At 70.7% G+C, this 56,792-nt stretch carries 50 protein-coding genes and 1 pseudogene (1 of these 51 running past the window's edge); 22 read left to right on the top strand and 29 right to left on the bottom strand.

Annotation, left to right across the window (positions count from 1 at the left end; translation table 11 throughout):
* Positions 1–1,351: adenosine deaminase (locus ACFQ7Q_RS19200; protein WP_383556437.1), on the top strand; the 1,351-nt coding region annotated here is incomplete at its 5' end.
* A gap of 112 nt (positions 1,352–1,463) precedes the next feature.
* Here the strand turns inward: ACFQ7Q_RS19200 and ACFQ7Q_RS19205 are convergent.
* Positions 1,464–1,937, bottom strand: a complete 474-nt coding sequence (locus tag ACFQ7Q_RS19205) for a hypothetical protein (RefSeq protein ID WP_383556440.1) — start codon at positions 1,935–1,937, stop codon at positions 1,464–1,466.
* Positions 1,938–2,057: 120 nt separating this feature from the next.
* Complete coding sequence (locus tag ACFQ7Q_RS19210) at positions 2,058–2,636, bottom strand: hypothetical protein (RefSeq protein WP_383556443.1); 579 nt, start codon at positions 2,634–2,636, stop codon at positions 2,058–2,060.
* A 340-nt stretch (positions 2,637–2,976) separates the two neighbouring features.
* On the opposite strand from ACFQ7Q_RS19210, the gene ACFQ7Q_RS19215 reads away from it, so the two are divergent.
* Positions 2,977–3,558 (top strand): HD domain-containing protein, encoded by a 582-nt coding sequence (locus ACFQ7Q_RS19215; RefSeq protein ID WP_383556445.1) that lies wholly within the window; start codon positions 2,977–2,979, stop codon positions 3,556–3,558.
* 148 nt (positions 3,559–3,706) lie between these two features.
* The gene (locus tag ACFQ7Q_RS19220) at positions 3,707–5,368 is read left to right on the top strand and encodes a phospholipase D family protein (RefSeq protein WP_383556447.1); all 1,662 of its coding nucleotides are present in this window, start codon (positions 3,707–3,709) and stop codon (positions 5,366–5,368) included.
* Between the two features lie 13 nt (positions 5,369–5,381).
* On the opposite strand, the gene ACFQ7Q_RS19225 is transcribed toward ACFQ7Q_RS19220, so the two are convergent.
* A complete protein-coding gene (locus ACFQ7Q_RS19225; RefSeq protein WP_383556449.1) occupies positions 5,382–6,044 on the bottom strand; it encodes a TetR/AcrR family transcriptional regulator in 663 nt (220 codons plus the stop codon).
* 66 nt (positions 6,045–6,110) lie between these two features.
* On the opposite strand from ACFQ7Q_RS19225, the gene ACFQ7Q_RS19230 reads away from it, so the two are divergent.
* The 3 genes from ACFQ7Q_RS19230 (at position 6,111) to ACFQ7Q_RS19240 (ending at position 9,206) form a co-directional block, all read left to right on the top strand.
* Positions 6,111–7,724, top strand: coding sequence for an FAD-binding oxidoreductase (locus ACFQ7Q_RS19230; protein ID WP_383556452.1), 1,614 nt, complete (start codon positions 6,111–6,113; stop codon positions 7,722–7,724).
* A 144-nt stretch (positions 7,725–7,868) separates the two neighbouring features.
* The gene (locus tag ACFQ7Q_RS19235; RefSeq protein ID WP_383556455.1) at positions 7,869–8,405 is read left to right on the top strand and encodes an NUDIX hydrolase family protein; all 537 of its coding nucleotides are present in this window, start codon (positions 7,869–7,871) and stop codon (positions 8,403–8,405) included.
* Positions 8,406–8,420: 15 nt separating this feature from the next.
* Positions 8,421–9,206, top strand: a complete 786-nt coding sequence (locus ACFQ7Q_RS19240; RefSeq protein WP_383556457.1) for a gamma-glutamylcyclotransferase family protein — start codon at positions 8,421–8,423, stop codon at positions 9,204–9,206.
* 95 nt (positions 9,207–9,301) lie between these two features.
* On the opposite strand, the gene ACFQ7Q_RS19245 is transcribed toward ACFQ7Q_RS19240, so the two are convergent.
* Both ACFQ7Q_RS19245 and ACFQ7Q_RS19250 read right to left on the bottom strand, forming a co-directional pair.
* Positions 9,302–10,876, bottom strand: coding sequence for an alkaline phosphatase D family protein (locus ACFQ7Q_RS19245; protein ID WP_383556459.1), 1,575 nt, complete (start codon positions 10,874–10,876; stop codon positions 9,302–9,304).
* Positions 10,873–11,451, bottom strand: a complete 579-nt coding sequence (locus tag ACFQ7Q_RS19250) for a phosphoesterase (RefSeq protein ID WP_383556461.1) — start codon at positions 11,449–11,451, stop codon at positions 10,873–10,875. The genes ACFQ7Q_RS19245 and ACFQ7Q_RS19250 overlap by 4 nt, the downstream gene beginning before the upstream one ends.
* 179 nt (positions 11,452–11,630) lie before the next feature.
* On the opposite strand from ACFQ7Q_RS19250, the gene ACFQ7Q_RS19255 reads away from it, so the two are divergent.
* Complete coding sequence (locus tag ACFQ7Q_RS19255) at positions 11,631–12,440, top strand: SMI1/KNR4 family protein (protein WP_383556464.1); 810 nt, start codon at positions 11,631–11,633, stop codon at positions 12,438–12,440.
* Positions 12,441–12,520: 80 nt separating this feature from the next.
* Here ACFQ7Q_RS19255 and ACFQ7Q_RS19260 read toward each other — a convergent pair whose 3' ends face one another.
* From ACFQ7Q_RS19260 to ACFQ7Q_RS19295, 8 genes are all read right to left on the bottom strand, one after another.
* The gene (locus ACFQ7Q_RS19260) at positions 12,521–13,648 is read right to left on the bottom strand and encodes a PP2C family protein-serine/threonine phosphatase (protein WP_383556467.1); all 1,128 of its coding nucleotides are present in this window, start codon (positions 13,646–13,648) and stop codon (positions 12,521–12,523) included.
* Between the two features lie 177 nt (positions 13,649–13,825).
* The gene (locus ACFQ7Q_RS19265) at positions 13,826–14,659 is read right to left on the bottom strand and encodes an ABC transporter permease (RefSeq protein WP_383556470.1); all 834 of its coding nucleotides are present in this window, start codon (positions 14,657–14,659) and stop codon (positions 13,826–13,828) included.
* Positions 14,656–15,690, bottom strand: a complete 1,035-nt coding sequence (locus ACFQ7Q_RS19270) for an ATP-binding cassette domain-containing protein (RefSeq protein ID WP_383556472.1) — start codon at positions 15,688–15,690, stop codon at positions 14,656–14,658. The genes ACFQ7Q_RS19265 and ACFQ7Q_RS19270 overlap by 4 nt, the downstream gene beginning before the upstream one ends.
* Positions 15,691–16,044: 354 nt before the next feature.
* Entirely contained in the window at positions 16,045–18,303 is a 2,259-nt protein-coding gene (locus ACFQ7Q_RS19275; protein WP_383556475.1) for an MMPL family transporter, read from the bottom strand.
* Positions 18,304–18,809: 506 nt separating this feature from the next.
* Complete coding sequence (locus ACFQ7Q_RS19280) at positions 18,810–19,334, bottom strand: hypothetical protein (protein ID WP_383556477.1); 525 nt, start codon at positions 19,332–19,334, stop codon at positions 18,810–18,812.
* A gap of 111 nt (positions 19,335–19,445) precedes the next feature.
* On the bottom strand, positions 19,446–20,282 hold the full coding sequence (locus tag ACFQ7Q_RS19285) for a DUF4097 domain-containing protein (protein ID WP_383556481.1): 837 nt from the start codon (positions 20,280–20,282) through the stop codon (positions 19,446–19,448).
* 237 nt (positions 20,283–20,519) lie between these two features.
* Complete coding sequence (locus tag ACFQ7Q_RS19290) at positions 20,520–21,053, bottom strand: hypothetical protein (protein ID WP_383556484.1); 534 nt, start codon at positions 21,051–21,053, stop codon at positions 20,520–20,522.
* A gap of 284 nt (positions 21,054–21,337) precedes the next feature.
* Positions 21,338–22,321: a tellurite resistance/C4-dicarboxylate transporter family protein gene (locus ACFQ7Q_RS19295; protein ID WP_383556487.1), complete on the bottom strand. Its 984-nt coding sequence runs from the start codon at positions 22,319–22,321 to the stop codon at positions 21,338–21,340.
* A 309-nt stretch (positions 22,322–22,630) separates the two neighbouring features.
* On the opposite strand from ACFQ7Q_RS19295, the gene ACFQ7Q_RS19300 reads away from it, so the two are divergent.
* From ACFQ7Q_RS19300 to ACFQ7Q_RS19310, 3 genes are all read left to right on the top strand, one after another.
* Positions 22,631–23,470 (top strand): arylamine N-acetyltransferase, encoded by an 840-nt coding sequence (locus ACFQ7Q_RS19300; RefSeq protein ID WP_383556489.1) that lies wholly within the window; start codon positions 22,631–22,633, stop codon positions 23,468–23,470.
* 132 nt (positions 23,471–23,602) lie between these two features.
* Positions 23,603–24,043 carry a VOC family protein gene (locus tag ACFQ7Q_RS19305; protein ID WP_383556492.1) on the top strand — a complete coding sequence of 147 codons (441 nt, stop codon included), beginning with the start codon at positions 23,603–23,605 and terminating at the stop codon, positions 24,041–24,043.
* Positions 24,044–24,560: 517 nt separating this feature from the next.
* On the top strand, positions 24,561–25,211 hold the full coding sequence (locus tag ACFQ7Q_RS19310; protein ID WP_383556495.1) for a DUF4360 domain-containing protein: 651 nt from the start codon (positions 24,561–24,563) through the stop codon (positions 25,209–25,211).
* Between the two features lie 123 nt (positions 25,212–25,334).
* Here ACFQ7Q_RS19310 and ACFQ7Q_RS19315 read toward each other — a convergent pair whose 3' ends face one another.
* On the bottom strand, positions 25,335–26,015 hold the full coding sequence (locus tag ACFQ7Q_RS19315) for a restriction endonuclease (protein ID WP_383556498.1): 681 nt from the start codon (positions 26,013–26,015) through the stop codon (positions 25,335–25,337).
* A gap of 575 nt (positions 26,016–26,590) precedes the next feature.
* On the opposite strand from ACFQ7Q_RS19315, the gene ACFQ7Q_RS19320 reads away from it, so the two are divergent.
* Positions 26,591–27,112 (top strand): hypothetical protein, encoded by a 522-nt coding sequence (locus ACFQ7Q_RS19320; RefSeq protein WP_383556501.1) that lies wholly within the window; start codon positions 26,591–26,593, stop codon positions 27,110–27,112.
* Positions 27,113–27,179: 67 nt separating this feature from the next.
* On the opposite strand, the gene ACFQ7Q_RS19325 is transcribed toward ACFQ7Q_RS19320, so the two are convergent.
* Both ACFQ7Q_RS19325 and ACFQ7Q_RS19330 read right to left on the bottom strand, forming a co-directional pair.
* Positions 27,180–28,805 (bottom strand): TROVE domain-containing protein, encoded by a 1,626-nt coding sequence (locus tag ACFQ7Q_RS19325; protein ID WP_383556504.1) that lies wholly within the window; start codon positions 28,803–28,805, stop codon positions 27,180–27,182.
* A gap of 293 nt (positions 28,806–29,098) precedes the next feature.
* A complete protein-coding gene (locus ACFQ7Q_RS19330) occupies positions 29,099–30,322 on the bottom strand; it encodes a PP2C family protein-serine/threonine phosphatase (protein WP_383556506.1) in 1,224 nt (407 codons plus the stop codon).
* A gap of 337 nt (positions 30,323–30,659) precedes the next feature.
* On the opposite strand from ACFQ7Q_RS19330, the gene ACFQ7Q_RS19335 reads away from it, so the two are divergent.
* From ACFQ7Q_RS19335 to ACFQ7Q_RS19350, 4 genes are all read left to right on the top strand, one after another.
* Complete coding sequence (locus ACFQ7Q_RS19335) at positions 30,660–30,896, top strand: hypothetical protein (RefSeq protein ID WP_383556509.1); 237 nt, start codon at positions 30,660–30,662, stop codon at positions 30,894–30,896.
* A 15-nt stretch (positions 30,897–30,911) separates the two neighbouring features.
* Positions 30,912–31,739 (top strand): MOSC domain-containing protein, encoded by an 828-nt coding sequence (locus ACFQ7Q_RS19340; RefSeq protein ID WP_383556511.1) that lies wholly within the window; start codon positions 30,912–30,914, stop codon positions 31,737–31,739.
* A gap of 272 nt (positions 31,740–32,011) precedes the next feature.
* Positions 32,012–32,755, top strand: coding sequence for a hypothetical protein (locus ACFQ7Q_RS19345; RefSeq protein ID WP_383556512.1), 744 nt, complete (start codon positions 32,012–32,014; stop codon positions 32,753–32,755).
* A 75-nt stretch (positions 32,756–32,830) separates the two neighbouring features.
* Entirely contained in the window at positions 32,831–33,421 is a 591-nt protein-coding gene (locus ACFQ7Q_RS19350) for a hypothetical protein (protein ID WP_383556515.1), read from the top strand.
* A gap of 516 nt (positions 33,422–33,937) precedes the next feature.
* Here the strand turns inward: ACFQ7Q_RS19350 and ACFQ7Q_RS19355 are convergent.
* The 7 genes and pseudogenes from ACFQ7Q_RS19355 to ACFQ7Q_RS19385 form a co-directional block, all read right to left on the bottom strand.
* Positions 33,938–34,699 (bottom strand): annotated as a pseudogene (locus ACFQ7Q_RS19355) (DUF817 domain-containing protein); the annotation flags it as partial.
* A gap of 193 nt (positions 34,700–34,892) precedes the next feature.
* Complete coding sequence (locus ACFQ7Q_RS19360) at positions 34,893–36,608, bottom strand: ABC transporter ATP-binding protein (RefSeq protein WP_383556579.1); 1,716 nt, start codon at positions 36,606–36,608, stop codon at positions 34,893–34,895.
* A 482-nt stretch (positions 36,609–37,090) separates the two neighbouring features.
* Complete coding sequence (locus ACFQ7Q_RS19365) at positions 37,091–37,840, bottom strand: hypothetical protein (protein WP_383556517.1); 750 nt, start codon at positions 37,838–37,840, stop codon at positions 37,091–37,093.
* A 103-nt stretch (positions 37,841–37,943) separates the two neighbouring features.
* Complete coding sequence (locus ACFQ7Q_RS19370) at positions 37,944–38,777, bottom strand: hypothetical protein (RefSeq protein WP_383556520.1); 834 nt, start codon at positions 38,775–38,777, stop codon at positions 37,944–37,946.
* 128 nt (positions 38,778–38,905) lie between these two features.
* Complete coding sequence (locus ACFQ7Q_RS19375; RefSeq protein ID WP_383556523.1) at positions 38,906–39,340, bottom strand: HPP family protein; 435 nt, start codon at positions 39,338–39,340, stop codon at positions 38,906–38,908.
* Between the two features lie 442 nt (positions 39,341–39,782).
* A complete protein-coding gene (locus tag ACFQ7Q_RS19380) occupies positions 39,783–40,664 on the bottom strand; it encodes a diacylglycerol/lipid kinase family protein (RefSeq protein WP_383556525.1) in 882 nt (293 codons plus the stop codon).
* Between the two features lie 67 nt (positions 40,665–40,731).
* On the bottom strand, positions 40,732–42,327 hold the full coding sequence (locus tag ACFQ7Q_RS19385) for an FAD-binding oxidoreductase (RefSeq protein WP_383556527.1): 1,596 nt from the start codon (positions 42,325–42,327) through the stop codon (positions 40,732–40,734).
* 74 nt (positions 42,328–42,401) lie between these two features.
* Here ACFQ7Q_RS19385 and ACFQ7Q_RS19390 point away from each other — a divergent pair, with 74 nt between their 5' ends.
* From ACFQ7Q_RS19390 to ACFQ7Q_RS19400, 3 genes are all read left to right on the top strand, one after another.
* Entirely contained in the window at positions 42,402–43,001 is a 600-nt protein-coding gene (locus tag ACFQ7Q_RS19390) for a TetR/AcrR family transcriptional regulator (protein ID WP_383556530.1), read from the top strand.
* The gene (locus ACFQ7Q_RS19395; RefSeq protein ID WP_383556532.1) at positions 42,998–44,560 is read left to right on the top strand and encodes a glycerol-3-phosphate dehydrogenase/oxidase; all 1,563 of its coding nucleotides are present in this window, start codon (positions 42,998–43,000) and stop codon (positions 44,558–44,560) included. Before ACFQ7Q_RS19390 ends, ACFQ7Q_RS19395 begins: the two co-directional genes overlap by 4 nt.
* Positions 44,561–44,832: 272 nt before the next feature.
* Positions 44,833–44,979, top strand: coding sequence for a hypothetical protein (locus ACFQ7Q_RS19400; protein WP_383556535.1), 147 nt, complete (start codon positions 44,833–44,835; stop codon positions 44,977–44,979).
* 225 nt (positions 44,980–45,204) lie between these two features.
* On the opposite strand, the gene ACFQ7Q_RS19405 is transcribed toward ACFQ7Q_RS19400, so the two are convergent.
* Genes ACFQ7Q_RS19405 through ACFQ7Q_RS19415 form a run of 3 tightly spaced genes read right to left on the bottom strand, consistent with a single transcriptional unit; the run spans position 45,205 to position 51,118 of the window.
* On the bottom strand, positions 45,205–49,272 hold the full coding sequence (locus tag ACFQ7Q_RS19405) for a hypothetical protein (RefSeq protein WP_383556538.1): 4,068 nt from the start codon (positions 49,270–49,272) through the stop codon (positions 45,205–45,207).
* Complete coding sequence (locus tag ACFQ7Q_RS19410) at positions 49,230–50,528, bottom strand: MFS transporter (RefSeq protein WP_383556540.1); 1,299 nt, start codon at positions 50,526–50,528, stop codon at positions 49,230–49,232. Before ACFQ7Q_RS19410 ends, ACFQ7Q_RS19405 begins: the two co-directional genes overlap by 43 nt.
* On the bottom strand, positions 50,528–51,118 hold the full coding sequence (locus tag ACFQ7Q_RS19415) for a helix-turn-helix domain-containing protein (RefSeq protein WP_383556542.1): 591 nt from the start codon (positions 51,116–51,118) through the stop codon (positions 50,528–50,530). The genes ACFQ7Q_RS19410 and ACFQ7Q_RS19415 overlap by 1 nt, the downstream gene beginning before the upstream one ends.
* On the opposite strand from ACFQ7Q_RS19415, the gene ACFQ7Q_RS19420 reads away from it, so the two are divergent.
* Positions 51,117–51,635: a GNAT family N-acetyltransferase gene (locus ACFQ7Q_RS19420; RefSeq protein ID WP_383556544.1), complete on the top strand. Its 519-nt coding sequence runs from the start codon at positions 51,117–51,119 to the stop codon at positions 51,633–51,635. The genes ACFQ7Q_RS19415 and ACFQ7Q_RS19420 overlap by 2 nt on opposite strands.
* A gap of 271 nt (positions 51,636–51,906) precedes the next feature.
* Positions 51,907–53,139 carry a serine hydrolase domain-containing protein gene (locus ACFQ7Q_RS19425; RefSeq protein ID WP_383556547.1) on the top strand — a complete coding sequence of 411 codons (1,233 nt, stop codon included), beginning with the start codon at positions 51,907–51,909 and terminating at the stop codon, positions 53,137–53,139.
* 62 nt (positions 53,140–53,201) lie between these two features.
* On the opposite strand, the gene ACFQ7Q_RS19430 is transcribed toward ACFQ7Q_RS19425, so the two are convergent.
* The 3 genes from ACFQ7Q_RS19430 to ACFQ7Q_RS19440 all read right to left on the bottom strand — a co-directional run bounded on the left by ACFQ7Q_RS19430 (position 53,202) and on the right by ACFQ7Q_RS19440 (position 55,083).
* Complete coding sequence (locus ACFQ7Q_RS19430; RefSeq protein ID WP_383556550.1) at positions 53,202–53,606, bottom strand: hypothetical protein; 405 nt, start codon at positions 53,604–53,606, stop codon at positions 53,202–53,204.
* Positions 53,607–53,644: 38 nt separating this feature from the next.
* A complete protein-coding gene (locus ACFQ7Q_RS19435; RefSeq protein WP_383556553.1) occupies positions 53,645–54,541 on the bottom strand; it encodes an RNA polymerase sigma-70 factor in 897 nt (298 codons plus the stop codon).
* 107 nt (positions 54,542–54,648) lie between these two features.
* Positions 54,649–55,083 (bottom strand): type II toxin-antitoxin system Phd/YefM family antitoxin, encoded by a 435-nt coding sequence (locus ACFQ7Q_RS19440; protein ID WP_383556556.1) that lies wholly within the window; start codon positions 55,081–55,083, stop codon positions 54,649–54,651.
* Positions 55,084–55,443: 360 nt separating this feature from the next.
* On the opposite strand from ACFQ7Q_RS19440, the gene ACFQ7Q_RS19445 reads away from it, so the two are divergent.
* The gene (locus ACFQ7Q_RS19445) at positions 55,444–56,391 is read left to right on the top strand and encodes an alpha/beta fold hydrolase (protein ID WP_383556559.1); all 948 of its coding nucleotides are present in this window, start codon (positions 55,444–55,446) and stop codon (positions 56,389–56,391) included.
* Between the two features lie 122 nt (positions 56,392–56,513).
* On the top strand, positions 56,514–56,792 hold the 5' end (the start) of the coding sequence (locus ACFQ7Q_RS19450) for a HEAT repeat domain-containing protein (RefSeq protein WP_383556562.1). Its footprint extends 393 nt past the window's final position; the window shows 279 of its 672 coding nt (coding positions 1–279); it begins with the start codon at positions 56,514–56,516; the stop codon falls past the right edge of the window.

Here is a 56,792-nt window from a genome sequence, read left to right on the forward strand (position 1 = left end):
GGACGCCGGCTACTGCATCGACAAGACCACCCTCACCGCGAGCGCTCCCCCCTGCACGGGTAACACCCGCCCCGCGGCGGACACCGTCACCGACCCCGTCTTCCGGAGTCAGGTGATCCGCGCGTGGTCCATGCAGGACTTCACGCCCGGTCAGGGCGAGAGCAGCCATGACCACTTCTTCGCCACCTTCGGGAAGTTCGGCGCGGTCAGCTCGCTCCAGCCGGGACGGATGCTGGCCGAGGTCTCCACCTCGGCCGCGAACCAGCACCTGTCCTATCTGGAGACCATGCTGACCCCGGCCTGGTACGCCGCAGCCGCCCTCGCCTCCAAGGTCGGGTACGACAGTGATCTGTCCCTGATGCGCGACAAGATGCTGGCGGACGGCGGAATGGACGCCGTCGTCCAGCAGGCGATCAGCGAGACGGACTCGATGCTCGAGGAGTTCCGTACCTCCGCCCGCTGCGATACCGACCGACCCGACGCCGGGTGCGCACTGCCGTTGCGCCTCATCGCCCAGGTCGACCGTGGCGGGCCGCGCGAGCTGGTCTTCGCCCAGATGCTGCTGGGTATGGAACTGGCTCGGCGCGACCACCGCTTCGTCTCGCTGAACCTCGTGGGGCCCGAAGAGGATCCGGTCGCGGTCGCCGACTACCGCCTGCACATGCGCATGCTGAACTACCTGCGCGGTGTGTACCCCGACGTTCCCCTCACCCTGCACGCGGGCGAGCTCGTCCCCGGCCTGGTCAAACCCGAGGATCTGCGCTTCCACGTCCGCGACGCCGTGCTCACCGCCCACAGTGATCGCATCGGCCACGCTGTCGACATCCGCCACGAGGACGACTACCCGGACCTGCTGCGCCGGATGGCCCGGCAGCATGTGCTGGTGGAAGTGCCGCTCACCAGCAACGCGCAGGTCCTGGGTGTCACGGGCTGGAAGCACCCCTTCCCGCTGTTCCGTAAGTACGGGGTTCCCGTCGCCCTGGCCACCGACGACCCCGGCGTCGAGCGGACCGACATCAGCCGCGAGTACCAGCGGGCCGCGCTCACCTACAAGCTGGACTACCCCGCGCTGAAGGACCTGGCCCGCACTTCCCTGGAGTACGGCTTCCTGCAGGGCCGCAGTCTGTGGCGCGACCGCGACGGCTTCGAGGTCGTCCCGGAGTGCGCCCGGGACCACCTCGGCGACCCCCACCCCGGTCCGCGCTGCGCCCGGTTCCTCGCGTCCAGCGCCAAGGCCGCGGTGCAGTGGAAGCATGAGAGCGCCTCCCACACCTTCGAATCCACCTTCGGCAAGAGGCCGCCGAGGAACGAGGCCCGCACCGCCGACGCCCGCGCCGAAGCCGCCGGGTGACGGAAGGGCCTCTGGGGTCGTACTCCCCCGGGGCCCTTCCGTGTGCCGCCTGTGCGGGTTCCGTCGGGTCTACGACTGCCGGTGGCGTTCGCAGATGTCCGCCGGATCTCTCCTAGTCTCCGGAGAAGCCGAAGATTCCCAGGTGAGTCGGCGTGTCATCAGAGTGGAGGACGATGTAGTAGCCGGTCCACCTCATCCGGCGCTCGCCGAGCAGGCTCAGCTCGTACTCCTCATGGTCCGCGGCCTCACGGGCGGCGGCGACGAGCTCTTCGTACCGCTCGACCGAGGGGCGGTCCGTGCCGAAGTGGTGCGTCACGCGGCTGAGTGCCAGGGGGCGGAGGGTGCCGTAGTCGGCGATGCCGGACGGTGTCGGCGGGGTGTCCGTGGCGACGATCCTGTCGATGTCGAGGATCGTATGGGTGCCTTCCGTCCCCATGAACTCCTCGTCCTCGTACAGTTCCTCCAGGCTTCGGTAGCGATCACCGTCGCCGAACTCCTCCTGGAACACCTTCGCCTGCAAAGTCGCCAAGGCCGCCTCGACATCGCCGTCGTACCCGGTGACGTAGTCCCATCCGCTGGCACCCATCGAGCCACCCTCCCAAGATCGTGAATGGCCGAACGATAGCGGCGGGGACTGACAACACCGCGGGGCGGCGGTCGGCCTCGGCACGGAGATCGTCTGCGCGGGCACCAGCCGGGGCGGGGCTCAAGCGCCGCCGACCCACGTGGCCATGTACCGGAACTCGCCTCGCGGGCCCTCCTGCCGGGAGTAGTCCTCCCAGGAGAGGCGGTAAGTATCTTGCAGAGTACGGGTGTTGGGAGCGTAGTCGCCCTCGCCCCAGAGGAGCTCGCCGGTGAGGGTGCGGCCTTCGTGGATGCGGAAGTCCGCGTCCCTGGTTCTGCGAGCGCCGTCCTTCGGAGGGGTCCACAGCGCCCTGTCGTTGGTCAGGAGCAGTGCCAGGCCGTTCTGGTCCGGATGAGTGCAGAAACGCTCCAGTCGCACGATGTCGGAGACGAAACCCAGACGGCCGAGGTCGGTAGCGGCGTGGGACGCCAGGGCGTACTCCTCCTCCAGCGGTCCGGCCACGCCGGCCCACCGCGCTTTGAAGTACTTGAACTCGACGGCGGTGCGGGCCGACGGGCCGATGCACATCAGATCGAGGTGCTCGGCTCCGTCCGTCTCCGCCAGGGGCTGTCGAACCTCCAGGCGGGACTGGATCCCCGGCGCCAGCTCCCACAGCACCCGGGCGAAGCCGTGCTGCAGATCCGCCTCGGAGTGAAACACCGGTCGCTCGTGCCGGAGGCGGGCGATGACCTCGGTCAGGGGAATCTCCCCCGCGATGAGCCCGGGCCCGTCAGGCCGCGGCGCCGCCGTCATCGGGGCACGCCCACGCCGTTGCTCGGGGCGTCGAACGATCGCTTCGTCTGCATGTGCTCCCCGGGTCCTCGTCATGCGTCGCGCACGACGGTAACGGCAACGCGCCACCCCGCGCTCGCACTTCGTCGAGTTGGGAAGAGACACGACCGGGCGGACCCGGACCGAGGTCCCGTAGACGTTGTCGAGGGTCTGCCCGCGAGTCGTACACTCCCGTCGAACCCGGTATGCGACCCCTTGGAGGAGGAGCATGAAGTCCGTCCGCGAGATCGAGCTTCTGGCCGAGCAGGCACACGCCGGGCAGGTCGACAAGGTCGGCGTTCCCTACATCGAGCATGTCCGCGCGGTGGCCGCCGGGCTCGTACCGCTCGGCGACGCGCTGGTCATGGCCGGTCTCCTGCACGACGTCCTGGAGGACACCGACTGGACCGCCGAAGCCCTGTTGGGTGCCGGCGTCCCCGCACAGGTCGTCGCGATCGTCCAGGCGGTGACCAACCAGCCTGGGATGGCGTACGAGGAGAAGGTCCGGCACATCGCCGCCGACCCACAGGCGACGCTCGTGAAGATCGCCGACAACGCGCACAACTCCCGCGCCGACCGGGCCGCTCAGCTGCCGCCGGAGACGCGGGAGCGCCTCGCCGCGAAGTACCGCGCCGCGCGCGCCGTGCTCTGGCCTGCGGCCGGTCGGGCCGACGTCGAGACCATCGTGCGCGTCGTCAACCCGGGCTTGCTCCCGGAGCTGGACGAGCACCGCGCCGGCTCGCGCGTTCAGACGGCGTCGGCTGGGGGCGTCACGGAGACCACTGCCACGTCCGGACCGCCTGCGGAGTGACGGACAGGCGTTCGATGCCGCCCGGTGCTCAGAACCTTCCGCCGCGACCGAATGCCGCGCACATGGTCACCTGACCGCCGCCGCCGAACGCCGCTCAGGCGGGTGAGGTGCCATGGAGTGGGTAGGGGCGCAGGGGAGGGCCCCTACCGTGACGCGCTCTGACTGGCTTCTGCTATCCGGTGAACGCGGAAACTCCGCGACACGCCTGGACGAGCGCCGCGCGGACGGGCTTGCCTGGTCCGAGGGGAACGAGGCCCGGCCCCTGGTTCACGGCGCCGCCTACTTCGCGGAGCTGCTGGCTGCCATTCGCGCGATGCGCGCCGGCGATCTGCTTCTGTTCACCGACTGGCGCGGCGATCCCGACGAGCGGCTGGACGGGGACGGCACCGGGATCGGCACGGTCCTGAGCCGCGCGGCCGAACGCGGCGTCATCGTCAAAGGGTTGCTGTGGCGCTCTCACCTGGACAATTTCCACTTCAGTCAGGAGCAGAACCTCCACCTCGGCAAGGAGATAAACGATGCGGGTGGTGAGTGCCTGCTCGACATGCGGGTGCGGCCCGGGGGTTCTCACCACCAGAAGATGGTGGTGTTGCGGCATCCCGGGCGCGAAGAGCTGGATGTCGCGTACGTCGGCGGAATCGACCTCTGCCACAACCGTAACGACGACGCCATCCACAGCGGCGACCGGCAGTCGTTGAGCTTGGCGTCCGTCTACGGCCCGCATCCGCCGTGGCACGACGTCCAGCTCGCCCTTCGCGGGCCGGTGGTCGGCGACGTCGAAGCGGTCTTCCGCGAACGGTGGGAGGACCCGTCGCCGCTCACCCGCAGTCCGCTCACGCGCGTGCGTCAACTGCTGCACCGGGAGGACACCGACGCGGGCCGGCTGCCGCCGCAGGAAGCCGATCCCGCCCGCTGCGGTATGCACACCGTGCAGCTGCTCCGCACCTATCCGAACCGGCTGCTACGTGGATACCCCTTCGCCCCCGACGGGGAGCGCAGCATCGCACGGGGATACCTCAAGGCGCTGAGTCGGGCCCGGACGCTGATCTATGTCGAGGACCAGTACCTGTGGTCCCCGCGCGTGGTGGCCTGTTTCGCCCGGGCGCTGTCCAGGCATCCGCGGCTGCTGCTGATCGCCGTCATCCCCTCCGTCCCGGAGCAGGACGGCCGGATCACGCTGCCCATGAACCTGATCGGACGGATCGACGCCCTGGACGAGCTGCGCCGCGCCGGCGGTGACCGGGTCGCGGTGTACGGCCTGGAGAACCGGGCGGGAACCCCCGTCTACGTGCACGCCAAGGTGTGTGTCATCGACGACGTGTGGGCCTCGGTGGGCTCGGACAACGTCAACCTCCGCTCGTGGACGCACGATTCCGAGCTCAGTTGCGCCGTGATCGACGAGAGTCCGGACCCACGGCGGCCGACCGACCCGGGAGGACTCGGAGACGGCGCGCGCGCCTTCGCCCGGAACCTCCGCCTGGAACTGATGCTCGAGCACCTGGGAGCCCTCGACCACGATGCCTCCGGCGATGCGGACAAGCGGCGGCGCGCGGCCGGGGAGACGGAGGGGTGGACGCCGGACGCGCTGTGCGATCCCGTGACCGCGCTCGGCGCCTTCGAGGAGACCGCCGCCGCGCTGGACGCCTGGTACGACGGCGGGTGCCGTGGCACCCGGCCGTCGGGCCGTCTGCGCCGGTACGTCCCCTCGGCCCTGTCCAGAACGGAGAGGGTGCTGGCGGCGCCGCTGCACCACCTCCTGGTCGATCCCGACGGCCGGCCCATGGGCCTGCGGCGCCGCCACAGGTTCTGACGGCGCCGAGTGGTCACCGCTCCTCGTGCGGTCGGGGACCGGCCTCGTGGTTCGCGGGAGCCTGCGGGAACAGGGCGGTGAAGACGCGTTGGAATCGTGCGGTCATCTGGTCGGCGGTCTGCTCGGGGTGGTGGCGCCACCAGCCGACCGCGGAGGTCACCGTCCCGTACCAAAGATGTGTGACGAGGTCGGCATCGAGCGGGTCCGCGGCCTGTGAGGAGCCGAGGATCTCGGCCACGCCGATGGCTCCCATGCCGTTGAGTTCCCGGCGGTACGCGGTGGCCGCCGCATGGAGGTCGGTGTCGGCCGCCACGGTGGTGTCGTAGACGAGTTCCCAGTCGTGCAGGCGCGATTCGAGCGCCCGGAAGATGGCCTCCATGGTGCGTGCGGCCCGCGCGATGTCGTCCGACCCGTCCTGCGCCGACGCGACCGCAGCGACGAGGCGGGAGCCCGCGCGTTCCAGGCAGGCCAGGTAGAGGCCGTCCTTGGACCCGAAGTACTCGTAGATCATGGGCTTGCTGATCCCCGCCCGCGCCGCCACCACCGCGGTCGAGCCGCGCACGTAGCCCTTGGTGCCGAACTCCTCCGCCGCCGCGTCCAGGATTAGCAGTTCGCGGTCCTTACGGGGCATGCCCTTGGTTCCCACACCGCGCGCGATCTTCTCCTGCTTGCTCATGGCTGCACCCTATGCCAATCTTACCGCTCGTTAACTTACCCAGCGTTCAGATCGGTGGTGTCGAGGATGCGAGGCAGGACGCGTTCGTGGTGGGGATGGGGAAACGTCGAGGATGCGGTGGTCGGCCCGGAGCGTGACGCACTGACCCGCAGGGTCGCCGAGTTGTTGCCGGGAGCGGACCTGACCCCGCACACGGCTCCGCCGGTCGAGTCGTTCGGTGTGGGCGCGAGCAGGGTCCGGGCGCCGGCGGCGCTGGCCTCGATCGTTTCCGAGGACGTACGGGACCGGCTGGCGCACAGCCACGGGCAGGCGTTCCGCGACGTGGCCCGGGCGCTGCTCGGGAAGCTGCCGCACGTGCCCGACCTCGTCGTACGCCCGACCTCGGAGGCCGAGGTCGTCCAGGTGCTCGACTGGTGCGGCGATGCCGGCATCGCGGCCATCCCCTTCGGCGGCGGCTCCTCGGTCGTGGGTGGTGTCGAGCCGCGCGTCGGCGGCGACTACGCGGGGGCGGTCAGCCTGGACCTCACCTCGATGGACCGGGTCCTCGAGGTCGACCGCACCAGCCGGGCCGCGCTCGTGCAGGCCGGAGTCTTCGGCCCGCACCTGGAGGACCAGCTGAGGCCACAGGGCTACACGCTCCGGTTCTTCCCCCAATCCTTCGAGTTCTCCACCCTCGGCGGCTGGCTGGCCACCCGGGCCGGAGGTCACTTCGCCACGGTCCTCACCCACATCGACGACCTCACCGAGTCACTCCGGGTCGTCACCCCCGCCGGCGTCATCGAGTCCCTTCGGGTTCCCGCCTCGGGGGCGGGCCCCTCCCCCGACCGGATGTTCCTCGGCTCCGAGGGGTCCCTCGGCGTCATCACCCAGGCGTGGGTACGGCTCCAGGACCGCCCTCGATGGCGGGCAGGGGCCTCGGTGGGCTTCGCCGACTACGACGCCGGTGTGAACGCCGTACGCGCACTGTCCCAGTCGGGACTGCACCCTTCCAACTGCCGCCTCCTGGACCCCGTCGAGGCGTTCATCAACGCCGGCTCCCCCACGGCCGTCCTGGTGCTCGGCTTCGAATCCGCGGATCACCCCGTCACCCCCTGGATGGAACGCGCGCTTGAGCTGTGCCGTGACCACGGTGGCACGCTCGCCGAGCCGGCCCGCCACACCGACACCGCCGAACAGTCCGCGCACAGCGGAGCGGCGGACACCTGGCGCTCCTCGTTCGTGCGGATGCCGTACCAGCGCGACGCGCTCGCGGCTCAGGGCATGATCGTGGAAACCTTCGAGACCGCGTGCACCTGGGACCGGTTCGACAGCCTCCGCGCGGCCGTCGACGACGCGGCTCAGGACGCCATGCGCCAGGTCGGTGCCACGGGAGTGGTGACCTGCCGGTTCACCCATGTCTACCCCGACGGCCCCGCACCGTACTTCGGCATCTACGCCGCGGGGGAATGGGGCAGGACGGTGGAGCAGTGGGACGAGATCAAGGCAGCGGTGTCCGACGCGCTGATCGCCTCCGGAGCCACCATCACCCACCACCACGCGGTGGGCCGCGACCATCGGCCCTGGTACGACCGACAGCGCCCGGACCTGTTCGCCGCCGCACTCCAGGCCGGCAAGGCGACGCTCGACCCGGCGGGGATCCTCAACCCTGGTGTCGTGATCGACCCCCTGCGCAAGCGCTGAGCAGCACGGCCGTCATGCCCACTCGGTGAGGGCGACGCGCGAGCGCGTCCCGACAGGTGGGTATGACGGCTTCTGCCCAACTCCCACCCGGCTGGCAGACACGCCACGTGGGGCAAGGCTCGGTCCGGAAAGTATGATCAAGCGATGTCTGACATGACCGAGACCGCGCCCGGCTGGCTGACCACCGACGAGCTGGACATCGCCAGGGCCCAGATGCCGATTCTGTACGTCGAGGCCGTGCCCGTGCGCGTCGACGACAGCGGCGAAGTCACCAGCATCGGAGTGCTTCTGAGGATCCGCGAGGACGGGACGATCAATCGCACCCTGGTATCCGGCCGTGTCATGCACCACGAGCGGGTCCGTGACGCACTGCTGCGCCATCTGGAGAAGGACCTCGGCCCGGTGGCCCTGCCTCGCGTCCCCGCGTCCTTGCAGCCCTTCACGGTCGCCGAGTACTTCCCCACGGCGGGCATCACCCCGTACCACGACCCACGCCAGCACGCTGTCTCTCTCGCGTACATCGTGCCGGTGAGCGGCGACTGCCGCCCGCGACAGGACGCGCTGGACCTGGTGTGGTTCAGCCCGCAGGAAGCGGCCTCCCCAGCCGTACAGGGCGAGATGCCGGGCGGCCACGGGGTGCTCCTGAAGCAGGCGCTCGCCCATGTGGGACACGCGTACTGAGGGCTGGAGGCGCGGATGAACCCTGAGTGCACCATCGAACGGCGCAAGGCGCTTCAGGTGGGAGGCGTCATCGCACTCGGGGCGCTCACCGCAGGCGTCGGGGCCTCCATCGACACGGGACCCCGCCGATCCGAGCCGACGGTAGCTCCAGAGCCTTCTCCACCGCTCACAGGGAACAACTACATCTTCGGATACGGGTCCCTGATGCAGCGGGAATCGCGGACCGCGACCTGGCCCGACAGGGAACAAGCCGCACCCGCGATGGTTCAGGGAATCAGCCGCGGTTGGTACGACCGGGTGGAGACGGCCAGTTGGAGCCCTACGTATCTGGGTGCCGTTCCCAGGAAGGGCGCCACGTGCAATGGCGTCGTCTTCCCTGTCAGCCCGGAGGAACTCAGGGCGTACGCGCGACGTGAATCGGGGTACCGACCGACTCGGATCCGGTCACGCGACATCACCATGCTGGACGGCAGCAAAGGATCTCCCGTCGGCACGGTGTGGTATTTCGCGAACGTCCAACAACGTTATCCCAGCGAGCGCTTCCCCATCGTCCAGTCCTACGTGGACGTGTGCCTGGACGGCTGCCTGGAAATCGAGGACGGTTATCCGGAAGCCCGAAAAGCGCAGTTCGCCAAAGAGTTCATGAGAACCACGTCCGACTGGCAGACCCCGTGGTTCAACGACCGGATCTACCCCTGGCGACCCTTCGTGCACGTTCCCCGCGCCAATGACATCGACACCCTGATCCGTGACCAACTCGGAGTCGACCTCTTCGAGAGGATCACGCTCCCCCGTCGTTGAACGCGATCAGGCCGGAAGCAACCTGTCGGCAGCCCGTCTCATGACTAAGCGCCCGCCCCCCGGTCACGACCGGCGGGGCGGGCGCTGTCGGTGCGTCAGTCCCTGCGGTACTGCGCCGGCGAGCTCTTCGTCGCCGGGTCCTCGTACGATCCCGCCCGCCCGCGGTCCACGTGGAACGTGGTCAGCGTGGAGACGGGGGACGCCGGGTCACGGCGGTCGTCGATGACCCGCATGTGGGCGCTGAAGCGCTCCGGGGTGACCTCGTAGACGTCATAGCCGTAGCGGTTGCCCTCGAAGTACTTCAGGTGCGGGTTGCCCGCGCCCATGATCGGCCCGTTCGTGGCGTTCCAGCTCGGCGAGTACGCGCCCGAGGTCACCGAGTGCGCCGTGAACTCCGTACCGATCACCGGCGAGGTGACGTCGTCGAAGTCGGGCCGGATGTCGTCGACGAACGCCGAGTGCCAGTCGCCCGTGATGACGACCAGGTCCTCCATGCCCGCGCTGTGCACATGCCCGAGGACCTCCTTGCGCTCGGCGCGGAAGCCGTCCCACTGATCGGTGAACATGTACGAGCCGCCGGGACGGCTCCGCAACTGGCTGAGCATGATCGAGTTGGCCCAGACGTGCCAGGAGTCCGGAGCCTGGTCGATGTTCCGCTTCAGCCAGGACTTCTGGCCGGAGCCGAGGATCGTGCCGTCGGCGAGGTTCTGCGCCGAGCGGTACGAGCGCAGGTCGAGGACCGACAGTTCCAGCAGGTCGCCCCAGCGCCGTACCCGGTGGATCTCGGGGTCCGGCAGCGCGGCCGAGGTGCCCGCGCCGCCGTCGCGGTGCGGCATGTTCTCGTACCACGCCTGGTACGCGGCCGCCCGGCGCTGCATGAAGGGCGCGCCCCCACCCGTACCGGAGTAGTCGTTGACAACCTCGTGGTCGTCCCACGTCAGGAACCACGGGTGCGCGGCGTGCGCCTCGCGCAGGGAGGCGTCGCCCTTGTAGAGGGCGTGGCGGCGGCGGTAGTCGGCGATCGTGAAGATGCCGGGGCCCTCGTGGTCGCGGACGTGGTCGGCGGGGACTCCGCCGACCTGACCGTGCTCGTAGATGTAGTCGCCGAGGTGGACGACGAAGTCGACGTTCTCTCGCGCGATGCCTCGGTGGGCCGCGTAGAAACCGTCGTGGAACGCCTGGCAGTTGGCGGCGGCGAAGCGGACGGAGGAGACGTTGCCGACGGGCGCGGTCTTCGTGCGGCCGATCCGGCTCCGCTTGCCCAGGGCCTCGAACGCGTACCAGTAGCGGGTGCCAGGGCGCAGCCCGGAGACGGGGACGTGCACGCTGTGGCCGAGCGTCGCCGAGGCGGGAGCGGTGCCGCGCGCGACGACCCGCCGGAGTCGCGGGTCGGTGGCGACGACCCAGTCGACCTCGACGATCTCCGGCAGCTTCTGCTCGGCGGCCAGCGGCTCGGGGGCGAGACGGGTCCAGAGCAGGACGCTGCTCGGCTGCGGGTCGCCGGAGGCGACGCCGAGGGTGAACGGCGCCGGGTCGTATTCGGCGCCGAGCGCCTGGGCGGCCTCGAGGGCCTGCGCGGGCGACAGTCCGGCGGCCAGTGGCCAGGCGAGGTTCAGGGCGCCTGCGGCTCCGGCGGCCTTGAGCAGATCGCGGCGGTTGAGCCTGGTCACTTGTGTCCCTCCGTGGCCTGCAGCGTGAGCGATATGGCGTCGGCGTAACCGTCGTTGGACGTCCCGCCGCCGCTGCGGGTGAAGACGAGGAGCACGCGCGCGGTGCGTGCGCCGGGCGGGACCGTGGCGGTCGCGGTGCGCTCGATGAGCGCGGTGCGGGACAGCCGCTCGGCGGCCGTCACCGGGCCGAGCACGGACAGGGCGACCGGGGTGCCCTCGGCGTTGCGGAACTCCACGGACAGCCGGGCGCCGTCCTCCTGGGTCGCGTAGCCGCCCAGCCAGCCGGCCAGCGTGTAGCGGACCTTCCCCGCGTCGACGGCCCGTCGGCCGGTGGTGCCGCGCGTGGGCAGGGTGATGTCCTGCACGAGAGCGGTACGGGGGCTGTTGCCGCCGGAGAAGAACCGGCTGCCTCGGGGGGCGGGCCCGGGGTCGGCGGGTCCGGGGTAGCCGTTGCCCAGGTTGTACGCGATGAGCGCGGGCGCTCCCTCGGGCACCTCCCAGCCGGTCACGTCGGTGACCGGCTCGGCGGACCCGCCGGGCCCGCTCTCCGCGTCGCCGTTGACTACGAGATTCACTCAAGCCTCCTCGATCAAGCGCTGTTCGAATGGCGCGTGTATCGCAGCAGTCGGGAGTGAACCCTTGACGACGCGTCGGAGAACAGCGGCGACGAGTTGTACAGACAACTCTCGGGTAGCGTCGTCGGCGGCCTGTTCGGAGTGGGGCGGTGTCGGTGCGGTGCGCTTCACTGTCCGTCATGGAGCTCACTCAAGCGACCGTCAACGACCTGCTGGCCGGCCTCGGCCCTGGAAACGACTTCTTGTACCTGCCCGGCGACCTGGACCCTCAGGAGATGACCGACCTGCTCGCCGGCAGATACGGCGTCCCGCGCACCCTCGTCCTCGACGGCTTCACCGATTCGACGGTCGTCGACGGCCCCGACGAGCGCAGGGGCGCGGCTCTCCTCGCTCCCTTCCAGGAGCGGGCCGTGACGATACGCGCGTGGGCCTACGGGGATCAGTGGATCGGCACGGGTACGGCGCGGGACCCGGAGGGAGCCGAACGACCGGTGCTCGCGGTCGCTCGGCGAGAGGTGCCGGCCCCGTCGGCAATCTCTCCCGACGACGACATCGACTGGGTGGAGCGGCTCGTACTGATCACCGGCTGGGCAGAGCCCGCTCAACGCCCGGACGTGGACTGGGCGGAGGTGGAGTCACGCCTCGGCACCACGCTGCCGAGCGACTACAAGCGCATGGTCGAGACGTTCGGCGAGGGCGCCTTCGACGGCTATCTGGACCTCAACCAGGAGCCGTGGACGTACTTCAAGGAGGACGGCCTGCTCATCTGGGCCGGCACCGAGCACGAGGACGTGTACTGCTGGAGGGTCGACGACAACGATCCCGACCACTGGCCCGTCGTGGTCCGGTCCTTCGATGGCGAGGACGTCCCTTTCGCCTACCCGATCGCGGAGTTCGTCTGCCGCATCCTCACCGACCCCCACCACCGGTTCACGATGGCCCGCTACTTCGACACCCACTGGTTCATGAACTACCGGGAGAGCGACTGACCGGGTCCACCGCCTGGCTCAGCAGGCGTGCCGCGGGTCCCGCTATGGGCCGGGGCCGGTGAACGTGCTGCCGTACGGGCTCAGTCGGTTCCTCCTCGCTGTGGTGCCGGCTGCGACAGTGTGATGGCGAGGACGGCCTGATCGTCCTCTTCGGAGGCGGCCGACCAGCTGTCACTGTCCGTCCGCAGGAACGACACCACTGCATGGGGATCCGGCTCACACGTGAGGAAGCGCTCCCCGAGCCGTTCCATGACGGGGTAGAAGGTGCCGTCGGTGTTGCGGGCCTCGCTGAGGCCGTCGGTGTACAGGACGAGCACCTCGCCGGGGCGCAAGGTGTGTTCCGTCGTCAGGACGCGGCCGCAGGACAGCTCACCGAGTCCCAGCGGCGGCGCGGGCGCCGTGGCCAGATGGCGGGCCCCGAACGGTCCGACGGCGACCGGTGCCGGATGACCGCGGTCGACGATGCGCACGCTGTCACCGGCGAACTCCATGACCAGTGCCGTCACGAACAGTTCGGGATCACCGGTGCCCGCCTTGGGGCCGTTGCGGACGATGCTGAGCTCCAGCCGGTCCGCCAGGACGGAGAGATCCCGCCACTCGTGGGCGGACACGCGGAAACTCCCCAGGACCGCGGCGACCGTCTGCACCGCGTCCAAGCCCTTGCCGCGGACGTCCCCGATGATCACCCGGACCCCGAACGGCGTCTCGCACATGTCGTACAGGTCGCCCCCGACGAACGTCCCGCCCTCACCCGGTGAGTAGTACCCGGCGGCGCTGACGTGGGCGAGGCGGGGCGGCACCGGGCGCAGCAGGGTCCGCTGCATCGCCTCGGCCACGGAGGTGGCCGTGATCAGGTGCTTCTCGGTTCTCTGGCGTTGCCTGGCGAGCAGATAGCTGACCGCGCCGATGATGAGCGTGGCCATGTACAGGGCCACATGGTGCTGCTCGTCGAAGTGGCCCGGACGTGCTGCCGCCATCAGTATCTGCAGCCCCAGACACCCGATGGCCGACCATGCGGTCGCCCTTGGCCCGCGAGTCGCGGAGACCAGAGGGGGAACACCGGTGAGCAGGAAGCTCACGGGTTCACGCCCCTGGACGGCCACCTCCGTGATCAGGACAAGGACGACGGCGATGATGGGCATCCACCAGATCCAGCCCCGGCGTGAGAACAGGAAGTGCCAGTCGAGCGGAGAAGGCTGAGGGGACACGCCTGCACTGTACTGACCAGGCATGGTCCGGACCCGGAAGCGGGGCCGCGCCCCTCGGCCGGCCGGATTCCCGCACCTGTGCGGCGGGAGCGGGACGTGCCCGACACGGAGCGCGGGAAGGGGCGGCGCCCGGAACCCGCCGGGAGCCGCCCCTTCTCCGTGTCTGCACCGGCAGGGTCAGCGGGTGACCTCGCGGTTGAAGACGGCTCGGGACCACAGGTAGCCGACCAGGGCGAGGCCCGTGCACCAGGCCAGGGCGATCCAGCCGTCGTTGCCGATCGGGGTGCCGAGCAGCAGGCCGCGCAGAGTCTCGTTGATCGGGGTGAAGGGCTGGTACTCCGCGAACCAGCGCAGGGCTGTCGGCATGGAGTCCGGGGTGACGACGGCACTGCCGAGGAAGGGCAGGAAGGTCAGTGGCAGCGGGGCGTTACTCGCGGACTCGACGGTCTTGGCTCCCATGCCCATCGCGGCGGACAGCCAGGCCATACCGAAGGCCAGGAAGAGGAGCAGGCCCGCCGCGGAGGCCCACTCGACGGCCGAGGCGTCGGGGCGGAAGCCGATCGCGAGGGAGACGGCGGTGATCAGGACGAGGACCGCCGCGACCTGGATGACGCTGCCGAGGACATGGCCCGTGAGGATGGAGCCGCGCGAGATCGACATCGTACGGAAGCGGTTGACGATCCCTTCGGTCATGTCGGTGCAGACCGACACGGCCGTCGCGACGGCTCCCGACGTCGCGGACATCAGGATGATGCCGGGTACCAGGTAGTTGATGTAGTCGCCGCGGTCGGCTCCCGCCCCGATGCCGGTGCCGAGCGCGCCGCCGAAGACGTAGACGAACAGCAGCAGCATCAGCAGTGGCATCACGAGGATCGAGATGGTCATCGAAGGGTAGCGCTGCATGTGCTTGAGGTTGCGGCGCAGCATCGTCATGGAGTCCCGCAGAGCGTATGAGCGGGTGGCCTTGGCCGGCTTGGCAGGCTTGCCCGGGGTCAGGGTGGCGGTGCTCATCGGTTCGACTCCTTCTGGGCGGTGGCGGACGCGGCGGGGGCGCCGGGGGTGGGGATGGTGGAGACGGTGGGTGCGGTCTGCCGGCCGGTGAGGGTGAGGAAGACGTCGTCGAGGTCGGGGGTGTGCACGGTGAGCGACTCGGCCTGAACGCCGGTGTTGTCGAGGGCGTCGAGTACGGCTCGGAGATTGGTGATCGATCCGTCGCTGGGGATCTGCAAGGTGAGCGACTCGTCGTCGCGGGTGGCGACGCCGAAGATCTCGGCCGCGGTGGCCAGGTGGGCCTCGTCTGCGAACTGGACGCGGACGTGGCCGCCGGGGATCAGCCCCTTCAGTTCCTGTGCGGTGCCTTCGGCGACGAGCTTGCCGTGGTCCAGGACCGCGATGCGGTCGGCAAGATGGTCGGCCTCCTCCAGGTACTGCGTGGTCAGAAAGATGGTCACGCCCTGCTCCGTGACCAGGTTGCGGATGAGTTCCCACATGACGCGGCGGCTGCGCGGGTCCAGGCCGGTGGTCGGCTCGTCGAGGAAGATGATGCGCGGCCGGCCGACCAGCGTCATCGCCAGGTCGAGCTTGCGACGCATGCCTCCGGAGAAGGTGGCGACGTTCTTGCGGGCCGCCTCGGTGAGCTCGAACCGCTCCAGGAGCTCGGTGGCGCGGCGTCGCCCCTCACTGCGGCTCAGGTGGTGCAGGTCGGCCATGAGGAGCAGGTTCTCCTCTGCGGTGAGCAGCCCGTCGACGGCGGCGAACTGTCCCGTGACGCCGATCTGGCGACGTACCGAGTCGGCGTCGGCGGTCACGTCGTGGCCCGCGATGTGCGCCTGGCCGGCGTCGGCCGTGATCAGCGTGGAGAGGATCTCGACGGTGGTGGTCTTGCCCGCTCCGTTGGGGCCGAGGAGGGCGAAGATCGTGCCCTCGGGAATCCGCAGGTCGATGCCGTCGAGCACCACCTTGTCGCCGTACGACTTGCGCAGGCCGATCGCGGAGATCGCCGTGGAGCGGGTGCTGGTGGCCGCTGTGGTCGCGGTGTTCATGGTGGCGGGCCTTTCTCTTCTGGGGAGTCCGAGGGGCGGAGTCGGCGGGGGTTCGGACGGGCCGGCGAGGCTCGGCGGAAGCGGTGGCGCAGGAGAGGGTGCGGCCTGGCGCCATTGGCGCCAGTTCTGCGCCGCGCTTGCGCCATCATCGTGGCACATCAGATGGCGCCATGTCGAGCCTTCATGGCGCCATCGGTGCCACCATGTGGCGCTCTGGCGCCCTGGCCTGCGCTTCGGCGATGGCGGCGCGTCGCCGGGGCGCGGTCCCGCACGGCGCGAGGGCGCCCCCGCGCCGGCCCGAGCCGGTACGGAGGCGCCTTCCGTCAGGCATCCGTCGCCCGAATCAGTAGATGGTCAGCCGACCAGGGCACGGTCGCGGTCCGCGCGCGGTGCGGCCTGCGCCTGGCCGAGCTTCTCTCCCTCGACGTCGACCCGGGGCAGGACACGGTCCAGCCACTTCGGCAGCCACCAGGCGGACTTGCCGAGCAGGGCGAAGAGGGCGGGCACGATCGCCATGCGGACGATGAAGGCGTCGAAGAGGACGGCGATCGCGAGGGCGAAGCCGATCATCTTGACGAAGTCGTTGTCCTCCACGATGAAGCCGGAGAACACGCTCATCATGATGACCGCGGCCGCGCTGACCACCCGGCCGCCGTAGCGGAAGCCGTCGACGACCGCCTCGGCGGGGCGTGCTCCGTGGGCGTACGACTCACGCATCCGGCTGACCAGGAAGACCTCGTAGTCCATCGCGAGGCCGAAGACCACGCCGATCATGAAGATCGGCATCGTGCTCATGATCGGGCCCGGGGCGTCGATGCCGAAGGCATCGGCGAGCCAGCCCCACTGGAAGACCGCCACGACCGCGCCGAGTGCCGCCGCCACCGAGAGCAGGAACCCGAGGGCCGCCTTGAGCGGGACCAGGATGGAGCGGAAGACCACCATCAGGAGCAGGAAGGCGAGGCCCACGACCAGCCCCAGGTAGGGCAGCAAGGCGTCGTCGAGGGTCTGGGAGAAGTCGATGAACATGGCCGTCTGGCCGGTCACGAGGATCCGGGACGCGGTGCCCCGCTCCAGGTCGCCCGCGGTGTCGCGGAGTTCGCGTACCAGCTCCTCGGTCTTCTTCTCGGTCGGGCCGGTCGTGGGGATGACGGTGAGGATCGCGGTGTCGCCCGGCTTGTTGGCGGTGGCCGGGGAGACCGAGGCCACACCGGCCGTCTTCCCGAGCGCCTTGCCGATCTCGTCGCCGACGGCCTTGGCCTCGGCGTCCCTGGTCTGCACGGTGACCATCAGCGGTCCGTTGAACCCGGGCCCGAAGGACTCCGAAAGCAGGTCGTACGCCTTGCGCTGGGTCGTCTGTGTCGACATCTGGCCTTCGCCCGGCAGGCCGAGTTCCAGGCTCGCCGCCGGTACGGCGATCGTGCCGAGGCCGACCACACCGACGAGGAGGACCGCCACGGGGTGGCGCAGGACGTAACTGGCCCAGCGGGAACCCAGGTTGGGCTTGGTCTTCCTGGCCAGCTTCGCCTCGTGCTTGGCGGCCCTGCGCTGCTGACGGTCCGACAGCGGCTTGACCGCGTACCGCAGGCGTCCCTTGCGGGCCATCACCTTGACCGGCGCGAGGCCGAGGAGGGCGGGGACCAGCGTGATCGCGACGAGTACGGCGACGGCGACGGTGCCGGCCGCGGCGAGGCCCATCTTGGTGAGCATCGGGATGTTCACGACGGCGAGCCCCGCGAGGGCGACGATGACCGTGAGACCGGCGAAGACGACGGCCGAGCCCGCGGTTCCTACGGCTCGTCCCGCGGCCTCCTCGGGGGTACGCCCCTCGGCGCGCTCGGCGCGGAAGCGGGACACGATGAACAGCGCGTAGTCGATGCCGACCGCGAGACCGATCATCATCGCGAGCGTCGAGGTGGTACCGGACAGGCCCAGCGTGGAGCCGAGCGTGGTGATGCCCGAGATGCCGATGCCGACGCCGACCAGTGCGGTGATCAGCGGCATTCCGGCCGCGATCATCGAGCCGAAGGTCAGGACGAGGACGATCGCGGAGATCAGGATGCCGATCTGCTCGCCGGTGCCGCCCATCGCCTGCTCGATCTTCACCGCGTCACCGCCGGCCTCGACGGTCAGCCCCGCCGAGCGGGCCCGCTCGGTGGCCGCGTCGAGCGCGTCGTGCGCCTTGTCGCCGACCTCCATCGCGGGGACCTTGTACGTCACCACCATGTAGGCGGTCGTCCCGTCCTTGCTGATGCTGATCTCGGGGCTCTCGTACGGGTCGGCGACACCCACCACCTGCGGGGACGACGTCCCCAGCTCGGCGACCAGGCGCTCGACCTTGGTCCGCTGCGCGGGCGTGGTGATCTTCGCGCCCTCGGGGGCCCGGACGACGACCCGGGCACTGGCGCCATCGGCGCTGGCATCCGGGAACTTCTCGCTCAGCAGGTCGAAGGCCTCCTGCGACTCGGTGCCCGGCATCGAGAACGTATCGGCGGGCGGCGCCGGCGCGGACGATGCCGCGAAGCCCATACCGCCGAATATCAGCAGCCAGAGCAGCAGCGTCACCCCCCGTCGACGAAAGGCGAGGCGGCCCAGTCTGGAAAGGAACGTAGCCACGGAGGGACTCCTATGGGGATCGGTGGTCGGTGAGAGCGATTCGGTCCGTCGAAACGGGCTGGGCAGTCGGAGCGGTTGCCCGCTGCGCGGGCTGGAGCGGTTGGCCGATGGACCGATGGGCTGGTCCTTCGGCACCGGACTGCGCGGCATGAGGCATGGAAGGCGCATGAATGGCGCCGCGCTGGCGCCGGACTGGCGCGTTGCGGGCATCGCCATCATGACACATAGATGGCGCCACGGCGAGCCGCTATGGCGCCATTCGCTTTCTGAGTGGCGTCACTTCGGGTTCCGCATCGCCGTCCCCGGAAGCACGGCCTTGCCGGGACGCCCGGCAGCGGGCAAGGGGCCGGCACGTGGAGTGGTCAGTGCATAGACGGCGCCGAGCGCGGGTGGTCAGGGCCTCGACGGGGTTGCCGGCGGGCGGTGAGGGCCCCTAAGGGGTTGCCGGCGGGCGGCCAGCCTGCGGTTCCGGACGGCAATCCCCCGTGCCCTATTACCAGGCTGGTTCAGGACGCGGTGGTGAGCTGCTCGCGGACGGGCTGGGACCGGTGCAGGTCGAGGGTGACCGGGGCGGGACGCCTGCCCTTGGTGGCGAAGACGTACAGGCGCAGCGCCAGGAAGCGGCCGATACCGGCCAGGGCAGAGGCCGAGAGGTAGACGGTCTGTTCGACCACGAGAGACGGTGCGCTCTCGAACGCGTACAGGACGAGCATCGCGAGGGTGGTCACGGCGAAGGCGGCGGCGGCCGTCCCGGCGGACTGCAGGTGGTGGCGGAGACCGCAGTGCAGCAGTCCGCGCTTGGCGCGCCGCCGCCCCGACGCGAAGGTGAACCGGGCGTGCAGTTCGGTCGCGAGAATCGTCGAGACCACCGTGATGAGCGCGTTGGCCAGGGCGAACGGCAGGAAACCGGAGAGCAGGGCCACGGCCGAACTGGAGGCGAGGCCGACCCCACCGCCGAAGATCACGAAGCGGATGAACGAGGCGAAGGCGCCGGGGGCTTCGGAGGTGCCGGTCTGTAATCCGCGTTTCATCTCGTTCCCCGCCCCTCGATTCGATGGCTACGCCCTGCCGGCGCTTCAGCCCCAACTCCGCCTGTGCGCACGCCAACGCGCGCGCCTACGCCTATGTCTGTGCGATCGTGCCTACGCGCGGCGGATCACGATGTCGCCGACGCTCGTGCGGCCCCGGACCTCGACCGTCTCCGTGGACTGCCCCGGGCCCTCCGCGGCGTCCATCTCATTGCGTACGCGGCCGGCCGTGGAGCGCACGTCGAGCCAGGCCGCGGTCCCCTCTGCGATGCCGATCTCCAAGCCCCCGGCGGAGGAATCCAGCGTGATCTGGCCGCGAACGACCTCCCCGAGCCGGATCGAGCCGCTGGCGGTCTTGGCGGTGACCGAGGACGCCGCGCGTACGACGCTGATGGGACCGTTCGAGGAATTCACCCGCAACTCCCCGCCGATCTCGCCGATCACGGTCTCGCCGTTGAGGTTCTTGACGGTCGCCGACCCGTCGATCCTGCCGACCCGCACGCGGCCCGACCCGTGAATCTCGGTCTGGCCTGTCGTACGGTCCACGAGGATGTCGCCGTGCGAGGTCTTCAGCCGCACGTCCGCGGCCTCGTCGAGCTGGATGTCCCCCGCCGCGGTCGTGAGGCGGCAGTTGCCGAACCGACCCTCGCCGATGAACTCGCCGAGGCCCGTGCCGCCGATCAACTCGGAGCCCGCGGGCAGCTCGACGGTCACGTCGACCGCGCCGATCTTGCCGAAGAGCGAGCGCTTCTTGGGGCCTTTGACCAGCAGCTTCCCGCCGGCGCAGGTGACCTTGGTTTCCTCGGCGGCCTGTACGTCCAGCTTGTCGCCGGGGTCGCTCGGCGTCACCTCGACGACGGTGTCCGTGCGCTTGCCCGCGACGATGCGGGCCCGCCCGATCTCGAGCTCGACGGTGGCGGAGATGGGTTCGGGGGTTTCGAAAGCAGGCATGACTGTGCCGTCCTTTTGGCTGAGTGACTGATTGACCGAGCGGCTGAATGGCTCAGTGGAAGTTCGCACTCGGCTGAAGTGCCGTGGTGCGACAGCGATGTGACGTGGTTCCGGGTGCGGCAGGCGCACCCGGAGCGTCGTCGTGCAAGCGTGAACGCGTGGTGCTTCCGGTTGCGGCCGGCGGTCCCGCGCTCGCGTGGCGGTACCACCGGGGCGTGAGGCAGTTCCCTGGTACGGCTAGCGGACCCAGCCGGTGAAGCCCTGCCCGACAGCCGGGCCCAGGCCCGTCGCACCCTTCCGGCTGCGGCTCGCCGTGCCGGGCTCAAGGGCGGCGGTCACGGCCCGCACCAGCCACGCGTTGACCGAGAGGCCCTCGCGGCTCGCGGCTTCCTCGACCCGGACCTTGAGCTGGGCCGGCGGCCGGAAGTTGATGCGCGACGTGGCGCCATCCTCGGCCTCCACAGGAGCCGTCACCGGAGGCGGCGGGGCCTGCGCCGGAGTCTCGGCCTCCTCGAAGGCGTCGACCGTGGGCGGCGCGGTCACCACGAACTCGGGATTCAGGCCGCGCAGCCGCAGATCGACCGAGCCGGGCGCCAGGTCACGGGTGACCTCGTCCATGGCGTCGGACAGGGCGTTCAGCAGGGTCAGACGGGCTGCCGACTCCAGCTGACCGGTCAGCCGGTCGGCCAGAGCACGAGCTTCGTCCCCGCCCGCCTCGGCGGCCACGCCGAGCTCATGGCGAAGATTGTCAACGTACGGGGTGAGGTCCATGACGCAATAATGGCACCATCGTGGCGCCATCGCAAGTCCTCTGGCGCCATGGCGCGCCAGAGTGTCGTCGAACTGGCGCCATCGGGGGGGTGCCGCCTGCGACGGCTGGGCTTAGGCCGTTGCCCAGATCTGCGGAAATGGAGCAAAGGCCTCGACTGGGCGGCACTCCGACGACCCTCCGAACGGCCAGCGTCCGCGCACCAGGCAGCCGACTCGCCCATGCGCACCGGGCGGCGGTGCGGCGAGGGCGGCGCCGTGGCCCCGAGTTCGCGCGCCGCGACCCCTCACGGGCCGACCGGAGGAGGCGTGGCAGCCCGTACGAGCAGCGCACGCAGTAGCCCGCACAGGGTCAGCAGCCAGGCGAGAGCGGCGACCCACAAGAGCACGGTTCCCAGCGTGTCGAGCCAGGCGATGCCGGTCGCGGCCGCGGTCGACAGGGAAGCGACCGCCGTCATCCCGAGGGGAAAGACCGTGGCCCAGCGCCGGACGTCGTACTGCGGACGCGGACTGAGCAGTTCGGAACAGAGCAGGACGACGTACCACGCGAGGTCGAGGGCGATCAGCACGAGAGTGGCCGTGCGCAGCGCCGTGTAGGCAGACCCGGACCACACGGCACTCTCCAACAGCTTGGAACCGGCGAGCGCCGAAATGGCCAGCGCCCCGCCGGCCACCCATTGGTCGCCCGCGCCCCGGAGGATCTGCCCGAAGTCGAACCGGGCCAACGCATCCGCGTAGAGCAGCAGCCCAAGACCGGAGAAGACGAGCGCCGCCCAGGCCAGCCAGTCACCCTCCGCGGGTGCGAGGGTCGCGGCCAGGACGGCGAGCGCCTGCGTGGCGACGCAGATCAGGAAGACGGATCCCGGCATATGCCGCCGCAGATGTCTCAGCACCGCCGTCAGGAGTACAGCCCACAACAGCACAGCCAGCGCCAACAGCACCCCCGCGAAGGCGTTCCAGCCGAGGAGGGCGATACGGACGCCGATGATGGTCGTGGCGGCGACGGCGGTCAGGCCGGGCGGAGTGTCGGCGTCCGCCAGCCAGCGGCGCCGACTACGCAGCAGACGGGCGCCGAAGTCCCACGCGAGCAACAGCCACACCAGAGCCGCCAGACACAGCAGGACGCGGGAGAGCGCCTCACGGCCGTCGAGATGGAATCCGACGGACAGAATGCCGGTCGCCATCACCACAGCGCCCGCCGCGGGAGGCAGGTCCCTCCACGTCCCCGGGGGCGGCGGCGCGGGCCGTGTGCGGACGGGCGGCTCGTTCATGAGCCCCATCGCAACGCGTCTCGGCCCACTCCGCCACCCGACCGCCGGACACCGTGCCCGGCCGGGCGCGACACCTGCCTCCGTGCGCCCGCCGGACCCGCCTCCGACACGCGAGGGCACCTGATGGCCAGCCAGACTTTCGAGCGTTCGGTACGGCTCGACGAACCGAGGTCGCAGGGCAGGCAACCCAGTCGCCCTCATGGCACACCCCCGGTCTCCCCGGTGTCGGGGAATGGGGAGATTCCGGCGCCGCCCGGGCAGGCATCCCCCCGAATAGGCTGATCTTCCGTTCGGGTAGTGAGGGAGAGCATGATCGACGTCTACGGGTATCTGGCGGTACTGGGAGTGGCCCGGCCGGCGGCACCGACCGCCGAGGCGCTGTGGGCACTGCATCGGGCGCAGGTGGAGCGGGTCGCCTACGAGAACCTCGACATCCATCTGGGGCGGCCGACGGGCATCGGCGCCGAGGAGTCCGTTGCTCGGATCGTGCGCGGGCGCGGCGGCTACTGCTTCCACCTCAACGGTGCCTTCAGTGCGCTGCTGACGGCCCTCGGCTACGACGTCACCCTGCACCGGGCCGGAGTGCAGGGCACCCCCGAGGACGCCGCGAGTGCGGCCGGTGATCATCTCGCGCTCATCGTGCGGCTCGACGGCGAGCGGTGGCTGGTCGACACAGGGCTGGCCGGCGGAATGCACGAACCTCTGCCTCTGCGCGAAGGCAGCTACACCCAGGGGCCGTTCACGTACGCGATGGCCCCGTCGGTGGCGGTGCCGGGCGGCTGGCGGTTCACCCATGATCCCCGGGGCGCTTTCACAGCGATGGACTTCGCGCCGGACCCCGTGGAGCTGTCCTCCTTCGCCGCGGAGCACGTGCGGCTGTCCACCTCCCCCGAGTCCGGCTTCGTCCGGGTCCTCACCGCGCAGCTCCGCGGCGCGAAGGGCGTCGACGTGTTGCGTGGCTGTGTGCTGCGTCGGATCCACGCGGGAGGCACGGACGAGCGGACCATCGACTCGGCCGACGACTGGTACGACGTACTCACCGGCGTGTTCCGACTGAACCTGACCGACGTCGACGTCCCCGCGCGAGCAGAGCTGTGGCACCGCGTCCGCACCGCGCACCAGGAGTGGGAGGCCGCAGGAGAACGGTGAGGCGCCCCGCGGGCGGCGGGGCTGGTTCGAGGACGGTCGACCGCACCATCCCTTCTGTCGAGAACGGCGTGGCGGCTCCGTCTCAGGGGTGGATGCGGTCACCGTTGCCGTACGACTCCAAGGAGACCCAGCATGACGATCCAGCGCATGGACAACGTCCTCATCGTCGTCGAGGACATCGACGCCGTCATTTCGTTCTTCGTCGAGCTCGGCATGGAGCTGGAGGGCAAGGCGCCGATCGAAGGACGTTGGGTGGAGCGAGTCATCGGGGTCGCCGACGTGCGACAGGACATCGCGATGCTGCGCACCCCCGACGGCAACGGTCGGATCGAGCTGGCGATGTTCCACACGCCGAAGGCCATCCGCCCCGAACCGAAGGACGCGCCGGCGAACACGCTGGGAATTCGCCGCATCATGTTCGCCGTCGACGATATCGACGACGTCGTCGCCCGCCTGCGCACTCACGGCGCCGAACTCGTCGGCGAGCTGGCGCAGTACGAGGACGTCTATCGGCTCTGCTACGTCCGAGGCCCCGAGGGCATCATCGTCGGCCTGGCCGAGCAGCTCGGCTGAGAGCCCGCCGACAGGACCACGCGCCAGAGAGCCATTGGGGCACGCGCGCCCGGAGTGCCCGACCCGCCGGGAGTGTATGCGCCCACGAGCCCACCGCCGCCGGCCCAGCCGACCAACAGGTGACACTCTCGACTCACGCCTCGATGGCAGTCGTGACGCGTGGGGCGCCCGATCCATATGGGGCGCATGGGGTGCCACCCCACCGTTCTGAGCCAAAAAGAGGGCCATTCGCATGGCGATTGTTGGCCGGGGTCCCCACTGACCTTCCGTGCCCGGGCTTCTAGCATTCGACCACCCCCGCCCGCACCGGTGGGGAGCCTCAGGCGTTTCGGAATGACATGTACATGATAGTTCAACCGTTGTCGGCTGGACTACCCCTCGCACCGCCAGCACCTCGATCCACCGCAACAGGTCCACGCCGGCCGCCCGCCCCTGTGGCGCGCCGCACCCTGCCCCGCGACCGGACGTACCCGTGCGCCCGCGATCGCCCGGCACTGAAGCACTGGATGGGAGAATCATGAGAGTTCCCCTGCTCGTGGGCGGAGCGATCGCCGCTCTGTTCGCCTCGGCCCTGCCCACACAGGCCAGCCCGTCGTCGATCGTCGACCCGCCCCCGGACAAGATCGTCATCGACGTCGCCACGGTGAACGGTTCCGGCTGTCCCCAGGGCACCACCGCCATCGCCGTGTCCGAGGACAACACCGCCTTCACCGTCACCTACAGCGAGTATCTGGCGCAGGTGGGCGGCAACTCCTCCCCCACGGCCGCCCGCAGAAACTGCCAGCTCAACCTCCTGGTCCACGTGCCCCACGGCTTCACGTACGCGATCGCCAGCGCCGACTACCGCGGCTACGCGTCACTCAAGCCGGGCGCGACCAGCACCGAGAAGGCTTCGTACTACTTCCAGGGCTCCCCGAACACCGCGTCCCGGACCCACACCTTCCGAGGCCCGTACGAGGACAACTGGCAGGCCACCGACGACACCGACTGGGCGCAGCTCGTGTGGGCGCCCTGCGGTGTGCAGCGGAACTTCAACATCAACACCGAGCTCCGCGTGAGCGCCGGCACATCGAACCCGGCCACCACCAGCTACATGACCATGGACTCCACCGACGGTGACATCAGCACCATCTACCACCTCGCGTGGAAGGAGTGCCCGGAGAGCTGACCCTGCGCCGCCCCGGCCGGGCCCCCCTTCCCGGCCGGGGCTCCACCCCGCGATCCGAGCTGGACTTCCTCCGGAGACCGGGGAACCCCGAAGCACTCGCTCTGCGCCTCCCCTGCATCTGGATCAGGACTGAGATGTCGGGCGCCGGGGCGGCGGAACGGCGCGCAGCAGCTCCCACAGAGGTCGCGAGCCGCTGGCCCACTCGCCAAGCACCGTGCGATCGACGAGGTGCAGCCGCTGCGAACGAGCGAACTCGAACGCGGGTTTGGAGAACCTTCCGTTCGTGACCAGTACGACCACGTCACCCTTGTGCACGGGGCGCCCGGTGCCGTTGAGGACCTGCAGTTCAGGGGTGCCCACGGCAGAGCCTGCCAGTCCCGCCCGGCGGTGCTTGCACTGGATGACCCAGCGGCGCCCGAAAGGATCGGTGGCCTTCACATCCGCCCCGTTGTCACCGGCCCCGCCGACCTGCACCGCATCCGCGCACCCGTCGCGGCGCATCAGGTCCCGGACCACGTGCTCGAAGTCCCTGTGATGCAGGGAGTCGAGCTGCGAGAGCGCGTAGCGCAGACCTTGCAATCGCACCCGCTCCCACTGCGCCGCCTTCTGGCGTTGAACCACCCAGACCGCCACCGCGCCGCCGACCAGCAGGATCAGAAGCACGAGGACCACAGGATGCGTGGCCAGGAAGCGCAGCACCCCCACCCCCAGGAGCCACACCACCAGCACGCCGCCTGCGATGAGGACGAGCTGCTCGCCCCCGGATCCCTTCCTGGTCCGTCGGCGGCCGCTCCGCCGCCGCACGGGAGGCCGCCGGGTCACCGGCCGGCCCCGTTCCGCTCCCACTTGATCGGGTACGAGACTGTCGGCGTCGGCCGCGGGGGCGACTCGTTCCACCCAGGCCACCGGATCGGGTACTTCACGGCCGATGTCGACCGGGGCGCGGGCTTGTCCCCGCCCGGCCACGTGATCGGGTACGTCACCGGCGACTGCCGCGAACCCGGTAACCGGTCCCCGTGCGATTCGGTGGCTCCAGTACCCGAGTTCCCGAAGATGACCACCACCGCCACGATGCCGAACGCGATCGCGGTCTGCTTCCGAGCACCCGCCGGCAATCGCGAGTGCGCCCGGACCTCAGTCCCGTCCGCCCTCCTGTACGCCCTGATGAACGGCACAGCAACATCCCCCTCGTTGGTCGTCGTGCGCCTCCCTGCGCAACGGGGCCATACAAGCACGCACCACTGACAACACGTCACCCCGCGACTACCAGCAGCGATCTCAGTGTCCCACCGTCGCACCAGCGGACCGTCCGAGGCGGCGGCCCTGGGGGCACTGCCCGATTACCATCCCCTGGGAATCGAGTTCGAGGGACCACCACAGTGACCAGCAAAGAAGTACGGAGCCTGATCGCCGCCGCCCGCGGCCTTCTCCCTCAGGAGAGGGAGTGGGAGATGATGAACCAAGTCCCCCAGGGCCTCGATGGCGAGACGCCCTCCCCCTCCATTCCCGCGCCCTACCAGGACTTCCTCAGGGACGCCGACGGCGCCGTCTTCGGGGTCGTCGCTCTGTTCAGTGGCAAGGCGGCGCCGAAGTCGCAGTTCTACGCCGGCACCCTGCCGGACGCGCCGGTCCCGCTCGGGGAGCGGGACTGGTTCTGCATCGGCGTGGTCAGCGACGACCCGCTGTTCATGCGCCGCGACGACGGAACGATCTGGGGCTTCCCGGACCGTGGCGTCATGTGGTCGCACAGCACCGACTTCGAGCAGTGGGGCGACGACATGAATTCGTTCCTGCTGGAGTGTGTCTTCGGCCCCGGCTACACCCGTGTCACCGGAGCGGACAGCACAGACCCCTGGTGGCAGGTCCTGCGCGCGCTAGGACGCGTCGCCGACCAGCCGTAGCCTCGCCGCGCCGCCCCCGGGGCGCTCCGGGCGCAACGGCCGGACAGTGCCAGTAGGAAGCCAAGGTCTAGGCCGGGTCATCGGTCCACGGCCAGGCGGCCTGGCGGCCCGCCTCGATGAGGCCGATCATCCGGAAGGCGGCGTCCGTGAGGCCGCCGAAGGTGTGGCGGTGGAGGCCCGCGGGAGCGTGGGCGGGCTGGTATCCCGCCAAGTTCCATGTGTAGACCGGGACCTCGGCCGGAACCGGTTCGGCCGGCCCGCCGGGTCCGTATGGCGCGTTCTGCTCGTCGGTGACGATCAGAACGCGGTCGTGCTCTCGATAGTGGGTTCGCACAGCCTTCGTCGTGTAGGTGCCTCCGAGACTGCGGAAGCGTTTCAGCACTTCGAGAACCGGTTCGCCCCGCTCGAACGGCACCTCTGCGCTGGTCCAGCCGAACTCCACCAGGTCCGCCTGCTCGGCGCGCATCGCCAGCGCGCTGCCGAACACCGCCGCCGCGTCCGCACGGGTCAGCTTGGACCGCTCGGAGACGGTGTCCCAGAACATGGAGTCGGACCGGTCCACCAGGACCAGCGTCCGGCCGGGCAGGGGCGGCACGTTGGCCAGGGATTGGCTCAGGGCTTGTTCCAGAGCGGCCGCCCAGCGCTGCGACGGCGCGTGACGATGGGCGGCCAGGTACCGCATGGGGAACTGCCGGGAACGGGCGACCTCGGCGGCGCCCGAGAGCCGTACGGCGACCTTGGCCGCGGCTTCGTCCGAGACCCCTGCCTCGTCGAAGTTCCGAAGGTTCCGCAGTAGTGCCATGGGCGCCATCGTGGGGATCACGGCCTCCCAGACCGCCGCGTCCATCGGCCCGTGCAGCCAGCCCGCCAGCGCCTCCCACGTCATCCCCGCGGCGGCCAGCCGCTCTGTGCCGTCCGGCCGGGTCACCACTGCCCGCCGCTCGTCCACCGGCACCTCCATCAGTGCTCGGTGCGCCGTCAACAGGGAGTCGGAGGCAGGCGGAACAGCCGACTCCGGGTGGTGGCGACGGTCGAGGGCGTACCGGAAGAGCTCGCCCTGCCAGGGCTTGTCCGGGTCGGGGGAAGCGTGCACCAGGTTGAGCACGTCACCGAAGCGGAAGCCCTTGGACGCGGTGTCGTACTTCAGCAGGGACCGGGACGAGTACAGCCGCCGTACGGCATCGGCGATGCCCCGCTTCACGGGCTGGGGCACGTTCCGCCCGTACGCCGAGATCCAGTGGGCCAGCAACTCTCCAGGCTCGTCCGCGCGCTGGAGCACCGAGTCGATCACGGACCGGTTGGACGGGCCGCTGGTAGGGCCGTTGGTAGAGCCGTTGGACGGCCCGGCATCGAGCCGGGCTCGTACGTACGCGGCGGCGCCCACCAGAGAAGCCGTGCGCAGGTTGCCCTCGCTTCGGAGCCAACGCAGCAGGCCGGCCGTCCATACGGGGTCCTCGACCGCGAGTTCACCCACGAGACGGGTGTACCTGTCGTCGCGCTCCGTACCGCTCTCGTAGAAGGTCTGCTGAGAGACGAAGTTGGCAACCGCCAGCAGGAAGAGCTCCTCGCGGGGCTCCCGGGTGAAGGCCGAGCCGCCGGCGTAGGTGTGGAGTGCCTGTGCGGTGGGCCTGTGGTGGACCCACGGTTCGGACGGGGTGCTGGCGGCCGCCGAGACGTGCGGAGCCACGAGCATCTCAGACCAGATCTTGGAGACGCGTCGGGTGTAGCGAGGCAGTGAATCCCCCCGGATCCAAAAGAATGAACGGCCCCGCGACGTAGGTCCGACGGGGCCAGGACGGCCGCGCCCACCGAGATCAAAGGAGGCGGCGGCGTCACTTGGGTGTCATAGGAAGTAGCCGCAGCCGGGCGCATCGGAGGCGCGGTCGCGATGCCAACCTATGCGAGCCACCGGGCCGCACACCAACGAATAAACGTCAGGCACCTGGTGACGGGCACGGGGGCCACGGACACCGGCCCCGAGGGGTGTCAGAGACGGACGATGACGAGGGCGGTGTCGTCGGTGGCTCCCACTGCCGGGAGCAGGTCGAGAAGGAGTGCCTCGGCCAGTGTCTCGGGGTCGGCTCCGCGGTGGTGGGTGAGGGAGTCGGCGAGGCGGGCGAGGCCGGCGTCGATGTCCTCGCGGCGGCGTTCGATCAGGCCGTCGGTGTAGAGGACGAGGGTGTCGCCTTCGGTGAAGGTGGTGGTCGCCTGCGGGCGGGGAACGTGGTCTGGGCGGGCGCCGAGTGGGGGGTCGGTGGCCTGGTCGAGGAACTCCACGGTGCCGTCGGCACGGAGAAGGGCGGGTGGGGGGTGTCCGGCGCTGCTGTACGTGACCGTGTGGGTGTCCCAGTCGACGTAGGTCTCGACGGCGGTGGCGTTCTCGGCGCCATCGACGGAGCGCGCGTACAGGCCGAGGACTTCCAGGGCCTGGGCAGGGCCGTCGGCGACGTGGGAAGTGGCGCTGAGCGCGCTTCGGAGCAGGCCCATGACGCAGGCGGCCTGGAGGCCGTGGCCGACGACGTCGCCGACGGCGACGGCGATGCGATCGCCGGGCAGGTTGACGAGGTCGTACCAGTCGCCGCAGACGTTGAGCGTTCCGATGGCGGGCCGGTAGCGCACGGCGACCCGGTGGTGGCCGGTGGGGCCCGGGGCGGGCAGCATCGCGTCCTGCAGGGCGAGGGCGACCTCGCGCTCGCGGGCGTGAGCCTCGCGGAGCCGCTCGTTGAGCTCCTGCAGTTCCTTGGCCCTGGTGTACAGCTCCGCTTCCAGCACCCGGGTGCGGCTGCCTCGCACACCGCGTGCCTTGATGAGCTCGGTGACCTCCTCGACGCGGTGCAGGAGCAGCACCACCTGGCCGTCCGGCCCGAGCACCGGTGCGTTGACGGGGCTCCAGTACCGCTCTTCCCACTCCCCCGGCCGTTCGAGGGACTCCACGTCGTAACGTTGCAGCGCCATCGTGTCCCGCTCGCCGGTGTTCAGCACCCGTTGGAGTGACGCGTGCAGGTTCCGCGCGCCGGTGGCGGCGGGGTCATCCGGGTTGTCGGGGAAGACGTCGAACAGGTACCGGCCCAGCAGCTGCTCGCGCGAGCGTCCTGACATACGGACGAACTCCTCGTTCACGTCCACGTACACCAGCTCGGGAGTCAGTAGCGCGACCATGGCGGGCAGCGCCTGGAACACCGCCCCGTGGTCGATTTCCGCCTCCGCCATGGTCGGCCTGCCTCTGCGTTCGGTCCTGTCCCGTGATTTCCACGATAAGAGCCAAGGTGAACCATCGCGCCTTCGCCGGATCGGGGTACCCGCACTGCTCGGGAGAGCGGCAGTTTCCTGCCCTGGTCTGCGTGTGTCCGTACGTGGAGGCAGTGCGCCGCCGCCGGACGCGCACCAAGAGCCCCCTACGACCGCCGGGGCCCGCGCGATCAGGGCAAACATCGTCGGTAACGCGCCGTCCAGGCCTCCGTACCCTCCAGAAATCCGTTGGCAGACGACCGAAGCGGCATAGTAGGTTCCCTCTCGGAACTTAGTGAGTATCGGAAGGAAACCCACTGTGTCCCTGTCCACGTGGACCGCGGTAGACGACTACTTCAACGGCCTCCGAGTGGAGGGGGCCGATCCATGGCTCGCCGCTGCCGCAGAGAGCGACGCGACCGGTACCGATCCCCGGATTCAGGGCGTGCGCCGCTCCACCGAAAACATCACCGCCCAACGGCTGACCGCATCCACGGTCCGGACCGTCGGCGCCAGGGGATGCGACGGCTTCACCGTCGCCCTCGTCACCGGCTGACGCGGGAGTCACCCCATGGCCCGCGTCGTCGAGCTGTCCTACTTCCCCATTAAGAGCTGCGCCGGTACGTCGGTCACGGAAGCTCTGGTGACGCCTGCCGGCCTCGCGCACGACCGCAGCTTCATGGTCGTCAGCGAGCAGGGCGTGTTCCGTACGCAGCGCCGTGATCCCCGTCTGGCCCTCATCCAGCCCGTCGTGGGCCCGGAGGGCACACGGCTCGAACTCCACGCCCCCGACACCGAGCCGCTCACGATCGAGGTCGACACCTCTGGTGCACGTCGGGCGGTGGACCTGTTCGGCGCGCCGTACCAAGGCATCGACCAGGGCGATCCGGCCGCCTCGTGGCTCTCGGACGTGCTCCGTACCCCCAGTCGCCTGGTACGCGTACCGCCGGACCACCACCGCGTGACGGACGGCAGGACGCCCGGCACCTCCGGCTACGCCGACAGCTGCGCGCTCCATGTCGTCTCGCGCGCCACACTGGACCTGCTCGACCGGAGACTGGCCGCCCGCGGCGCCCCGCCCGTCCCCGCGAACCGCTTCCGCACGAACGTCGTCATCGACGGCTGGGACGACGCCCACACCGAGGACCGCACCCACCGTCTCTCCATCGGTGAGGCCGAACTGGGCTACGCCAAGCCGGCGATCCGCTGCGCCGTCACCTTGGTCGACCAGGAGTCGGGCACCCGAGCCGGCCCGGAACCCCTGCGCACACTGGCCACCTACCGGCGAGCCGCCGAAGGCGGCATCGCCTTCGGCGCGAAGTTCGCCGTCCTCCGCCCCGGGAAGGTGTCCGTCGGCGACGAGGTGACGGTCACGGAATGGGGCGGATCCGAGCTCTAGGGAGCGGGAATCCGCGGTCCCACCGCTCCTGGTGATCCGGTCGGCCGCTCACCGGCTGTCGGGCTCCACCGAGCACGACGCAAGCGTGACAATCGGGCGGCAGGGAAGTCGCTCGCCAGTGGATCGATCCACTGGCGAGTGAAGAGGCGAGACCGTCTGGCCGACAGTGAGATCGATCAGCACTCACTGCACCCTTCCGACAGCCAGTCTGATGGTCACCTTCAGCGCACTGCGCGCCTGCAAGGGCGTCGGCGATCGTCAAGGAGACGGGCGTGCCATCTCACCACCGCGGTTCCGAATTGTCCCGGCGGCGGTTCCTCGCCGGCAGCGTCGCAGGCGCCGGAGCCCTCGCTGGAACCTCCCTCGTCGGCGCAGGGCAGGCCGCGGCGGCGACGCAGTACAGCCTCACCGTCGTCAACGACTCTGATGAGAGTTGGGACTTCTTTCTGTTCCAGGAGTATGTCGGCGTCGGACCGGCGGGCTTGAAGCCACTTGCCTGGCTGACCAAGTACGTGGCGGCGCACAACACCGGCAACTTCTCGTGGAACCTCGGCTACAGCTTCGTCTGGGCGCCGACCGGTCCGCTGGCTGTCGGCGGCACGTTCACGGCAGGACAGCGAGTGGCCGCCGACCCGTTCAGTCCGACTCAGAACCAGATCCGGCTCGGAACGGACGCCCAGAGCGGATGGCCGAAGTTCTTCCATGGCACCGCCACCCCCAACCCCCAACAGGGCTCTCTCTACGTGCGGCAGTTGGCCTCTGTGCCCGCCGACACCGTCTCGATCGGCATCGGACAGTCCGGATCCCCCGTCTTCGCGGTACAGGCACAACCCGGCAAGACCACACAGTTCACCCCGCGGAACGGCCCGTACGTCGTGGCGGCCGGGGTCTCGGTCGGAGCCGGAGATGTGCTTGCCCCCGACGAGATCGTCGAGCAAGCAGTCATCCCCTTCGACGGCACGTTCGCGATGCAGGCAACCTTCAACGAGGACCACACGTGGACGGTGACCGACTGACCGAGCCCTCGACCGCCACGGGCCCCCTCGACTTGTGCTGTTCGGGGTGTCAGTGGTGCGCCGTACGTTGGGGGCATGGGCATATACCTGGTCAGTGTCGGCGCGGAGGATTGGTTCGGTGAGGAAGAGGAGGGATGGGGGGAGGTCTCCTCGGCGCTGAATCACGAGCTCAGGCGGCGGGGGCTGCCGCCGTACGAGGCCGTGCCGGATGAAGTCGAGTTCGTCCGTGGGTCCGGGCAGGCGTTCGAGGAGAAGCTGATCCCCTCCATGGACGGGTTCGTCGCGTTGTGCGAGGCACACCTGTCACCCGAACAGGTGGAGACTCTCTGCGGCTGGACGGTGCTGGTGCCGCTGTCGCTCGACGAGGATGTCCGGCTCCCCGTCGACACGAGCTTCACGGAGTCGTCGACGATGGTCGCCGGCGCTCCTCAGGTGTTGGCGATCGCCGAGAGGCTGGCGTCGGTCATCGAGCTGCCCCCGGAGACACCGGAGATGTGCGACAACCTCGATCTGACCATGTGGTTCATGGACGGAGCGGCAAAGGAGCTGGCCGCCGCCCGGCCGGGAGCGTGGAGCAAGGACCTGGATGCGGCCTTCTACGTCGCCCTGTTTCTGCGCGCCGCCCAGCATTCCATCCGACGCGGATGCCCCATCGCCTACTCCTGACTGTTGCCGCGCGGTCGCCCCCTGTCTGTCGGATGTCGTGGACGGAGCCGCGCCGAAAGCCGGAAGGAATGCGGCTTCACCAAGGGCGTGCTGACCGATATCCATGTGCATCGGTTCCGCATCGAGAGCGCGGATGTGACGGTCGTCCTGGACGGCCTCGACGTCTTCCGCACGCCCGGCGATGAGCTGCTGGAACGCCTTGAGGAACGAGGCCACACGGTCGATCTGAACGACGACGGCGTGGACACCCTCCCCGACCTCCAGGTGATCCTTTCGAACGGACCCGATCTACTTCGACTACGTCCTCGTCGCCTCTGTGGACTTTCGTGCGCCGCGCGCGGATTGATCCCTGTCACCGGACTCACGGGACTCACCGGACTCACGGGACTCACCGAGGGCCGGGCCGGCCTGGGTCCGGCGGAATCGCGGCACGGCGGGCGTTGCCTTCCCCCGCATCCGGAGCTTGCCCGACCGCGACGCGCGATCCGGCGGCGTCCCGCCGCTCGCACCCGCGTCGTCTCGAGTACGAGCGACCAGGACGAACGTGACGCTGATCAGCAGTGCCCACGCGCCGAACTTGTCCAGCGGGACCGGCTGCCAGCCGTCGAGCTGATGGGGATAGCTCCAGGCACCGACGTACGTCGCCGCGTTCTCCGCGACCCAGAGGAAGAAGCCGATCAGCGCGAACGCCAGGGCCAGGGGAAGGCGGTAGCGGGAGCGGCCCACCGTGAAGTGGACCCAGGTGCCCGCCATCGCGGCGAGCAGGAGCACGGCGAGCAGGAGCCGGACGTCGGGCAACCAGTGGTGCGTGAAGAAGTTCACGTACACGGCGGCCGCGAGCACCGCCATCGTCCGCGGTCGGTACCCGGACAGCGACAGGTCCATGATCTTCCAGGCGCGGCAGCAGTAGCTGCCGACGGCGCTGTAGAGGAACCCGCCGTAGAGCGGAACGCCGGAGATCTTGAACACGGCTTCCTCCGGATAGCTCCACGAGCCCATCCGTACCTTGACCAGCTCGAAGAGCAGCCCCACGAGATGGCAGCCCAGGATCACGGCCGTGTCCCGGGGCCCGTCCCAGCCGACCTTGCGCGCCAGGACGGTCAGCGCTACGCCGAAGAGCAGAAGCAGGTCGTACCGTGCGACCGGCAGATCGGCGGGCAGCAGCCGCGAGGCGCCGATGCCGCCGACGAGAACCACGGCGAAGGCGACGGCCCTCACCTGGTCGATCCCGAAGCGCCAGAACTGCGCGCAGCCGTGGGCGATCTGCTGAAACTTCATGACCGAGCAGACATCCGCCCGCACGCCGTCGGTTCCCCGACGTGGGGAAACGCACCACACGGGGCCCCGTCGCCGGGCGGACGGGCATGGTGCTGCGGCGGTGTTCGGCTCGTGGGCCGTCTTGTTGCCATGGCGCCCCGGCACCTCTCACGGATGCCCGGGGCGCCCCTCCGGCTTGGGACGGCGCGCCCGGTCAGTGCTCGGCCGTGGCCAGGAACTGGGTGGCCGCGAGTTCGGCGTACAGCGGGTCCGCGGTGACGAGTTCGCGGTGGGTTCCGACCGCGCGGACCCGGCCCGCGTCCATGACGACGATGCGGTCGGCCATGGTCACCGTGGACAGCCGGTGGGCGACCACCATCACGGTCGTGGTGCGGGAGACGTCGGCCACGGTGTCGCGCAGTGCCGCCTCGTTGACCGCGTCGAGTTGGCTCGTGGCCTCGTCGAGGAGGAGCAGGCGCGGGCGGCGCAGCAGCGCGCGGGCGATCGCGACGCGCTGTCGCTCGCCTCCCGAGAGCTTGGTGCCGCGGTGGCCGACGAGTGTGTCCAGCCCCTTGGGGAGCCGCTCGACCAGACCGTCGAGCCGGGTGGTCCCCAGCACGCGCAGCAGCTCCTCCTCGTCGGCGTCGGGGTTCCCGAGCAGCAGGTTGTCGCGGAGGGTGCCGGAGAGCACCGGCGCGTCCTGCTCGACGTAGCCGATCGCGGAGCGGAGTCGGGGTATCTCCCACTCGTCCAGGTCGCGGCCGTCGAACGTGATCCGTCCGGCGCCCGGGTCGTAGAACCGCTCGATGAGGGAGAAGACGGTCGTCTTGCCCGCCCCGGACGGGCCGACGAAGGCCGTCATGCCGCGTGGCGGCACGGAGAAGGTCACGCCGTGGTGGATGTACGGGAGATCGTCCGCGTACCGGAACCGGACGTCCTCGAAGGCGAGCGCGGCGGGTTCGGCTCCGGGCGCGGGCAGCGGCGCGGGCGCGGCGGGCGGTTCGGCCGGCAGCCGCAGCGCCTCGCGGATCCGGGCGAGGGCGGCGGCCCCGGCCTGGTACTGGGTGACGGCGCCGACGACCTGCTGGATCGGGGACATCAGGTAGAAGACGTACAGCAGGAACGCGACCAGGGTGCCGACGTCGATGGCGTCGGTGGCGACCCGGGCGCCGCCGACCGCGAGAACGGTGATGAACGCGATCTGCATGGACAGGCCGGCCGTGTTCCCGGCCAGCGCCGACCACTTGGCGGCCCGTACGCTCTGCCGCCAGGACTCCTCGGCCGCCGCGTGCACGGCCTGCTCCTCACGGTGCTCGGCGCCGGACGCCTTGACGGTGCGCAGTGCGCCGAGGATGCGTTCCAGCGACGCGCCCATGGCGCCGACGGCGTCCTGCGCCTGGCGGCTGGCCTTGTTGATACGGGGCACGATCACGCCGATCACGGCTCCCGCGCCCAGGACCACGCCGAGCGTGACCGCCAGCAGGACCGGGTCGACCAGGCCCATCATCACCAGTGTCGCGACGAGCGTCAGCCCGCCCGTTCCGAGACCCACCAGTGAGTCGGTGGTGACCTCACGCAGCAGGGTGGTGTCGGAGGTGACGCGGGCCATCAGGTCGCCGGGTTCGCTGCGGTCGACGGCGGCGATGCGCAGCCGCAGCAGGTACGACGCCAGGGCGCGCCGCGCGCCGAGGACGACCGACTCGGCGGTGCGCCGCAGCACGTACCCACCGAGCGCGCCGATCCCCGCGTTGGCGACGACCAGCGCCGACATCAGCAGCAGGGCGCCGGCGATGGGACGGTCGTCGGACAGCGCGTCGATGAGGTACTTGGCCACCAGCGGCAGCGCGAGTCCGGTGGCTCCGGTGACCAGCGACAGCACGGCCCCGCCGAGCAGCGTCCAGCGGTGCGGCCGTACGTATCCGAGGAGCATGCGCCAGGGCGGGGTGACGGGCTCGGTGGGCTCGGCGTTCGTGGGGCGGTCCTGCGGGGCCGGTGCGGCGGGTGGGGCGGACTCTGCGGTGGTGGCCACGCATGGCTCCTCGTCGTGCTGTGTCGGATGGGCCGGGTCCGCCTGGGCGGGGAGGCGGCATCAATCTACGTCCGGGCCTGGGTGGGTCGGGGACGAGGGGTGAGCGGTGATGCCTCCCGGGAGGGAGACGCGGCGGCGGGCACGGCGGTTGAGCGCGGCAGCGGGCCGGCTCGGAATCCGGCCAAGGTGCCCGGAGTGTGATCCGGGTGTCGGTGCATGACGGCCGTCGTCTCGGGGCGACGGTCGCCGTTCAGCAGGGGGCCGGACGAGAGGTTTCGCGGCGGCTCGGCACCCCGTCCGGCGTCGGCGTACCCCTGCCGGTGCTCGGCCGGCCTCGGCCCCCGCGGTTTCTGCCGCGGGGGCCGAGGCGTCGGTGCTCGCTCCTATCGCGTCAGGTAGTCCTGGCGCAGGGCGTCGAGCCGGGCGGCCTCGGGGAGGTCCGCCTTGCGGCAGCGCGCCGCTGCCGTCGTCAGACGGGCGATGGCCTCCTTGAACCGGCCGAGGCCCTTCCCCTCGATCAGGGCGGCGATCCGGACCGCTTCCGCGCGGGAGCCCTCGCCGTGTTCTCCGCCCTCGTCGTTGGCGGCGATGGCGGCCTCCGCCTCGGTCAGGGCCTCCGGGTAGCGTTCGGCCTCCGCCAGGACGACCGCTCGGCGGTAGTGCACGGTGCCGCTCTCGTACCAGGGGACGAAGTCCTCGGTGCCCTCGGGCACGGCACCTCGGATCGCGTCGGCCTGCGTGAGGTGGTCCAGCGCCGTGTCCACGCCGTCGGCCCCCTGGGACGCCATGGTGAGACGTGCGAACTCGCACATCATGTGCACGATCAAGGACGGGTTCGGCGCCTCGGCATGCGACGCGACGGCGCGTTCGTACGCCGTTCCCGCCGCGTCCCAGCGGTCGGCCATCGCCAGCGTGGTGGCCGCGTCCGTCGCCACCAGCGTGTGGACCGCGCGGTCTTCCCACGCGGCCACGATGTCCGCGAGACGCAGGAACTCCTCGGCCGCGGCCAGGTACTCCTCCATCGCCTGGTGCAGCAGCTCCACCGCCTCCGCCCGCTCCTCCTTGGACATCAGGATCTGGGCGAGCAGGGCGCGCGGGCGCGAGCCGCGCCAGGGCCTTCCGGAGGCCTCCACCTCCTTGAGCGACGTGCGGAGCTCCGCCTCGGCGCCGTCGATGTCACCGCGGCGGAGGGCCAGGTCGGCGACGAACTGCCGTACGCCGGCACCTGGTGGGGGCTCAGCGCCCGGCCGAAGAACGCTGCTTCCGGTAGGCCGCGGCGGGGTCGGACCCGTCGAGGTGGTTCCAGGGAAACTCGGTGACACGGCCGTCGGTCGCCTGGAAGCACTCGCGCGCCGAGGCGCGGTCTCCGGCGAGCGAGAAGGCCATGGCGAAGGTGTTGAGGACCTTGAGCCAGGCTCCCTGGCGGACGAAGTCCGGGTGTCGGAAGGAATGGTCGGCGGCCTTCCGCAGGGACGAGGTCACCTCGGGACGGCGCATGTACGCGTCGTCCGGTCCCTGGTCGAGGGAGAGCCACTCCTCGATGTGCGCGATCGCGACGAGCTGGCCCAGCAGCGTGCCGCCGGGCGCGCCGAACGCGGACTTCGCGGCGAAGGCATGCATCTCCTCGTGCGAGCCGCCCCACTTCTCGCAGACCTGCTGCAACTGCTGCTGATGCGCCCCCAGATGGTGCGGGTCGCGTCGGACCGTCGCCTCGAAGCGGCGCCGCGCGACGGACGGGCCGACCTGGAGACCTCGGCCGGTGGTCTGGAGGCCGTACCAGGGCGACGTCCATCGAGGTTCGCGCTCGGCCACCTCGTACAGGTGCTTCTCGGCCGTACGCAGCCGGTCGTGGAAGATCTCGAACTGCTCGCGTGACACGTGCTGCGCCCGGGCGCCGGTCCTGGCCTCCCACCCCCAGCTGATGTGGCGGACACCTGCCACGAGCCGCGGCAGCGCCGCGTCGGGTTCCGCTTCGAGCACGTCGGCGATCCATCGTTCGACTCCGGCGGTGTCGCCGACGGCCCAGAGCAGCTCGGTCCGGTCCTCACTCTCGGGCCGTGAATCGAGCACGTCCCGAACGGTGTCCCAATCGCTTTCCCGTCCGGGATCCGGCGACGTGGGACGGGCGTGGAGCGGTGCCGTGGGACACCGTCCGGGATCGGACTCCGGTGCGCGCCGCCCTTCCGGCCGGCGTGGGGTCACCACCAGTACGCGGGGTACCTCGGTGAGGTGCGGCGGATGCGGGAGCCGGCGTACCCCGTCAGCACGAGAAGGACCGTGGAGCCGAAGAGGAGGGGGACGAACCGGGCGGGTGCGGGTGTCTGGAGCACGATGACGACGGCGGTGGCGCAGGCGGCGGAGTGGGGCGTGCGGGCGAATGTCGTCAGCGCCAGGGTGAGGCCCGCGGCGACGGCGGCGGCCCATGCGTTGCTGCCCGCCGCGGCGAGCGCGGCGTAACCCACGGCGGCGCCGAGAAGGTGGCCGAGGATGACGCTGCGCGGTTGGGCGAGGGGCAGCGTGGGGGCGGCGTGCACCAGAGCTGCGCTGGCGGCCAGCGGGGGTATGAGCACCGGTTCGTGGATGACCGCGCCGATCGCGACCAGTGCCAGGAGGACCGCTGTCGCGGCGCTCACGCTGTGGAACGCGGCCGCCGGCGTGGGTCTGGCCGGAGCGCGGCCGCCGAACCGCGGCGGACGGGGGCTGTCGGGCGTTGCGTGGGCGTGGTCGGGACGCGAAGGGGCGGCGGTACTCATGTGTGCTGTTTCCGTGGCAGGCGGCCGAGGGCCGTGTGGGGCAGTAGCGGTGGGGACGTCGTAGCGGGCTCTGTGATCGACAGCCTGCCCGGCCCTGCGCATCACCCTGGTGCGGCGGCGCGACCCGTCCACGACTCTAACCTGCGGGTTTGAGGCGGTATGACTCGGGGTCGTCGGCGGACCGAGGAGAGCCTCCCACCGTCGGGAGGGCCGCTCGGCCCCCGACGCCACGATGGGTCGCCCGCCGTGAAGGCGGGCGACCCATCGTCGTGACGGCGAACCGGTGCCGTGGGCCGTACGCGGCCTTCGGGTCCCGGAGAGGTCAGGCCAGTACGTTGAGCGCCCCCGGTTGCACCCGCACCGTCACCGGCAGGGTCGCGTCGACCTCGCCGTCGGCACCGTACGGGAGCGGGCGGTCCGCCTCGATGCGGATCTCCTTGCCGCGCAGGATCTCCACCTGGGGACGGTTCACGTGGGCACCGGTCTTCAGCTCGTTCATCGTCGCGAAGAAGTGGCGCTTGGGTGCGTCTCCGATGACCACGACGTCCAGAAGCCCGTCGTCGAGGCGCGCTCCGGGGGCGACGTTCCGGCCGAAGCCGTAGAAGCCGGAGTTCGCCGCGACGACCGTGTAGCCGTCGCGCTCGTGCAGCACTCCGTCGACCGTGATCCGGTACGCGGCCGACCGCCATGCCAGGACGGCCCTCAGGCCGCCCGCGTAGTACGACGCCGCGCCCCGCAGCAGCCGCGAGGCGTTGGCATGGCGGTTGGCGACCGCGTCGACGCCCGCGTACACGCTGCCGAGGACGGAGATCCGCGCGTGGACCTCCGACTCGACCTCGATCGTGTCGACCGGGCGCGGCACGCCGTCGAGCAGGACTCGCGCGAGCCCCGGGGCGTCGGTGGGCAGCTCGAGGGCGCGGGCGAAGTCGTTGCCACGGCCCGCGGGGACAAGGCCGAACACCGTGTCCGTGCCGCTGAGCGCGCCACCGACGCAGCCGGCCATCCCGTCGCCGCCGACCGCGAGCACGACGTCCCCTTGTTCTCCCGCCCGTCGGGCGAGTTCCTGCGCGTGTTCCAGACTGCGGCTGTACACGGTGTCGAGGCGCGCACCCGCTTCCCGCAGCAACCGGGCCAGCGGGAGCAGGGCCGCCGTACCGCTGGATCCCCCGGCGGTGGGGTTGACGACGGCGGTGAACTGTCGCATGGATCAGGCCTCCGGGCGGGAGAAGGGGATCGACGGGCGGGAGGAGCGGAGCTGCGGACGGGCGGGATCAGCGGACGGGGATGAGGACGCCGGGGCTGAGCACACCGGACGGATCGACCTCGGCCTTGACCGCCTGCAGCATGCGGACTCCCAGGGGTCCGATCTCGCTGGCGTACCAGTCGCGGTGGTCCGTGCCCACGCCGTGGTGGTGGCTGATGGTGCCACCCGCCGCCAGGATCGCGTCGTTCGCGGCCCGCTTCACGGGGTCCCAGTGCGCGACCGGGTCCTCGCCCTGCGCCGAGACGACGGTGAAGTACAGCGAGGCACCGTTCTCGTACGTGTGCGAGATGTGGCACATGACGAGCGGAGGGGTGCCGGCTTCGGTGAGGGTGGCCGTCAGCGCGTCGCGCACCGCCGCGTACAGCTGGGGCAGGGTCGACCAGAACCCGGCGGTCTCCAGCGTCTCGGCGAAGGCGCCGGCGTCGAGCAGGGCGTCGCGCAGGTACGGCGCGTTGTAACGGCCGTGCTCCCAGCGGTCACCCGGCTCCTCGCCGACGTACTCTCCTCCGCAGGCGAGCAGGATCTCGCGGGCGGCGGCGCGCCGGGTCGCCGTCTCCTCCTCGGTGCCCTCGTAGCCGGCGATCGCCATGCAGCCGGAGCTCGGCGGGGTGTCGGCGGCTCCGATGGCGTCCGGCTGCGCGAGTCCGATGAAGGTCTCGGTCTCGTCCGACAGTCGCAGCACGGTAGGGCGCGGGCCGTCCTGGGCGAGCCGGCGCAGGGCGGTGGCCCCGGCCTCGAAGGAGGCGAAGCGCCAGCCTTCGTAGACGCGCTTCCGCGGCAGGGGGCGGATGCGTACGGTCACCGCGGTGATGACTCCGAGGGCGCCTTCGGAGCCGAGGATCAGCTGGCGCAGGTCGGGGCCGGCGGCCGAGCGGGGGGCGCGTCCGGTCTCCAGCGTGCCCTCGGGGGTGGCGACGGTGAGAGCGAGGACCATCTCGTCGAAGCGGCCGTAGCCGGCGGAGGCCTGGCCGCTGGAGCGGGCCGCGGCGAAGCCGCCGACGGTCGCCCACTCGAACGACTGCGGGAAGTGGCCGAGGGTCCAGCCCTTCTCGTTCAGCAGGGCCTCGACCTGGGGGCCGCGCAGTCCGGGCTGCACCACGGCGGTGCGGGACACCTCGTCGACGGCCAGCAGCTGGTCGAGGCGGCGCAGGTCGAGGGCGACGAACGGCCGCTTCGTCTCGGGCGCGAGGCCGCCGACGACGGACGTACCGCCGCCGAACGGGACGGCGGAGACGCCGTGGGCGGCGCAGGCACGCAGCACGGCCAGCACCTCGTCATGGGTGGCCGGGAGCACGACCGCGGCCGGGATGTCCTCGACCTCGCCGGCACGGATGCGCAGCAGGTCGGGGGTGGACTTGCCGCGGGTGTGCCGGACTCGGCTCTCGGCGTCGTCGCGCAGGGCGTCCTCGGCCGCGAGCGCCGATCGCAGCGCGGTGCGCGCCTCGTCGGTCAGCGTCGGGGCGGGAAGCTCGATCTCGTCGAGGGTCGACGGTCCGCTCTCGCGAGGGGTGACGCCGAGCAGGTCACGCAGCAGGCCGGTCACCGCTTCGGGCAGGGGGGCCGCCTTGGCCGGGTCGCCCCAGCCGCTCCACAACATGTCCACTTCGAGAAGTTCCTCTCGGTCTGATTCACGGACGGTGCTGCCGCTCGGCCCGTACTGGCATTACACTGTGACAGATGACGCCCATTCGTCACAACCACTCGGACGCAGATCCCGTGCTGGACGCCGCACGCGACTGCGTGCTCGCCGTCGGCGTACGGCGCACGACCCTCACCGACGTCGCCCGGCGCGCCGGCGTGTCCCGGATGACGCTCTACCGGCGCTGGCCCGACGTCCGCAGCCTCGTCGGCGACCTGATGACCCGTGAGTGGATCGCCGTCGCCGCCGACGCCATGCCGCCCGACAGCGACAGCAGGCCGGTCCGGTCGCGGATGGTGGACGGGCTCGTCGCGGGCGCCGCCGCGTTCCGTGCCCACCCGCTCTTCCACAAGATCCTCGACGTCGACCCCGAGCTGCTCCTGCCGTACATCCTCGACCGCCGTGGAGCGAGCCAGGAGGCCTTCCTCCGCCTCCTCGTCACGGCGCTCGGCGCGGGCCACGAGGACGGGTCGGTACGCCGGGCCCCCGTCGACCTGCAGGCCCGGTCCCTGTTGCTCGTCGTGCAGTCGTTCACGCTCTCGCTGCGCACCATGACCGACGAGACCGATCCCGAACTGAGCGAAGCCGCCTTCCTCGACGAGCTGCGCACCCTGTTGGAGAGGACCCTCACCCCGTGACGCCCAACACCCCCCTGAGCCGCCCGGGCAGCTCCTCGCTCGACGCCGAGCGCCGGAGCCGCGAACTCGCCGAGCTGGCCGACGGCACCGAGGTCGACGTCCTGGTCGTCGGACTCGGCGCCACCGGAGCCGGAGCCGCACTCGACGCGGCCACCCGCGGGCTGACCGTCGCCGCGATCGACGCCCACGACCTCGCCTTCGGGACATCTCGCTGGAGCTCCAAGCTGATCCACGGCGGCCTGCGCTACCTCGCCACCGGACAGCTCGACGTCGCCCACGAGAGCGCCGTCGAACGCGGCATCCTGATGGAACGGACCGCGCCCCATCTGGTCCGCGCCCAGCCCTTCGTCCTGCCCCTCACCCCGCTCGTCAGCCGCGGACAGGCCGCCCTCGCCCGCGCGGGTTTCTTCGCCGGCGACCTGCTGCGCGCCTCCGCACGTACGTCACGCGCCACCCTCCCCGCGCCCCGCACCCTGTCCGCCGTCGAGACGCGCCACCTCGCCCCGGCGCTGCGCACCACGGGACTGCGCGGCGGACTGCTCTCCTGGGACGGCCAACTCACCGACGACGCCCGCCTGGTCACCGCGATCGCCCGTACGGCGGCCGCGCACGGCGCCCGCATCCTCACCCGCACCCGCGCCCTCGAACTCACCGGCGACGGCGCGCGGGTCCGCGACGAGACGACCGGCGAGGAGCTGCGCATCCGTGCCCGGGTCGTCGTCAACGCGACCGGCGTGTGGGCGGGCGGTCTCGTCGACGACGTACGGCTGCGGCCTTCCCGCGGCACCCATCTCGTCCTGCGCGATGTGGACCTCGGCCGGCTCTCCGCCGGCCTGCACATCCCGATCCCGGGCGAGACCAACCGATTCGTCCTCGTCCTGCCCCAGGGCGACGGCCGGGTGTACGTCGGGCTCACCGACGAACCCGTCGACGGCGACGTCCCCGACGTGCCGGACGTCCCCGAGACCGACATCGGCTTCCTCCTCGACGTCCTCGGCTCCGCCCTCGACGTCACCCTCCACCGCGCGGACGTGGTCGGGGCCTTCGCCGGCCTGCGGCCCCTCCTCGACACCAGCGGGGCGGAGGGCCGCACCGCCGACATCTCGCGCAAGCACGCCGTCCTCACCTCGCCCGACGGCATCGTCACCGTCGTCGGCGGCAAGCTGACCACGTACCGGCGCATGGCCCAGGACGCCGTGGACGCCGCCGTGGCAGCCCGCGCCCTCGCCGCCGGCCCCTGCCGTACCGCCTCCGTCCCCCTCGTCGGCGCCGCCCGGCCACAGACCCTCGCCGGACTCGACGTCCCCGCCCGCCTCGTACGCCGCTACGGCACCGAAGCGACCGCCGTGCACGACCTCGGCCTCAAGAACCCGGAACTCGCCGAGCCCGTCGTCCCCGGCCACCCCGTCACCTGCGCCGAACTGGTCTGGGCCGTCCGTCATGAGGGCGCGCTCGACGCGTCCGACCTCCTCGACCGCCGCACCCGCATCGGCCTCGTCGCCGAGGACCGCGACACGGCGGAGCAGGCGGCCCTCGGGGCATTCACGCAGAAGGCCTGAGGTCCGGGCGGCGGGCATTCAGGCAGAAGACCTGACGTCCGAGCAGCGCGGGGCAGGGCCTTGCGGGCCTGGCCTTGCGGGCCTGGCCAAACGGGCCGGCTCCGGGCCGCCACGCCGACGCGGCCGACCGCTGAAGCTCGCCCCCTGCAGGGGGCGAGCTTCTCGCGTTCCGCGGCCTCCGCTCCGTCCCGGATCGGTGGGACGCGTTCCGACGGGCATCGTCGCGACGCCAGCGGGTAGGCGGACGGCACGTACGGTCCGAAGGAGGAGCCATGCCCGGAATCATCACGCGTATCAAGGAGTTGACCCGCACCCCGCAGGGGCAGCGGGTCATCACCTCGGCCCGGCGCACCGCCGCCGACCCCCGCAAGCGCGCCCAGGCGCGCAGGCTGCTCGGTCGGTTGCGCGGACGCCGGTGACGAGACGGCAGCCGTGAGGGGATCAGCACGGCCCGGTCTGCGCTGACGCCCTGGGATCGCTCAACTCTCCACGATCCACGGCACACACCCGTCGGACTGCTCGACGCGCCGCAGCGTGAAACGCCGCGGCAACGCCGTGCCTGTGCAACGGGCGCACCTGGAACCCCGCCCGGAGCCGGGCGGGGTTCCCCGCGTCCGGCTCCCGGGCGCCGCTGCCCCGTTCGGTCACCCCTGGAGGCGGCGCATCTCCCACGCCCGTGTGAACAGTGTGGGCAGTGGGGCGGAGGGCACCGCGGCCATGTGTGACGTCGACCGGTGTTCCCTGGCCAGCGGCAGCAGGCCGAGCTTCGACACCTCGATCGGGAGGCGCGGCGGCTTCCGTTCCTGCCAGGCACCCGGCAGGAACAGGGAGCGGCCCGCTCGCGGCCTGACGGCGCGCAGCACGCGGCCCGACGCGCCCAGTTCGGCCTCGGCCTCCTTGAAACGGGCGGGCTTCCACCCGGTCCACGCCTTGACGCTGCGGTCCGTCGGGTCAGGCAGGGCGAGCAGCATCAGGTAGAGCGCGGCGGCGTCTCCGCTCAGACCGAAGGCCTTGGCGCACTCCTCGACGAGGTGCGGTACGGAGCGCGTCGGGTCCTGCTCCCAGCCAGGGGTGCGCTCGCCGTCGGTGGCGAGGTGTTCCCCGAGCGCGGCGAAGTCGTCGCTCAGCAGCAGCCTCAGGTCGGCGAGGGCGGGCAGCCCGGAGGGGCTGGGCAGCCACTGGGAGGGCAGTACGGAGTCGAGGTAGGCGTCCAGGGTGTCCAGCAGCGGATCGTCCGGCCCCCGCAGCGCGGCGGGGTCCACACGGAGATGACGCATGTCGTAGGTCGAGTCGGCGACCTCCGTGACCCCCGGATGAGCGGTGATCGCCTCGGTGGAAGGAGGCTCCCCCATCAGGTAGTTGCTCTGCAGCGAGAAGAGCGTGAGCGGGCCGGGAGCCGAGGCCAGGTCCTCACGAAGCCTGGAGATCGCCGCACCGACCGTGGAGCGCAGCGGATCGCCGGCCGGGGTGCGGTAGGCGGTCCAGGCGGCGATCCTCGGCAGGGCGAGCGGCTGGGGTCCGCCCACCAGGCCCGCCTGGTGGTGGTCGAGACAGTGCGCCCCGGAGGCGAGGTGCCCCAGGAGAGCGGGAAGCCGCAGGTGGGGCCACCAGCGCTTGCCCCTGTGCTCCGAGGGGGTGAGGGCCGCCTCGCCCTTGGGCGGGAGCATCTCCTTGGTCGCGACGGGCAGTAGTCCGGCGGGGACGGGCAGAGGGCTGCCCAGCTCCTGCAGCCACCACTCGACGGCGCGGTCCACGTCGGGTCCCGTGGTCCACAGCTGCTCGGGATCGTCGGGGAGGAGCTTGTCGTAGAACGTCGTGAAGAACCGGGAGCCGAGCGCGGACGTCAGGGCGGCGGAAGCCTGGTCCGCCTCGCTGCGCCGGATCTTCCATGCCTCCAGGTCGGCGGAGGGGTGATGGGAGAGGTAGTCGTCCTCATCCTCCAACTGGTGTGGTGCGCAGGGGATGTGTGCCATCAGCAACACGGTGGCCTCCACCGGCGAGAGGCCCAGCCGCTCGGCGAGAGCCGCGGCGAGCTCGGGACGGGCCGGTGCCGGGCCGTGCTCGCGATACAGCGCGACGAAGCGCGCGAACCAGTCGGCCGGGCGCACCGGCTCGAGCACATGCGCACGCGTGAGCTTCACTCCTGCGGCTGCCAGTGGGCCGTCCTCGGCGAAGCAGCCGTCGGGGGCGTACTCCCACAGCATCCGGTAGGGCCTGGTCCCTCCGCTGACCACGACGACGGCCACGGACGTGGCCGTCCGGAAGACCTGCCCCTGGGTCGGGGCGTAGGCGCCGGTTCGGTCCTCGGGCGCCTCGCAGTGGACGATCCGCCATCGACCTGGTTCACCGGCGGCGACGGGATGGGTCGCGTACGTCATCAGCGACTGGCCCGCCCGGCCGCCCGGCCTGGAGGAGACGGCGCACAGGGCGAGCGGCGCGGCGAAGGCATGCGCCCGGTGGAACACGTCGTGGCGGAGTGAAAGGTCGAACCCGGTGCTGGGCTGCGCGAGGTCGCCGTCCCAGACGGCGGTGTCCCGCCCCGCGAACCGCTCCATCTGACGGGCCACCTGGATGTAGGGCGCTTCCCTCCCCGCCTCGGGGGTCGGCTCGGCGTCGTCCCCGTCGGGGGTGAGGCGGCGGACGAGCCGCTCAAGGCCGGCACGGCAGTTGACGGCCATCACCACGGAGCGTGCGGCCAGGCTGTTCATCGGTTCGCCCAGTTGCGGCAGCGCTTCCATGATCGGTCCGCGATTGGGACCCCGGACGCCCTCCCGCTCGACGCCGTAGGGCTGGAGCCTGCCCAGCGCCTCCTCCACCTGCGCCCGCGAGACCGTGTCGGGCAGCTCGGCCATCAACAGCGTCATGACATCGACCGCCGCGAACTCCGCTGCGGCGTTCGCGTCCTTGAGGAGCAGATCCACCGCCACGCCCACGTGGACGAAACGGCCGAGCAGCAGGACCAGCTCCTCGAAGTCGACCCCCGCGCGCAACTTCGCCCGCTCGCGGTCGCACCAGGCACGGATCTCCTCGTGTCCGATCGGGTTGTCGAACAGCTCGGGGATCTGCTGCCAGCCCTTCGTTTCGTGCGGCTGGTACCAGCTGTTGGACGCCAGGTCCTTGGTGGTCATCTCCAGATCGGCGCGCACCCGCGCCCGCAGCTCACGGGCGAAGCGCTCGTCCGCCTGCAGATGCTCCAGCTTCGGCCTGCGACCGAGCAGGAGGGTGTACAACTGCGACGGGCCGAGGAGCTCCGGCGGGTCCGCGACGGGCGCGCCGTGCTCCAGCAGGAGGTCGATCAGGTCGAGGGGCGTCTTCGCGTCGCCTCGGTCGCCGAACTTCCGGTAACGGAACGTCACGGGGACACCGTCGGCCGCCAGTCGCGGAGCGATCACCTCGGCGATCTCGTACATGACGGGCCAGGGGCCGTGGTGGCGGCTGTTCCTCCGGACACACTCGGAGAACCAGACCGCGGCCTCACCCGCGGGCAGGCCCTCGGTCTCACCGGTGAGCCGTGCCAGCGCGCCGGTGCGCTCCAGCAGCTCGCGCCACAGCGTGGGGACGTCTCCGAAGTGGCCCGGACGCAGCTTCAGCACCTGATCGATCGCCGCGGGGGCGTTGTCGCCCAGGAGGTCCATGGCCGCGCCCTTGAGGCAGTCGGTCCAGAACTTGTCGTCGTGCAGCGAGACTCCGTCCGCCGCGATGATCTCGCCGAGCAGCGTGGCCAGTTCCCTCTCGGGGTCCAGGCCGGCGGCCTTGGCGATCTTGCGTACGTCGACGGCAAGCTGCGGGTACACCTCGGACGACGCCTGGAGCCGGCGGATCGCCACCAGGCGGAAGCGGGCGACGTCCGCCTCGGTCGCCACGCCCTTGACGGCAAGCTCGCGGGCCCAGGATCGCAGGACCGTGGCGGAGAGGGCCTCTCCGTCGGCATACGCGAGGTAGCGGCCCAGCAGCCACTCCTTGTCGACCTTGCGCGCCTGCACGCGCTCGGCGGTGCGGGCCCTCCCGAACCAGGCGGCCGCCGTCGCCTGCTCGCCCAACCGCAGGGCCAGGTCGGCCATCTCGTCGAGAAGAGTGATGAACAGCGCGGGAGCCGACTCCTCAAGCCCATGGAGTTCAATGTCGACATCTGGCTTGTAGACGAGACTCCATCGGTACGTGCGTCCCTGGAGGCTGATGAGCTTCCGGGTCGCCAGCTCCTCGATGCCTGGGTGGGCGGCGATGATCCGCTCGGGGAAGGGGAGCCCGCCGTCGGAGAGGTCCGGTATGCCGGTGGAGAAGCAGCTGTCCGGCTCCCAGTGCTCCTCGCGCATCAAGCGGTCGCGGTACGGAATGAGTTGCTCGGGAAGCAGTTGCGTCAGGGTGAGACCGTCGAAGCCGACGTACGTACGGGCCCAGAGGCCCCCGTCCCCGAGTTCGTCACCGAGGTCGACCTGCTCGGTCTCCAAAGCCTCCTGCCACAGCGGGTCGGCCTCGGCCAGTGCGCGCGGCACGCTCGCCCCGGCCTGCGCCCACTCTTGAGCCCGCAGGCGGCACGTCTCACGCTGCTCCCTCAGGTGCCTCCGTGCCTCGAACTGCGCATCGAGCCCTGGCGCGCCGGCGATGGGGCCCGGGAAGTTCTTCAGTCTGCGCCCCTGCGGATTGCGGTAGACGATCTCCAGATCGTCCGTCAGTTCTGCGGTGTAGCCGTTCTTTTCGACACGCGTGCCCATGCCTCGGTCTCCCCGTGGTGCTGATCGATGGCTACCACGTTACGGGGCGTCACTGACATCGCCGCTCGCGCCTCAGGCGCTCCCGATCCTCCGTCCGCTCCTCTCCCCCGCCCCTTCAGACCGAGGCCGGCGGCGAGGAGCAGCGCGACGAAGGCGGTGGCAACGGTGCCACGCCAGCCGAAGGTGCCGAGCACGGGGGCGGCGAGGCCGGTGCCGATGGCGCCGATCGTGAAGTAGAGGACGAGGTAGACGCTGCTGAGGCTGCCGGAGCGTCGGGGATCGAGGGCGATGACGCGGCTCTGGTTCGCGGCCTGGGCGGCGAAGCAGCCTGCGTCGAAGAGCGCGAGTCCGGCCGCCACGACGGCCGGGGTGTTCAGGCCGGTGGCCAGCAGGGCGGTGCCGGCCGCTGCGGCCAGCACGGCGGTGGTGATCACGGCGTGGGAGCCGTAGCGGTCGACGAGGCGCCCGGTGAGGGGCAGGACGGCGAAGCCGAGGAGCCCGGCGAGGCTGTACAGACCGATGGCGGCCGGGGCGAGGGAGTGGGGCGGCTGAGCCAGCGCGAGGCCGAGGGCGACCCAGGTGAGGTTGAAGGCGAAGTACCAGAGCCCGCCGGTGGCCACCGCGACGCGTAGCTGCGGGTGGTGGCGCAGGAGCGGGGGAAGCGAGGCGAGGGTGGCGCGGTAGCCGAGGAGGGAGTGAGGGCGCTCCCGGGGCAGACGCGCGGCGGCGGCGATCGCGCCGAGGACGGCGACGGCGGCGAAGACGAGGAGCATCCGCCGCCAGCCGAGGAGGTCGGTGAGCGTGCCGCCCACCATGCGGCTGAGCAGGATGCCCGCCGACATGCCGGCGGCCACGGTCGCGACGCTCCTCCCGCTGCGCCCGGGTGGGGCGTGGCGGCCCGCGATGCTGCCGGCCTGGGCCGCGACGCCCGCGGCGGCGCCGATGACCAGGTACGCCGCCAGGAGCACGGCCGCGCCGGGTGCCGCCGCGGCGAGGGCGAGGGCGGCGGCGAGGGCGGTGAGCTGTACGGCGACGAGACGGTTGGGGGCGAGGTGGTCGGCGAGGGGGAGCAGCAGGGCGAAGCCGGTCATGCAGCCGGCGAGTGCGGCGGTCGGCACGAGTCCGATCACGGAGAGCGGGACGTCCAGGTCGGCGGCGACGGTGGTGAGCGCGGGCTGGAGGGCGTAGTTGTTCGCGATCGCCGTTCCGGCTATGGCGGCCAGGAGGAACGTGCCGCCCGGAGGAAGGGGGCGCATCAGGGCTGTGCGCCGCGGGTGAGGATGACGGCGTAGCGGCATTCGGTGTCGGTGGTGTTGGCGAAGACGCGGGGGGTGGGCTCGCCGAGTTCGATGGTGTCACCCGCGTCGAGTTCGTGTACCGAGTCGCCGTCGTGGAAGGTCAGGTGGCCGTCGAGGACCCAGACCACCTGTCGTACGAAGGCGAAGGCCGCGGCCGGGTAGGGCACGTGAGCTCCGGGGGGCAGGTGGATCTCGGCGATCTCCGCGGGGAAGTGGGGGCTGGTGACCTGGCGGCGCCGGTATCCGGTGGCGGGGTCGCGCCACTCGGCGGCCTCGTCCCGTCGGCGCACTCCGGCGGGTTCGCCCGTGTCGTCCTGTGTCCCCTCGGCGAGGGCGAGCAAGGAGGAGACGCTGAGCTGGAAGGCGGCGGACAGCTTGCCCAGGACGACGGCGGTGGGACTGCTCTCGCCGCGCTCGATCCTGCTGATCATCGCCTGGGAGACCCCGGAGGCCTCCGCGAGCTGGGCCAGGGTCCACCGGCGGCGTTCCCGTTCGGTGCGGACGCGGTCCGCGATCTGCCCCACCAGTGGGTCTACTATGTTGGACATGAATCCAATATACGAGAGAACCGGGGTCGTGACGGTACGCCCGGCTCGCTCCGGCGATACGGAGGCCATCCGGGCGATACGCAACCACGCGATCGAACATTCGACGGCCCTGTGGACCCACACTCCGCAGTCCCCCGCCGAGGCGGCCTCCTGGCTCCACGCCCACATGGAGCGCGGATCTGCGTTCACGGCCGAGGTGGAGGGCGAGGTGGCGGGGTTCGCGGTCTATGCACCGTGGCGGGATCTCGACGGCTTCCGCCACACGGTGGAGGACTCGGTCTACGTCCGCGAAGGGCGGCACGGACTCGGCGTCGGCACCGCGCTGCTGGGCGCCCTCATCGGCTCGGCGCGCGCGGCAGGCCACCACGTGGTGATCGCCGACATCGAGTCCGAGAACACCGCGTCCATCCGGCTGCACGAACGGTTCGGGTTCCACCACGTCTGTACCGTGCCCGAGGTCGGCACCAAGTTCGGTCGATGGCTCGATCTCACGATCATGCGGCTTCCCTTGACCTGAACCGCCGCGATCCGGGCGACCACATCGAGTGGCCACGGCCCGAGCCGGCGGGTCCTGCGGCCGCGAGCCCCGCCCCGGGCCTGCTCCAGTGCACGGCTGGGCGCGCCGAGTTCGCTCGACGCCACCGAGCAATCCGTCATCCGCGACAGCCCGCCCCCGCCGTCGTCGACCGGCTGCGCCGACCGGACCGCTCAGGCCCGACGGGTGATGTTTCGTGCGGTTCGACGGCCTACGGGCCTGCGTCCGGGCACTCCCCGCCGATACTCCCGGCATGAGACCCGCCCGCTCGACGTCACTGCCGCGCCTTGCCGCGGTCACCGCTCTCATCGCCCTCGCCGGCCTCACGGCCCCCGTCCCGAACGCCAGCGGTGCGGCCGGCGACGGCGGCCACCGCCGACCCTGTGTCAGTTCTCGGCCGCCCGCGGGCGGCCCGGCACTCGAAGTCCGACGGATCGCCGAGCGGGCCAAGACGGAGATGCACCTCAAGTCCGTTCTCCTGCGGGTCACCGTCGACGGTCGCGAGCTCATCACAGCGGCGCTCGGCGAGTCGATGACAGGGGTCCCGGCCGACCCCGCCATGCACTTCCGGAACGGCAATGTGGCGATCAGCTACATGGGTACGGCGCTCCTGCGACTGGTCGACCAGGGCAGGGTCGACCTGGACGACACCGTCGAACGCTGGCTGCCCGACCTTCGCGACGCCGACAGGATCACCCTGCGTATGCTCGCGGCCTCCACCACCGGTCTCGTCGACTACGTCACCACGCCCGAGTTCGGGCCCACCGTCTACGCGGACCCGTTCCGCCAGTGGACGGCCAAGGAGCTGGTGGCCGTCTCCACCGGCAAGCCGCGGTGGTACGAGCCCGGTACCAACTGGAGCTACTCGCACGCCAACTTCGTACTCCTCGGCGCCGCCCTGGAGAAGATCACCGGGACCCGGCTGGACGTCCTGCTCCAACGGCAGGTCATGGGTCCGCTCGGGCTGCGCGAGACCCGGAACGGCTTCACTCCCGACATCCCGGCACCCGTCCTCCACGCCTTCACCGCCGACCGCGGGACGTACGAGGAGTCCACCTTCTGGAATCCCTCGTGGACCACGGCCCCCGGTGCCGTGCAGACCACCGACATCTGCGACCTGGCCCGGTCGGCGGTCGGCATCGGCTCCGGCGAGCTGCTCTCCCCGTCCGCCTACGAGGAGCTGCTGAATCCGGGGACGGTGGGCCTGGGCCGGCCGACCAAGACGTGTCCCGCGACGGTCTGCCTCGCCAACACCGAAGCCACCCACTACGGTCTGGGCCTGCTCGTCCTGGGCGACTGGGTGGCTCAGCACCCGCTGTTCTTCGGCTACGGCGCCTCCCAGGCCTACCTTCCGTCCGAGCGCCTGGCGATCGCGGTCTCGACCACGAACGGCCCCACCGCCCCGGAAGGCCACAGCGCCCACCTGATCGCCCAACGGATCGCCACGGCCCTGGCTCCGGATCACCCGATTCCCGACTTCGGCTGAGCCGCGTGCCGTACCGAGCCGGACGACCGCCCTGGCCGCCGTCGGCCAGGGCGACGCCGCGGCTACGACGCCACGCCGGGGCGGCCCCACAGGTGAGTGGTCAGGACCCGGCCCAGCGCCAAGGTGCTGAGGCCGAACATCAGCACGCCCAGCGGGACATGGAGCGAGGGCATGTGCGCGATGCCCAGTACGACCTGTACCGAGGCGAGGGCGAGGAAGCCGGTCGCGTACAGGATGGGGCGGGGCCCACCGCCGCCCGGCCGCCACGCGAGGATCGCGGCGAGAACGTACAGCATGGACGCGCCGTACATCACGCGCGATCCGACGTCGTGCAGCAGCGCACCGTGGGAGGAGGTCAGCAGCATTCCGGCGGTGGCCGCCTGGAAGAAGAGGGTCAGCGTCTGCAGGCCGATCGCGACCTTCAGGAAGGTGACGCCACGCGGCTTGGTCATCGCCTGTCCGGCCATGATGGGGTCCTCTCGTCGGGGGTGTGCCGGCAGCCCGCTCATCGCAGGGTGAGCGGGGTCGCGGATTCGAGGCGGGTCAGCTTCTCGGGGTTACGGACGTAGTAGAGGCCCGTGATGCGGGTGTCCTCTACATGGAGGGCCATGACACCGTCGAGTTCGCCGTCCAGGTGAACGGCGAGCGCGGGGCTGCCGTTGAGCACGGTGTGCTCGCAGGCGATCGCGACTCCGGCCTTGGCGGAGCCGCCCAAGTAGAAGCGGACCACCTTGTCGGCGCCGACGATGGGCCTGAGAGCGGCCCGCTTGACGCCGCCTCCGTCGCTCAACAGGACGATCTCGGGGGCGAGTACGTCGAGGAGCTCCTGCGGGTTCCCGCTCTCGATCGCGCGCCGGAACGACTCCACGGCCGCCCGGGTCACGCTTGCGGAGGCCGTCGCGCGGGGGCGACGGGCGTCGACGTGCTTGCGGGCGCGGTGGGCGATCTGACGGACGGCGGCGGGTGTCTTGTCGACGGCCTCGGCGATCTCGTCGTAGCCGACGTCGAAGACCTCGCGCAGCACGAACACCGCCCGCTCGGTCGGCGAGAGCGTCTCCAGGACGAGCAGCATCGCCATCGACATGCTCTCGGCGAGTTCGATGTCCTCGGCCACGTCCGGCGCGGTGAGCAGTGGCTCGGGCAGCCACTGGCCGACGTAGGCCTCTCTTCGTCTCTGCATGGTGCGCAGCCGGTTGAGCGCCTGCCGGGTCGTGATCCGGACCAGGTACGCACGCTGGTCGCGTACGAGCTCCAGGTCTGCCTTGACCCACCGCAGCCAGGTCTCCTGGAGGACATCCTCGGCGTCGGCCGCCGATCCGAGCATCTCGTAGGCGACGGTGAACAGCAGGTTGCGGTGCGCGATGAACGTCTCGGTCGCCAGGTCGGTGGCGGGGTCGGTCATGTCTCGTCTCTCCTTCGTTCGGCCTCAAGACACCGCGTGAACAGCGGCTGTGACAGCATGTGAGGCAGGTCACTTTTCGCGCGTGAGCCCGGCGGGGCACCCCTGCCTCACCGCTCCCCGACCGGGGGCTGCCGGGCGAGGAACTCCGCGAACGCCTCCGCCTGCTTCGGGTCCATGTACCCCTGGCGCCCGTTGCGGGCCCACTCCTCCAGCCAGGCGAGGTCCCTCGTGGAACGCAGCTCGGCTACGACCACCCGGCCCCTTGTGAACGTCATACGCACCCCGTCGGCGTGCGTGTACCGAACGTACGGGCCCTGCTCCTCGGGGCCCGGCGGGAGCTCATGCGCCCGATCCGGAGGCAGCGGCAGGGCGCCGTACGCCCGCTGTGCCCAGTGCTCCAACCCGGCCAGCTCGGCCGCCGGGAGGAGCACCCACGCGGGCTCGCCACCCTCGGTCACGCTCACGCGCTCGCCGGTCTCCTCGACCAGGGCGACCAGGCGCGCGAAGTCCTCTGATACGTCTGTCGGTTCAACGTCATCCACGGGCTCGACGCTACCGGCCTCCCCGCTCGACGGGATCTTGATCGGGCCCGCCGGCCACGGAAGACGACGCTCCCGGGCGGCCCGCGCGCAGGCATCTCCTTCGGGATCGAGCGAGGTCTTCGAGGGCCGGACGCCATACCGGGGTGACGGCGGCGAGTCGGCCGCGGCGCGGGCGGTAAGATCGGCAATCCATCCGTAATAGGTGGATGAGTGGCGAATGTGCGAATTCTTTGAATGTTCGTCGTTTTATACACCAATAGGCGTCGATCGCTTCTCCGCACACAACTCTCGGCGCTCGTTGGCAGTTCTGATGCCGGATCTCACATGCCTTCGTAAGTTCATTAAGTTTGGGCGGGTTTCATGACTTTGGGGACAGGTTCCACGATGGAGGTACGGGTCGCCGGCCGGACCGAGGGTCCGGGTGAGGTGACCGTTGCCCGCCATCAATGGGGCGGCTTCCGATGCGAGTCGCGGTTCGTCCGCGGCCGTTCGGCGCGCATCGCGACGCTGGTCCTGGTGGGCGGCGCCTTCCAGACGAAGGAGAGTTGGGGACGTCTGGAACGCGAGCTTTTGGAGTTCGCCGATGTGCTCACCGTCGACCTGCCCGGCTGGGGAGCCAGTCCCGTGCTTCCCGAGCACTATGGATCCGATTTCCTTGCGGATGCCCTGGGCCACATGCTCGATGACCTCGGACTGACCTCGGTGAATCTCCTCGGTGGGTCCTACGGCAGTGCCGTCGCCTACCGGCTCGCGCAGAAGCGTCCCGGTCTCGTGGCGAAGTTGGTGCTGATCGGCACCATGACGCACATCCCGGACCAGGCTCAAGGGTCGATCCGTCGGAGTGTCGAGCTGCTCAAGGCCGAGCGGATCGAGGAGTTCGCCGATGTGACGCTCGGCATGCTCATGAACCTCGACACGGTCGACTCCGTGGTGGCGGGGACGCGGGTCCGGCGCTTCCTCCTCCGGAGGCTGCAGAACCTGACCCCCCACGACAGGGAGCAGTTCATCGCGAACACGGAGCGCCTGCTCCGGCACGAGGGGCTCGACGTGCACCGGCCACCGACCATGCCCGTGTTGGTCGCGTCCGGCGAACACGACAGCTTCACCACGCCCGACCGGTGCCGGGACCTCGCCGCCACCTGCGCCGACAGCCACCTCGCGGTGGTGTCCGACGCCGACCACATGCTGCCCGTGGAGCGACCGGTCGAACTCGTGGACCTGGGCATGCGGTTCCTCATGGACGAACCGCTGGACGGCCGTGACTATCTCCGTGCCGTCGAGCGCATCTCGCCCGTGGTCGCGGTGTGATCCCGTGAGGTGACGAGCACCGGACTTCGTACGCGGAGGACGCCCGATGGTCCCGTGACGCGGCGGCTCCTTGACCTTGACACGGTGACAAGGTCTTCACTGGGGCGGAGGAGGTGGTCCGGATGACCATGGCACAACAGGACACGGTTACGGCTCGGGCGGTTCAGGGGCTGGAGGACAGCCGCTCGTCGGTGCGACTGAGAGCAGCGCTCGAGGTCGGTACGAGCCCCGACCCGAGGTCCGTCGACAAGCTCGTCGAGCGCTGCGCGATCGAGCCCGAGTTCTACGTACGCGAGATGCTCACGTGGGCGCTCACCCGCCACTCCTCATCGGTGACGGTTCCCCTGCTGCTCGCCGAGCTTCGCTCGGAGCGGGCGCAGGCGCGAAGCCAGGCGTTGCAC

Source organism: Streptomyces sp. NPDC056527 (genome assembly GCF_042794475.1).
GTDB lineage: Bacteria > Actinomycetota > Actinomycetes > Streptomycetales > Streptomycetaceae > Streptomyces.

Excerpts from the sequence above, each read along its gene's own strand:
- ACFQ7Q_RS19205 (WP_383556440.1), bottom strand. The coding sequence starts at position 1,937 with ATGGGTGCCAGCGGATGGGACTACGTCACCGGGTACGACGGCGATGTC.
- ACFQ7Q_RS19215 (WP_383556445.1), top strand. The coding sequence starts at position 2,977 with ATGAAGTCCGTCCGCGAGATCGAGCTTCTGGCCGAGCAGGCACACGCC.
- ACFQ7Q_RS19225 (WP_383556449.1), bottom strand. The coding sequence starts at position 6,044 with ATGAGCAAGCAGGAGAAGATCGCGCGCGGTGTGGGAACCAAGGGCATG.
- ACFQ7Q_RS19230 (WP_383556452.1), top strand. The coding sequence starts at position 6,111 with ATGCGAGGCAGGACGCGTTCGTGGTGGGGATGGGGAAACGTCGAGGAT.
- ACFQ7Q_RS19235 (WP_383556455.1), top strand. The coding sequence starts at position 7,869 with ATGTCTGACATGACCGAGACCGCGCCCGGCTGGCTGACCACCGACGAG.
- ACFQ7Q_RS19240 (WP_383556457.1), top strand. The coding sequence starts at position 8,421 with ATGAACCCTGAGTGCACCATCGAACGGCGCAAGGCGCTTCAGGTGGGA.
- ACFQ7Q_RS19255 (WP_383556464.1), top strand. The coding sequence starts at position 11,631 with ATGGAGCTCACTCAAGCGACCGTCAACGACCTGCTGGCCGGCCTCGGC.
- ACFQ7Q_RS19265 (WP_383556470.1), bottom strand. The coding sequence starts at position 14,659 with ATGAGCACCGCCACCCTGACCCCGGGCAAGCCTGCCAAGCCGGCCAAG.
- ACFQ7Q_RS19270 (WP_383556472.1), bottom strand. The coding sequence starts at position 15,690 with ATGAACACCGCGACCACAGCGGCCACCAGCACCCGCTCCACGGCGATC.
- ACFQ7Q_RS19280 (WP_383556477.1), bottom strand. The coding sequence starts at position 19,334 with ATGAAACGCGGATTACAGACCGGCACCTCCGAAGCCCCCGGCGCCTTC.
- ACFQ7Q_RS19285 (WP_383556481.1), bottom strand. The coding sequence starts at position 20,282 with ATGCCTGCTTTCGAAACCCCCGAACCCATCTCCGCCACCGTCGAGCTC.
- ACFQ7Q_RS19290 (WP_383556484.1), bottom strand. The coding sequence starts at position 21,053 with ATGGACCTCACCCCGTACGTTGACAATCTTCGCCATGAGCTCGGCGTG.
- ACFQ7Q_RS19295 (WP_383556487.1), bottom strand. The coding sequence starts at position 22,321 with ATGAACGAGCCGCCCGTCCGCACACGGCCCGCGCCGCCGCCCCCGGGG.
- ACFQ7Q_RS19300 (WP_383556489.1), top strand. The coding sequence starts at position 22,631 with ATGATCGACGTCTACGGGTATCTGGCGGTACTGGGAGTGGCCCGGCCG.
- ACFQ7Q_RS19305 (WP_383556492.1), top strand. The coding sequence starts at position 23,603 with ATGACGATCCAGCGCATGGACAACGTCCTCATCGTCGTCGAGGACATC.
- ACFQ7Q_RS19310 (WP_383556495.1), top strand. The coding sequence starts at position 24,561 with ATGAGAGTTCCCCTGCTCGTGGGCGGAGCGATCGCCGCTCTGTTCGCC.
- ACFQ7Q_RS19325 (WP_383556504.1), bottom strand. The coding sequence starts at position 28,805 with ATGCTCGTGGCTCCGCACGTCTCGGCGGCCGCCAGCACCCCGTCCGAA.
- ACFQ7Q_RS19330 (WP_383556506.1), bottom strand. The coding sequence starts at position 30,322 with ATGGCGGAGGCGGAAATCGACCACGGGGCGGTGTTCCAGGCGCTGCCC.
- ACFQ7Q_RS19340 (WP_383556511.1), top strand. The coding sequence starts at position 30,912 with ATGGCCCGCGTCGTCGAGCTGTCCTACTTCCCCATTAAGAGCTGCGCC.
- ACFQ7Q_RS19350 (WP_383556515.1), top strand. The coding sequence starts at position 32,831 with ATGGGCATATACCTGGTCAGTGTCGGCGCGGAGGATTGGTTCGGTGAG.
- ACFQ7Q_RS19360 (WP_383556579.1), bottom strand. The coding sequence starts at position 36,608 with ATGCTCCTCGGATACGTACGGCCGCACCGCTGGACGCTGCTCGGCGGG.
- ACFQ7Q_RS19380 (WP_383556525.1), bottom strand. The coding sequence starts at position 40,664 with ATGCGACAGTTCACCGCCGTCGTCAACCCCACCGCCGGGGGATCCAGC.
- ACFQ7Q_RS19390 (WP_383556530.1), top strand. The coding sequence starts at position 42,402 with ATGACGCCCATTCGTCACAACCACTCGGACGCAGATCCCGTGCTGGAC.
- ACFQ7Q_RS19400 (WP_383556535.1), top strand. The coding sequence starts at position 44,833 with ATGCCCGGAATCATCACGCGTATCAAGGAGTTGACCCGCACCCCGCAG.
- ACFQ7Q_RS19405 (WP_383556538.1), bottom strand. The coding sequence starts at position 49,272 with ATGGGCACGCGTGTCGAAAAGAACGGCTACACCGCAGAACTGACGGAC.
- ACFQ7Q_RS19410 (WP_383556540.1), bottom strand. The coding sequence starts at position 50,528 with ATGCGCCCCCTTCCTCCGGGCGGCACGTTCCTCCTGGCCGCCATAGCC.
- ACFQ7Q_RS19420 (WP_383556544.1), top strand. The coding sequence starts at position 51,117 with ATGAATCCAATATACGAGAGAACCGGGGTCGTGACGGTACGCCCGGCT.
- ACFQ7Q_RS19415 (WP_383556542.1), bottom strand. The coding sequence starts at position 51,118 with ATGTCCAACATAGTAGACCCACTGGTGGGGCAGATCGCGGACCGCGTC.
- ACFQ7Q_RS19425 (WP_383556547.1), top strand. The coding sequence starts at position 51,907 with ATGAGACCCGCCCGCTCGACGTCACTGCCGCGCCTTGCCGCGGTCACC.
- ACFQ7Q_RS19430 (WP_383556550.1), bottom strand. The coding sequence starts at position 53,606 with ATGGCCGGACAGGCGATGACCAAGCCGCGTGGCGTCACCTTCCTGAAG.
- ACFQ7Q_RS19435 (WP_383556553.1), bottom strand. The coding sequence starts at position 54,541 with ATGACCGACCCCGCCACCGACCTGGCGACCGAGACGTTCATCGCGCAC.
- ACFQ7Q_RS19445 (WP_383556559.1), top strand. The coding sequence starts at position 55,444 with ATGACTTTGGGGACAGGTTCCACGATGGAGGTACGGGTCGCCGGCCGG.